Origin of the sequence: Amycolatopsis sp. WAC 04182, from assembly GCF_003947465.1 — a bacterium.
GTDB lineage: Bacteria > Actinomycetota > Actinomycetes > Mycobacteriales > Pseudonocardiaceae > Amycolatopsis.
Genome location: NZ_QHJJ01000003.1, coordinates 573,566 through 628,047 on the forward strand (window position 1 = coordinate 573,566; position 54,482 = coordinate 628,047).

General features: G+C 69.3%; 59 protein-coding genes and 2 pseudogenes (2 of these 61 running past the window's edge). 32 read left to right on the forward strand and 29 right to left on the reverse strand.

Going from position 1 to position 54,482, the window contains the following annotated elements; all coding sequences use genetic code 11:
• On the forward strand, positions 1-1,157 hold the 3' portion of the coding sequence (locus DMH01_RS16380) for a hypothetical protein (protein ID WP_233621553.1). Its footprint begins 64 nt before the window's first position; the window shows 1,157 of its 1,221 coding nt (coding positions 65-1,221); its start codon lies beyond the left edge, outside the window; it ends in the stop codon at positions 1,155-1,157.
• On the opposite strand, the gene DMH01_RS16385 is transcribed toward DMH01_RS16380, so the two are convergent.
• A complete protein-coding gene (locus DMH01_RS16385; protein ID WP_125677645.1) occupies positions 1,154-1,666 on the reverse strand; it encodes a CGNR zinc finger domain-containing protein in 513 nt (170 codons plus the stop codon). The two genes, DMH01_RS16380 and DMH01_RS16385, sit on opposite strands and share 4 nt — an antisense overlap.
• 25 nt (positions 1,667-1,691) lie before the next feature.
• On the opposite strand from DMH01_RS16385, the gene DMH01_RS16390 reads away from it, so the two are divergent.
• A complete protein-coding gene (locus tag DMH01_RS16390; protein ID WP_125677647.1) occupies positions 1,692-1,880 on the forward strand; it encodes a hypothetical protein in 189 nt (62 codons plus the stop codon).
• Here the strand turns inward: DMH01_RS16390 and DMH01_RS16395 are convergent.
• The 3 genes from DMH01_RS16395 to DMH01_RS16405 form a co-directional block, all read right to left on the reverse strand.
• A complete protein-coding gene (locus tag DMH01_RS16395; protein ID WP_158633236.1) occupies positions 1,871-2,995 on the reverse strand; it encodes a tyrosine-type recombinase/integrase in 1,125 nt (374 codons plus the stop codon). The genes DMH01_RS16390 and DMH01_RS16395 overlap by 10 nt on opposite strands.
• A 215-nt stretch (positions 2,996-3,210) precedes the next feature.
• Positions 3,211-3,639: a nucleoside deaminase gene (locus DMH01_RS16400; RefSeq protein WP_125677651.1), complete on the reverse strand. Its 429-nt coding sequence runs from the start codon at positions 3,637-3,639 to the stop codon at positions 3,211-3,213.
• Entirely contained in the window at positions 3,636-4,505 is an 870-nt protein-coding gene (locus tag DMH01_RS16405; protein ID WP_125677653.1) for an LLM class flavin-dependent oxidoreductase, read from the reverse strand. Before DMH01_RS16405 ends, DMH01_RS16400 begins: the two co-directional genes overlap by 4 nt.
• A gap of 93 nt (positions 4,506-4,598) precedes the next feature.
• Here DMH01_RS16405 and DMH01_RS16410 point away from each other — a divergent pair, with 93 nt between their 5' ends.
• Positions 4,599-5,045: an Lrp/AsnC family transcriptional regulator gene (locus tag DMH01_RS16410; RefSeq protein ID WP_125677656.1), complete on the forward strand. Its 447-nt coding sequence runs from the start codon at positions 4,599-4,601 to the stop codon at positions 5,043-5,045.
• A gap of 24 nt (positions 5,046-5,069) precedes the next feature.
• Here the strand turns inward: DMH01_RS16410 and DMH01_RS16415 are convergent, their stop codons facing one another.
• Together DMH01_RS16415 and rox are read right to left on the reverse strand one after the other, a co-directional pair.
• Positions 5,070-5,459 carry a VOC family protein gene (locus DMH01_RS16415; RefSeq protein WP_125677658.1) on the reverse strand — a complete coding sequence of 130 codons (390 nt, stop codon included), beginning with the start codon at positions 5,457-5,459 and terminating at the stop codon, positions 5,070-5,072.
• 68 nt (positions 5,460-5,527) lie between these two features.
• The gene (gene rox / locus DMH01_RS16420) at positions 5,528-6,955 is read right to left on the reverse strand and encodes a rifampin monooxygenase (protein ID WP_125677660.1); all 1,428 of its coding nucleotides are present in this window, start codon (positions 6,953-6,955) and stop codon (positions 5,528-5,530) included.
• A gap of 215 nt (positions 6,956-7,170) precedes the next feature.
• Here rox and DMH01_RS16425 point away from each other — a divergent pair, with 215 nt between their 5' ends.
• Together DMH01_RS16425 and DMH01_RS16430 are read left to right on the forward strand one after the other, a co-directional pair.
• Positions 7,171-7,845 carry a TetR/AcrR family transcriptional regulator gene (locus DMH01_RS16425; protein ID WP_125677662.1) on the forward strand — a complete coding sequence of 225 codons (675 nt, stop codon included), beginning with the start codon at positions 7,171-7,173 and terminating at the stop codon, positions 7,843-7,845.
• Positions 7,842-8,975 (forward strand): NAD(P)/FAD-dependent oxidoreductase, encoded by a 1,134-nt coding sequence (locus tag DMH01_RS16430; protein WP_125677664.1) that lies wholly within the window; start codon positions 7,842-7,844, stop codon positions 8,973-8,975. The genes DMH01_RS16425 and DMH01_RS16430 overlap by 4 nt, the downstream gene beginning before the upstream one ends.
• On the opposite strand, the gene DMH01_RS16435 is transcribed toward DMH01_RS16430, so the two are convergent.
• A complete protein-coding gene (locus DMH01_RS16435) occupies positions 8,966-9,556 on the reverse strand; it encodes an ABATE domain-containing protein (RefSeq protein WP_125677666.1) in 591 nt (196 codons plus the stop codon). The two genes, DMH01_RS16430 and DMH01_RS16435, sit on opposite strands and share 10 nt — an antisense overlap.
• A gap of 97 nt (positions 9,557-9,653) precedes the next feature.
• Between DMH01_RS16435 and DMH01_RS16440 the strand changes: the two genes are divergently transcribed.
• From DMH01_RS16440 to DMH01_RS16450, 3 genes are read left to right on the forward strand one after another with little or no spacing between them, the layout of a single operon-like run.
• Positions 9,654-10,427: an MBL fold metallo-hydrolase gene (locus tag DMH01_RS16440; protein ID WP_125677668.1), complete on the forward strand. Its 774-nt coding sequence runs from the start codon at positions 9,654-9,656 to the stop codon at positions 10,425-10,427.
• A gap of 46 nt (positions 10,428-10,473) precedes the next feature.
• Positions 10,474-11,217, forward strand: coding sequence for a dienelactone hydrolase family protein (locus tag DMH01_RS16445; RefSeq protein ID WP_125677670.1), 744 nt, complete (start codon positions 10,474-10,476; stop codon positions 11,215-11,217).
• A complete protein-coding gene (locus DMH01_RS16450) occupies positions 11,214-11,498 on the forward strand; it encodes a hypothetical protein (RefSeq protein ID WP_125677672.1) in 285 nt (94 codons plus the stop codon). Before DMH01_RS16445 ends, DMH01_RS16450 begins: the two co-directional genes overlap by 4 nt.
• A 4-nt stretch (positions 11,499-11,502) precedes the next feature.
• Here DMH01_RS16450 and DMH01_RS16455 read toward each other — a convergent pair whose 3' ends face one another.
• Entirely contained in the window at positions 11,503-12,645 is a 1,143-nt protein-coding gene (locus DMH01_RS16455; protein ID WP_125677674.1) for an epoxide hydrolase family protein, read from the reverse strand.
• A 79-nt stretch (positions 12,646-12,724) separates the two neighbouring features.
• Here DMH01_RS16455 and DMH01_RS16460 point away from each other — a divergent pair, with 79 nt between their 5' ends.
• The 4 genes and pseudogenes from DMH01_RS16460 (at position 12,725) to DMH01_RS16475 (ending at position 16,578) form a co-directional block, all read left to right on the forward strand.
• Positions 12,725-13,285, forward strand: a complete 561-nt coding sequence (locus DMH01_RS16460; RefSeq protein ID WP_125677676.1) for an ABATE domain-containing protein — start codon at positions 12,725-12,727, stop codon at positions 13,283-13,285.
• 11 nt (positions 13,286-13,296) lie between these two features.
• Positions 13,297-13,988 (forward strand): annotated as a pseudogene (locus tag DMH01_RS16465) (methyltransferase domain-containing protein).
• 128 nt (positions 13,989-14,116) lie between these two features.
• Positions 14,117-15,307, forward strand: a complete 1,191-nt coding sequence (locus tag DMH01_RS16470) for a DUF6236 family protein (RefSeq protein WP_125677678.1) — start codon at positions 14,117-14,119, stop codon at positions 15,305-15,307.
• Positions 15,308-15,672: 365 nt separating this feature from the next.
• Positions 15,673-16,578, forward strand: a complete 906-nt coding sequence (locus DMH01_RS16475) for a glycoside hydrolase family 6 protein (RefSeq protein WP_125677680.1) — start codon at positions 15,673-15,675, stop codon at positions 16,576-16,578.
• A gap of 11 nt (positions 16,579-16,589) precedes the next feature.
• Here the strand turns inward: DMH01_RS16475 and DMH01_RS16480 are convergent, their stop codons facing one another.
• Positions 16,590-18,227, reverse strand: coding sequence for a WXG100 family type VII secretion target (locus tag DMH01_RS16480; protein WP_125677682.1), 1,638 nt, complete (start codon positions 18,225-18,227; stop codon positions 16,590-16,592).
• Between the two features lie 99 nt (positions 18,228-18,326).
• Positions 18,327-19,106 carry an SDR family NAD(P)-dependent oxidoreductase gene (locus DMH01_RS16485; RefSeq protein WP_125677684.1) on the reverse strand — a complete coding sequence of 260 codons (780 nt, stop codon included), beginning with the start codon at positions 19,104-19,106 and terminating at the stop codon, positions 18,327-18,329.
• Positions 19,107-19,191: 85 nt separating this feature from the next.
• Here DMH01_RS16485 and DMH01_RS16490 point away from each other — a divergent pair, with 85 nt between their 5' ends.
• A complete protein-coding gene (locus DMH01_RS16490; RefSeq protein WP_125677686.1) occupies positions 19,192-20,040 on the forward strand; it encodes a helix-turn-helix transcriptional regulator in 849 nt (282 codons plus the stop codon).
• On the opposite strand, the gene DMH01_RS16495 is transcribed toward DMH01_RS16490, so the two are convergent.
• Positions 19,990-21,222: a helix-turn-helix domain-containing protein gene (locus tag DMH01_RS16495; RefSeq protein WP_125677688.1), complete on the reverse strand. Its 1,233-nt coding sequence runs from the start codon at positions 21,220-21,222 to the stop codon at positions 19,990-19,992. The genes DMH01_RS16490 and DMH01_RS16495 overlap by 51 nt on opposite strands.
• A 110-nt stretch (positions 21,223-21,332) precedes the next feature.
• Between DMH01_RS16495 and DMH01_RS16500 the strand changes: the two genes are divergently transcribed.
• Positions 21,333-22,205 carry an SGNH/GDSL hydrolase family protein gene (locus tag DMH01_RS16500; RefSeq protein ID WP_233621554.1) on the forward strand — a complete coding sequence of 291 codons (873 nt, stop codon included), beginning with the start codon at positions 21,333-21,335 and terminating at the stop codon, positions 22,203-22,205.
• A gap of 258 nt (positions 22,206-22,463) precedes the next feature.
• Here DMH01_RS16500 and DMH01_RS16505 read toward each other — a convergent pair whose 3' ends face one another.
• The gene (locus tag DMH01_RS16505) at positions 22,464-23,645 is read right to left on the reverse strand and encodes a S8 family peptidase (RefSeq protein ID WP_370323378.1); all 1,182 of its coding nucleotides are present in this window, start codon (positions 23,643-23,645) and stop codon (positions 22,464-22,466) included.
• Between the two features lie 259 nt (positions 23,646-23,904).
• Between DMH01_RS16505 and DMH01_RS16510 the strand changes: the two genes are divergently transcribed.
• Entirely contained in the window at positions 23,905-24,708 is an 804-nt protein-coding gene (locus tag DMH01_RS16510) for a pentapeptide repeat-containing protein (protein ID WP_125677690.1), read from the forward strand.
• Between the two features lie 5 nt (positions 24,709-24,713).
• Here the strand turns inward: DMH01_RS16510 and DMH01_RS16515 are convergent, their stop codons facing one another.
• Complete coding sequence (locus tag DMH01_RS16515; RefSeq protein WP_125677692.1) at positions 24,714-25,352, reverse strand: SDR family NAD(P)-dependent oxidoreductase; 639 nt, start codon at positions 25,350-25,352, stop codon at positions 24,714-24,716.
• A 114-nt stretch (positions 25,353-25,466) separates the two neighbouring features.
• Here DMH01_RS16515 and DMH01_RS16520 point away from each other — a divergent pair, with 114 nt between their 5' ends.
• Positions 25,467-26,420, forward strand: coding sequence for a YafY family protein (locus tag DMH01_RS16520; RefSeq protein ID WP_125677694.1), 954 nt, complete (start codon positions 25,467-25,469; stop codon positions 26,418-26,420).
• Here DMH01_RS16520 and DMH01_RS16525 read toward each other — a convergent pair.
• Complete coding sequence (locus tag DMH01_RS16525) at positions 26,399-27,337, reverse strand: AraC family transcriptional regulator (RefSeq protein WP_125677696.1); 939 nt, start codon at positions 27,335-27,337, stop codon at positions 26,399-26,401. The genes DMH01_RS16520 and DMH01_RS16525 overlap by 22 nt on opposite strands.
• Positions 27,338-27,418: 81 nt before the next feature.
• Here DMH01_RS16525 and DMH01_RS16530 point away from each other — a divergent pair, with 81 nt between their 5' ends.
• Positions 27,419-28,246 carry an NmrA family transcriptional regulator gene (locus DMH01_RS16530; RefSeq protein WP_125677698.1) on the forward strand — a complete coding sequence of 276 codons (828 nt, stop codon included), beginning with the start codon at positions 27,419-27,421 and terminating at the stop codon, positions 28,244-28,246.
• Between the two features lie 32 nt (positions 28,247-28,278).
• Positions 28,279-28,770, forward strand: coding sequence for a DUF1772 domain-containing protein (locus DMH01_RS16535; protein ID WP_125677700.1), 492 nt, complete (start codon positions 28,279-28,281; stop codon positions 28,768-28,770).
• A gap of 5 nt (positions 28,771-28,775) precedes the next feature.
• On the opposite strand, the gene DMH01_RS16540 is transcribed toward DMH01_RS16535, so the two are convergent.
• From DMH01_RS16540 to DMH01_RS16550, 3 genes are all read right to left on the reverse strand, one after another.
• Positions 28,776-29,549 (reverse strand): alpha/beta fold hydrolase, encoded by a 774-nt coding sequence (locus DMH01_RS16540; RefSeq protein WP_125677702.1) that lies wholly within the window; start codon positions 29,547-29,549, stop codon positions 28,776-28,778.
• 73 nt (positions 29,550-29,622) lie between these two features.
• The gene (locus tag DMH01_RS16545; RefSeq protein ID WP_125677704.1) at positions 29,623-30,849 is read right to left on the reverse strand and encodes an RNA polymerase sigma factor; all 1,227 of its coding nucleotides are present in this window, start codon (positions 30,847-30,849) and stop codon (positions 29,623-29,625) included.
• Positions 30,846-31,979, reverse strand: coding sequence for a glycosyltransferase (locus tag DMH01_RS16550; RefSeq protein ID WP_125677706.1), 1,134 nt, complete (start codon positions 31,977-31,979; stop codon positions 30,846-30,848). Before DMH01_RS16550 ends, DMH01_RS16545 begins: the two co-directional genes overlap by 4 nt.
• 74 nt (positions 31,980-32,053) lie before the next feature.
• Here DMH01_RS16550 and DMH01_RS16555 point away from each other — a divergent pair, with 74 nt between their 5' ends.
• From DMH01_RS16555 to DMH01_RS16575, 5 genes are read left to right on the forward strand one after another with little or no spacing between them, the layout of a single operon-like run.
• Entirely contained in the window at positions 32,054-33,079 is a 1,026-nt protein-coding gene (locus DMH01_RS16555) for a hypothetical protein (protein WP_125677708.1), read from the forward strand.
• A gap of 12 nt (positions 33,080-33,091) precedes the next feature.
• On the forward strand, positions 33,092-33,379 hold the full coding sequence (locus tag DMH01_RS16560) for a hypothetical protein (RefSeq protein WP_125677710.1): 288 nt from the start codon (positions 33,092-33,094) through the stop codon (positions 33,377-33,379).
• Positions 33,376-34,776: a hypothetical protein gene (locus DMH01_RS16565; protein WP_125677712.1), complete on the forward strand. Its 1,401-nt coding sequence runs from the start codon at positions 33,376-33,378 to the stop codon at positions 34,774-34,776. Before DMH01_RS16560 ends, DMH01_RS16565 begins: the two co-directional genes overlap by 4 nt.
• Entirely contained in the window at positions 34,760-35,308 is a 549-nt protein-coding gene (locus DMH01_RS16570) for a hypothetical protein (protein WP_125677714.1), read from the forward strand. The genes DMH01_RS16565 and DMH01_RS16570 overlap by 17 nt, the downstream gene beginning before the upstream one ends.
• 6 nt (positions 35,309-35,314) lie before the next feature.
• Positions 35,315-35,545 carry a hypothetical protein gene (locus DMH01_RS16575; RefSeq protein WP_125677716.1) on the forward strand — a complete coding sequence of 77 codons (231 nt, stop codon included), beginning with the start codon at positions 35,315-35,317 and terminating at the stop codon, positions 35,543-35,545.
• Positions 35,546-36,071: 526 nt separating this feature from the next.
• Here the strand turns inward: DMH01_RS16575 and DMH01_RS16580 are convergent.
• Entirely contained in the window at positions 36,072-36,866 is a 795-nt protein-coding gene (locus tag DMH01_RS16580; protein WP_125677718.1) for a TetR/AcrR family transcriptional regulator, read from the reverse strand.
• A 68-nt stretch (positions 36,867-36,934) separates the two neighbouring features.
• On the opposite strand from DMH01_RS16580, the gene DMH01_RS16585 reads away from it, so the two are divergent.
• Together DMH01_RS16585 and DMH01_RS16590 are read left to right on the forward strand one after the other, a co-directional pair.
• Entirely contained in the window at positions 36,935-39,652 is a 2,718-nt protein-coding gene (locus DMH01_RS16585) for a DEAD/DEAH box helicase (protein ID WP_125677720.1), read from the forward strand.
• Positions 39,649-40,809, forward strand: coding sequence for an SWIM zinc finger family protein (locus tag DMH01_RS16590; protein ID WP_125677722.1), 1,161 nt, complete (start codon positions 39,649-39,651; stop codon positions 40,807-40,809). Before DMH01_RS16585 ends, DMH01_RS16590 begins: the two co-directional genes overlap by 4 nt.
• Here the strand turns inward: DMH01_RS16590 and DMH01_RS16595 are convergent.
• The 6 genes from DMH01_RS16595 to DMH01_RS16620 form a co-directional block, all read right to left on the reverse strand.
• Positions 40,746-41,393, reverse strand: coding sequence for a DUF4865 family protein (locus tag DMH01_RS16595; RefSeq protein WP_125677724.1), 648 nt, complete (start codon positions 41,391-41,393; stop codon positions 40,746-40,748). The two genes, DMH01_RS16590 and DMH01_RS16595, sit on opposite strands and share 64 nt — an antisense overlap.
• Before the next feature lie 25 nt (positions 41,394-41,418).
• Positions 41,419-41,850: a hypothetical protein gene (locus DMH01_RS16600; protein ID WP_125677726.1), complete on the reverse strand. Its 432-nt coding sequence runs from the start codon at positions 41,848-41,850 to the stop codon at positions 41,419-41,421.
• Between the two features lie 203 nt (positions 41,851-42,053).
• Entirely contained in the window at positions 42,054-43,673 is a 1,620-nt protein-coding gene (locus tag DMH01_RS16605) for an acyl-CoA dehydrogenase family protein (protein WP_125677728.1), read from the reverse strand.
• Positions 43,657-44,262 (reverse strand): TetR/AcrR family transcriptional regulator, encoded by a 606-nt coding sequence (locus DMH01_RS16610; protein ID WP_125677730.1) that lies wholly within the window; start codon positions 44,260-44,262, stop codon positions 43,657-43,659. The genes DMH01_RS16605 and DMH01_RS16610 overlap by 17 nt, the downstream gene beginning before the upstream one ends.
• A gap of 32 nt (positions 44,263-44,294) precedes the next feature.
• Positions 44,295-44,753 carry a peroxiredoxin gene (locus DMH01_RS16615; RefSeq protein ID WP_125677732.1) on the reverse strand — a complete coding sequence of 153 codons (459 nt, stop codon included), beginning with the start codon at positions 44,751-44,753 and terminating at the stop codon, positions 44,295-44,297.
• 19 nt (positions 44,754-44,772) lie between these two features.
• Complete coding sequence (locus tag DMH01_RS16620) at positions 44,773-45,306, reverse strand: RNA polymerase sigma factor (RefSeq protein ID WP_125677734.1); 534 nt, start codon at positions 45,304-45,306, stop codon at positions 44,773-44,775.
• A gap of 132 nt (positions 45,307-45,438) precedes the next feature.
• Here DMH01_RS16620 and DMH01_RS16625 point away from each other — a divergent pair, with 132 nt between their 5' ends.
• Genes DMH01_RS16625 through DMH01_RS16640 form a run of 4 tightly spaced genes read left to right on the forward strand, consistent with a single transcriptional unit; the run spans position 45,439 to position 48,143 of the window.
• Positions 45,439-45,966, forward strand: a complete 528-nt coding sequence (locus tag DMH01_RS16625; protein ID WP_125677736.1) for a DinB family protein — start codon at positions 45,439-45,441, stop codon at positions 45,964-45,966.
• 2 nt (positions 45,967-45,968) lie between these two features.
• Complete coding sequence (locus tag DMH01_RS16630; RefSeq protein WP_125677738.1) at positions 45,969-46,736, forward strand: NAD(P)-binding domain-containing protein; 768 nt, start codon at positions 45,969-45,971, stop codon at positions 46,734-46,736.
• On the forward strand, positions 46,733-47,491 hold the full coding sequence (locus DMH01_RS16635) for a putative protein N(5)-glutamine methyltransferase (protein ID WP_125677740.1): 759 nt from the start codon (positions 46,733-46,735) through the stop codon (positions 47,489-47,491). Before DMH01_RS16630 ends, DMH01_RS16635 begins: the two co-directional genes overlap by 4 nt.
• A 10-nt stretch (positions 47,492-47,501) precedes the next feature.
• A complete protein-coding gene (locus DMH01_RS16640) occupies positions 47,502-48,143 on the forward strand; it encodes a class I SAM-dependent methyltransferase (RefSeq protein WP_125677742.1) in 642 nt (213 codons plus the stop codon).
• A 1-nt stretch (position 48,144) separates the two neighbouring features.
• Here DMH01_RS16640 and DMH01_RS16645 read toward each other — a convergent pair whose 3' ends face one another.
• The 3 genes and pseudogenes from DMH01_RS16645 to DMH01_RS16655 form a co-directional block, all read right to left on the reverse strand.
• Positions 48,145-48,984, reverse strand: a complete 840-nt coding sequence (locus DMH01_RS16645) for a class I SAM-dependent methyltransferase (RefSeq protein WP_125677744.1) — start codon at positions 48,982-48,984, stop codon at positions 48,145-48,147.
• Positions 48,985-49,104: 120 nt separating this feature from the next.
• Positions 49,105-49,509: pseudogene (locus DMH01_RS16650) on the reverse strand (VOC family protein); the annotation flags it as partial.
• An 86-nt stretch (positions 49,510-49,595) separates the two neighbouring features.
• A complete protein-coding gene (locus DMH01_RS16655; protein WP_233621556.1) occupies positions 49,596-50,087 on the reverse strand; it encodes a DUF4303 domain-containing protein in 492 nt (163 codons plus the stop codon).
• Positions 50,088-50,729: 642 nt separating this feature from the next.
• On the opposite strand from DMH01_RS16655, the gene DMH01_RS16660 reads away from it, so the two are divergent.
• A complete protein-coding gene (locus DMH01_RS16660) occupies positions 50,730-51,710 on the forward strand; it encodes a tyrosine-type recombinase/integrase (RefSeq protein ID WP_125677750.1) in 981 nt (326 codons plus the stop codon).
• A 1-nt stretch (position 51,711) separates the two neighbouring features.
• On the opposite strand, the gene DMH01_RS16665 is transcribed toward DMH01_RS16660, so the two are convergent.
• The gene (locus DMH01_RS16665; RefSeq protein WP_125677752.1) at positions 51,712-52,095 is read right to left on the reverse strand and encodes a hypothetical protein; all 384 of its coding nucleotides are present in this window, start codon (positions 52,093-52,095) and stop codon (positions 51,712-51,714) included.
• 66 nt (positions 52,096-52,161) lie between these two features.
• Here DMH01_RS16665 and DMH01_RS16670 point away from each other — a divergent pair, with 66 nt between their 5' ends.
• Positions 52,162-52,941, forward strand: coding sequence for a glycerophosphodiester phosphodiesterase (locus DMH01_RS16670; RefSeq protein WP_125677754.1), 780 nt, complete (start codon positions 52,162-52,164; stop codon positions 52,939-52,941).
• A gap of 58 nt (positions 52,942-52,999) precedes the next feature.
• Here DMH01_RS16670 and DMH01_RS16675 read toward each other — a convergent pair whose 3' ends face one another.
• On the reverse strand, positions 53,000-53,674 hold the full coding sequence (locus DMH01_RS16675) for a transglycosylase family protein (RefSeq protein WP_199745515.1): 675 nt from the start codon (positions 53,672-53,674) through the stop codon (positions 53,000-53,002).
• 270 nt (positions 53,675-53,944) lie between these two features.
• Here DMH01_RS16675 and DMH01_RS16680 point away from each other — a divergent pair, with 270 nt between their 5' ends.
• Positions 53,945-54,482: the 5' end (the start) of an MFS transporter gene (locus DMH01_RS16680; RefSeq protein ID WP_125677758.1), read on the forward strand. The gene runs 863 nt beyond the window's last position; the window shows 538 of its 1,401 coding nt (coding positions 1-538); it begins with the start codon at positions 53,945-53,947; its stop codon lies beyond the right edge, outside the window.

Below are 54,482 nucleotides of genomic sequence, written 5' to 3' on the forward strand. Positions count from 1 at the left end.
GTCCGGCGCGTGTGTTCGAGAGAGCGCTCGACAGACTGGCGTCGTCGCCTTATCCGCGGGCGATCCTGCTGTATCTCGTGATCCGGACGGCGAGTGTCCAGCTGCTCGATCTGCTGGCCGCCCGGCGTGGTGCCACGTTGACCGATCGGCTGACGGCGTGGGACGGGCAGTGGTATCTGCGGCTGGCGGTGCACGGGTACGCGGATCTGCCGGGGACCCTGGACGCGGCGCGGCAGCCGTATTCGGACGCGCCGATGGCGTTCTTCCCGTTGTATCCGAAGCTCGTCGGCGCGGTGATGTGGCTCGGGCCGGATGTGGTGATGGCGGCGTTGACGGTGTCGGTGCTGGCCGGTCTGGTGCTGGCGTGCGGGTTGATCCGGATCGGGCGGGCGGTTTCGCCGGAGCGGGGTGACCGGACCGGGCTGCTGCTGGTGGCGTTGTGGGCCGGGGCGCCGATGGCGATCGTGTTCTCGATGGCTTACACGGAAGCGGTGTTCTGCGCGTTCGCGGTGTGGTCGCTGGTGGGTGTGCTGGAGCGGCGCTGGATGCTGGCGGGTCTGTGCGCTTTCGCGGCCGGGTTGTCGAGGTCGACGGCGGTGGTGCTGGTCGCGGTGGTCGTGGTGGCGGCGTTGGTCGCGGTCTTCCGGCGTGCCGAGGAGCGTTGGTGGGCGTTGGCGGGTGCGATGGTGGCTCCGCTGGGGGTCGCCGGGTATCTGGGGTTCGTCGCGTACCGGACGGGCAGCTGGACCGGCTGGCAGGACATCGAGTTGCGGGGCTGGAACACCGAGTTCGACTTCGGTGCGGAGACCATGGATTCGGTGGTGGCGCGGTTGACCGGGGACGAGTCGGTGTTCAGCACGCTGACGGTGTTGCTGCTGCTGGGCGCGGTGGCGCTGGTGCTGGTGGCGGCGTTCCTCCGGGTGCCGTGGCCGTTGACGCTGTACGGGGCCGGGGTGCTGTTGCTGGCGATCGGCACGCGGGGGTTGCCGGATGCGAAGATCCGGTTCATCCTGCCCGCTTTCCCGGTGCTGGTGCCGATCGCGATCGGGTTGTCGAAGCGGCGGACGGTGACGGCGGTGGCGGCCGCGGTGGCGTGGGTGGTGCTGGGTGCGTGGTTCTCGGCGCACGCGCTGACGGCGTGGCGGTACGCGATCTAGGACGCTTGCCGGTTCCGGTGGTCGGCGACGTGGACCCTGGTCGCGCAGCGGGTGGAACAGAATCGGCGGCGTCCGTTGCGGGAGACGTCGACGTAGACCGTTTCGCAGCCTTCGCGTGAGCAGACGCCGAAGCGGTCCGGGGCGTCGCAGACGAGGTGTGCGAGCCCGCCCGCGGTGTAGGCCCGGACCCGGGACGCGGTGCCGGCTTCGGCGTCGACGTAGTGCAGGTGGGGCGCCTTGCCGTCGTGGGTGGAGATGTAGGGCTTGGACGCGGAATCGTGGAGCAGCGCGTTGACCAGGTCGACGCGGGTGGCCGGGTCGGCTTCGAAGACGTCCCGGAGTCTCTTGGTCCAGGCGATGATCTCGGTCGATTCGTGGTCCTTCACGGCGGCGACGGTCATGCGGTCGCGGAAGATCGTGGTCAGCGTGGCCGGGTCGGCGGCGTCGCCGAGGTTGACCAGGTCGGCGGCGATCTGTGCCGCCGCGCCGCCGTAAGGGTTGAAGTGCATTGACTCATTACAGCACGATCGGGGCATGGAAGCGAACAAGTGCCCGCGGTGCGGGTGGCCGCTGGCCGAACTGCCTGGAAGCGCGACGACGTCCCAGCGGGTCTCCCAGGGGAGGCTGGAGTACGTCCGGTGTCTGTGCGGGAGCTGGCTCGCGCGGGTCGACGGTGTGGTGATCGGGGCGACGAAGTCCCAGCTGGGGCAGGCTCAGCTCTGACGGTGCCGCGCGTCGGCGAGCAGTTGCGCGAGCGCGTGCACGGGTGAGGTCTCCAGCTTGTGGCGATGCGCGTCATAGCGGTCGCGGGTGGTGCGGATGTCGGCGTGTCCCAGGAGGTCCTGGACTTTCTGGACCGGGACGTCGTTGGCCAGCAACAGGGTTCCGGTGGTGCGCCGCGCGGTGTGCGGGGAGATGGTGTTCGCTTCGGGGAGTCCGGCGGCGCGGGCCTGTGCCCGCAGCAGGAACCAGACATCCCGTTGCGCCAGCGGTTTCCCGCCGGATTTGGTGCTGTCGTAGCGGTGGGGCATGGTCGCGAGCAGCGGGCCGGTCAGCTCGTCGGGGCGGACGCCGGTGCGTGCGGCGCGCAGTTCGAGGTAGCGGCGCAGCGGGTGCTGCGCGGCGGGGACGAGCGGGACGAAGTCGCGGTGGCCGCCTTTGGCGGTGTAGCGCAGGATTGTGTGCCCGGCGTCGGTGTCGAGGTCCTGCACGGTCGCGGTGGTGAGGCCGGAGACGCGCAGGCCGGTGTAGAACAGGATCGCGACCACCGCGGCGTCACGCCAGGACGGTTCGGTGTCGTTCGCGCGGGCCCGCTTCTCCATGTGGTTCAGCAGTTTCGCCGTCGACTCGCCGCCGAGCGCTGGCAGCGGCGGGGTCTTGCCGGTCTTGGGCCGGTTGACCGCGGAGACCGGGTTGCGGTCGGCGATGTCGTTGGACTGCAGGTACCGGTACCAGCTGGAGATGCCGGCGAGGGTCCGCGCGACGGTGGAGTCCGCGGCGGGCCGGGGCAGGCCGTCCTTGCCGGTGACGGTGAGGGTGTTCTTCCAGGCGTCGACGTCGGCGCGGCGCGCCACGAGCGGGTCGAGCCCGGTGCGGGCGCACCAGCCGAGCCAGGCCGACAGGTCGGCGTAGTAGGCGCGGCGGGTGTGATCGGTCTTGTCGGTCTCGAGCCAGAGCGTGGTGATGTGCCGGATCGCGTACCGGTCGAGCGGGTCGGCCGGGGGAAGCGCGGGCAGCAGCGCGACGGCTTCGGCGAGGATCTGCCGCCGGTTCTCGGGCCTGGTTTCCGGAAGCCGGGACGGCGGTTCCGGCGCGGTGGGCACGAGTTCGGCGGACATCGTGATCATCCTAGCGACGGGACCGCGCCCCTCGTGAGCGGCAAGGGTGGATTCGGGCTACGGCTGATCCCCCTGGCCTTCACACCTTCCCCAGTACATGAAGGCCCCCATCCTTGCGCCTGAGTACAGGAAGGGGTCCTTCATGTACTCAGGCGAGCACGGGACACAGGTACCGAGCCGGTCGAGTAAAGGAGGGATCTAACCGTCTTTATCGCTCACGAGGTGTAGTAGCCCTCCACGGGGACGCGGGCCTCGTCGTACAACGCCGGTCCCTCCAGCCGAACGGGCGGCGTGGTGACGGGCGGCTTGAGCGCGGTGACCTGTTCGCCGGAGAGGGCGAACACGACCCGGCCCAGGCCGGAGCGTTCGATGGCGCCCTGGCACATCCCGCACGGCTGGCAGCTGGTGTACATGGTGGTCTTCGCGGCGACGGCGGGTTCGAGTTCGCGGGCGGCCCACACGGCGAGTTTCAGTTCCGGGTGCAGGCTGATGTCCGATTGCGACACCGAGGTGTTGTGGTCTTCGGCCAGCACCGTGCCGTCGGCGCCGACGAGCAGCGAGCCGAAGGGCGGGTCGCCGTCCTTGCGGGATTTCGCGGCCAGTTCGATGGCGCGGCGGAGGAACTTCTCGTCTTCTTCGGTCATCGTCGGTCCTGTTCGGTTCGGTAGCGGCCCAGTTCCCAGTGTGCGGCCACGGTCGCCAGTGCCTGCCAGGCGGCTTCCGGGCGGAGGGTCTCGTCGGGGTCGCCGGAGAACGGGTCGAGCACGACCGTCTCGGCGCCGAGGTTCCGGAGGTGGTCGAGGTCGTCGACGATCTGCTCGATCGTGCCTTCCCCGGCGGGACGATCGGGTCCGGTGACCGGGTGTTCGGTGACGTTGAGCAGGATCCGCGGGGCGAACGCGGGGACCGGCCGATCGTGGGCGTCGGCGATGGTCTTGACCCTGGTGAGCGCTTCGGTGAGCCAGGGAAGGGTGGCCCGCAGCGGGTGCCAGGCGTCCCCGAGCCGGACGGCGCGGCGGATCCCGGCGTCGCTGTTGCCGCCGACCCAGATCGGGATGTCGCCGGCGCGGTAGTCGGCGTCGTCGGCCCACGCCTTCCGCACGGCGTCGAGATGGCCGTCGGTCAGCCGTCCCCGGTGCTCGAACGGGACGTCGAGCGCTTCGAACTCCTGACGGGCCCAGCCCGAGGCGACGCCGAGGACGAGCCGTCCGCCGCTGAGCTGGTTCAGGTTCGCGGCCATGCGGGCGATGAGCAGTGGATGCCGGTACGGGACGATGAGCACGGTGGTGCCCAGCCGGATCCGGTCCGTCACGCCGGCGAGCCACGACAGCGTCGTGAACGGTTCGTAGAACGGCGCCGGGTACTGCTCGGCGACGTCGGGGGTGATGGCGACGTGGTCGGACACCATCAGCAGGTCGTAGCCGAGGCCTTCGACCGTGGTGGCCCAGCCGCGGAGGATCCCGGGGTCGGTCCCCGGTCCGAAATTCGGGACGTTGACACCTATTCGCACAGGTCAAGGCTATCGGCGACGCCCGAATCCCGGGAAGGGATCTTTCCCGGCGTATGGCCGTTCCCGCCGTGGATCTGCCGGTATTCTCCCCGGATGGCCGAGATTCTCGACGCGACGGACTGGGCGATCCTGGTCGAGCTCCAGAAGGACGGGCGCCTTCCGCTCACCGAGCTGGGGAAGCGGGTCAGCTTGAGCGCGTCGGCGACGACGGAACGGGTCAAGCGGCTGGAGTCGGCCGGGGTGATCACCGGTTATCGCGCCGAGGTCGATCTGGAGAAGGCCGGGTACGTGGTGCTCGCGGTGGTGCGCTTGAAGTACCCGGGCAGCAAGCACGCGCCGTTGCACAAGCTCCTGGCCGAGCGGACCGAGATCCTCGAATGCCTCCGCACGACCGGTGACGACTGCTATTCGCTGAAGATCGCGGCTCCGTCGATGGGACGGCTGGAGGAGATCGTCAACGAGCTCGCGCTCTTCGGCAGCACGAACACCAACATCGTCTACAACCAGACGTTGCCGTACCGGGGGCCGCAGGGCCCGTGACCACGCCGGCCACGGGCCCCGGTGTCAGCTTTGGCCCGCGTTCTCCCAGAGCCCCATGACGTTGCCTTCCGGGTCCTTGAAGTAGGCGGCGAAACCCATGTCGCCGACCGCGGTCCGGCCGACGAGGGTCGCGCCGCCCTGCTTCTCGATGACCGCGAGCGTGTCGTCGATGCCGTCGACGTCGAGCACGATCACCGGGCCCGGCGCGGGGCTGAGTTCCTTGGCCAGCATCCCGCCGTTGATGAACCCAGGCTCCGCGGGCATGCCGGTCTCGGCGGTCGGCCCCGAAGCGACCATCGTGTAGTCCATCCCCGGCATCGTGTCGGCCTTCCAGCCGAAGACCTCCCGGTAGAAGCCGCGTGCGCGCTCGCCGTCCTCGAACGGAATCTCGAAGTGCACCACCCGTCCGGCCATGGTCATCAACTCCTGTCGTGGCAGCGGTTTCGGAACGCCCTCAGCCAATAGCCGCCGCCTCCGGCGCGCTAGAGGACTTCGCCCTCTCCGAACCACCGTCGCAAGGCACCGACGAGCTCGTGCCGGTCTTCGCCCGCCCACGCCACGTGACCGTCCGGCCGCAGCAGGACGGCCGGGACATCCAGGTCCTCGCTGACGTCGACGACGTGATCGACCCGGTCCGACCAGCCCTGAACCGACAGCGCACCGGTCTGGTCGAGCAGCAGACCGCGGCCGCCGCGGGTCAGCCCGTAAAGATGTCCCTGCTTGAGGTCCAGGTCCCGCATCCGGCGACCGAGAAGCTCATGCCCTTCGCCGAAGTCGTAGCGGATCGCGGTCGCGGTGATCTTCTCGGTCAGGAACCGGCTCACGTCCTCGAACTCCATGAGTTCCGCCACCAGCCGCCGGACCGCCTGGGAGCCCGGATCGAGTGACATCAGCTGCATCTGCGCACGGGTGTTGTCCAGCACCGCGGCGGCCACCGGATGCCGTTCGGTGTGGTAGGTGTCCAGCAGGTCCTCCGGCGCCCAGCCGTTGACCGCGGCGGCCAGTTTCCAGCCGAGGTTGAAGGCGTCCTGGACGCCGAGGTTGAGCCCCTGCCCGCCGACCGGTGGATGGATGTGCGCCGCGTCGCCTGCCAGGAAGACGCGTCCGTCCCGGTAGCGCTCGGCCAGGCGGGTGGCGTCGCCGAAGCGGGAGAGCCAGCGCGGTGAGTGCACGCCGAAATCGCTGCCCGCGACGGCTTTGAGCTGTCGTTTGACCTCGTCGAAGGTCGGCGGGATCCGCGGGTCTTCGGCCAGGCCTTCGGCGGGTACGCCGACCCGGTACACCCCGTCGCCGATGGGGGAGAGGCCGAAGCGCAGCTGGGTCTTGCGGACTTCGGTCATCACGGCGAGCACGGTTTCCCAGTCCTCGGTCAATTCCATCTCGCCCAGCAGGGTCTCGGCGGTGGCGGGTTCCCCGGGGAAGCCGATCCCGAGGAGTTTGCGCACCGTGCTGCGCCCGCCGTCGCAGCCGACGAGGTATCGCGAGCGCAGTTTCGTGCCGTCGGCCAGTTCGACGTCCACCCCGTCCTCGTCCTGGCTCAGGCCGACCAGTTCGCGGCCACGCCGGATCTCGACGCCCACCTCGGCGGCGTGGTCGATCAGCAGCCGGTCGGTGACGGTCTGCGGGATGCCGAGGATGTAGGCGTGCGCGCTGTCCAGCGGCGGCGCCGATTTCTGGATACCCGCGAAGGAGCCGCCGACCGGGTACTTCGTTCCGTTCTCGAGGAATCGCTCCAGCAGGCCACGCTGGTCCATCACCTCGATGCTGCGCGCGTGCAGCCCCATGGAGCGGACGACCTTCGTCTGTTCCAGGTCCTTCTCCACGACGACCACATGGACGCCGTGCAGCCGCAGTTCGGCGCCCAGCATCATGCCGGTCGGTCCGCCGCCCGCGATGATCACGTCGATCAAGAGTTCCCCCGTTTGTCGAGCTCATGCCGGTACGGCGGGGGATTCTGCGGCATGACCGGGGTCTTGCCGCAAGCCCCCTGGTGCGCTATATGTTGAAAGTGGCAGGGAGAGTCGATCTCTCTGCCGTTGTCATTTCACCCTCCTGTTCATGAAGCGAAGCAGCTGCGACCCATGCCGAACATGTTCGTCACGAACATGTTCGGTATGATGAAGGCATGGCACCCGAGAAGAGCCGCCGGGAACGACCGGCCAAACCCGCGCTGACCCGTGACGGCATCGTCGCCGCGGCGGTCGCGATCCTGCGCGAAGAGGGCCTCCGGAAGGTCACGATGCGCCGTCTGGCACAGGAACTCGACACCGGCGCGGCCTCGCTCTACGTCTACGTCCGCAACACCGCCGAGCTGCACGCGGCGATCCTCGACGAACTCCTCGGCACGATCCCCTCACCGTCCTCCGACGGCGACTGGCGGGATCGGCTCGAACGGCTGCTCACGGCCTACACCGCGACGCTGCTCGAATACCCCGGCCTCGCCCTGTCCGCGCTGGTGGCCCGCCCGAGCGGCGAGAACTACCTCGCGCTGTGCGAAAACCTGCTCGCCCTCCTCGCCGAGGGCGACGTGGCACCCGAGCGGCGCGCGTGGGGAATCGACATCCTCCTGCAGCACGCGACGGCGACCGCGGCCGAGCATGCCGACGAGGAGTCGCCGGAGGAGTGGGACGCGCTGGCCCGCGCCGTGCGCGACGCCGACGAGACGACCCACCCCCAGATCGCCGCCCACGCGGCCGACCTGCTCACCGGAGCACCCGAGCAGCGGATGTCGTGGGGACTGCGGGTACTGATCACCGGGATCACCCACACCGGGCTCCCCGCCGAAAGGAACCAGGCATGACCACACACCACCCCATCGCGATCATCGGCGCCGGACTCGGCGGGCTCACCTCGGCCCGAGTCCTCCACGTCAACGGCATCGAGGCAGCGGTCTTCGATCTCGACGCCTCGCCGTCCGCGCGCACGCAGGGCGGAATGCTCGACATCCACGTGGACTCCGGGCAGGAGGCATTGCGGGCCGCCGGCCTCCACGACGAATTCCGGGCGATCGTGCATCCCGGCGGCGAGGCCCTGCGCATCCTCGACCGGCACGCGATCGTGCATCACGAGGAGATCGACGAAGGCGACGGCGGACGCCCGGAAGTGGCCCGGGGCGATCTGCGCGACCTGCTGCTCGGTTCCCTGCCCGAAGGCACCGTGCGCTGGGGCGCCAAGGTCACCGGCGCGCACCCGCTCGGCGGCGGCAGGCACGAAGTCGTCCTGGCCGACGGCACGAAGTTCACCACGGACCTGCTGATCGGCGCCGACGGCGCGTGGTCCAAAGTCCGGCCTCTGGTGTCCTCCGCCGCACCGGCCTACGAAGGCGTCTCCTTCGTCGAAGTGCACCTGAACGACGCCGAGACCCGCCATCCCGCGAGCGCGGCGCTCGTCGGCGGCGGCATGTTCTTCGCCCTCGGTGCGGGCAAAGGGTTTCTGGCGCATCACGACACCGCCGGCAGCCTCCACGTCTACGTCGCGCTGAAGACCGCCGAAGACTGGATCTCCACCGTCGACTTCAGCGACACCGCCGCCGCGAAAGCGGCCGTCCTGGACCACTTCGACGGATGGGACGCGGGACTACGCGCACTGGTCACCGACGCAGACGGCGAGCTGATCCCGCGGCCGATCCACGCGCTGCCGATCGGTCACCGCTGGGACCGTGTCCCCGGTGTCACCCTGCTCGGGGACGCCGCCCACCTGATGTCACCGTTCGCCGGAGAGGGCGCCAACCTCGCGATGCTCGACGGCGCCGAACTCGGTCTCGCGCTCGCCGCGAATCCCGGCGATGTCGAAGCCGCCCTCTGCACGTACGAGGCTGCGCTGTTCCCGCGAAGTGAGGCGTCGGCGGCCGAATCCGCCGAGAGCCTCGTCCTCTGCTTCGCCGAAGACTCCCCGAAGCCTTTGCTGGACCAGTTCGCGTCCTACCGCTGACCGGCCGGCTGCGCACGCCTGGCATAGGCGCGGGCCGCGCGAGCCCGGTCGCCGCAACGCACCGAACACCACTGGCGCCGCCCGTTGCGCAGGAAGAACCGCGTGCACGGCGGCGACCCGCAGGCGGCGATCCGCTCCGCGTCCGGACCGGTCAACAGGTCCGCGGCGTTGGCGGCGAGCGTCGCCAACGCGTGCTCGACGATCTGGGTGATCGGATGCGACGCGGTGCGGTACAGCCCACGGGCGGGGTCCCAGTGCAGGAGTTCCGCGGTGGGCGCCTTGCTCAGCGCCTCGTTGACGGCGTTGAGGGCGCTTTGCGGAGCCGGATCCGAGCACGACCTCGACGCGAGCAGCACCCGCACCTGCTCGCGCAACGACCGGACCAGGCCCGCGCACATCTCCTGCAATCCGGCGTCGACCGGGGCGAGCCCCTGCTCGGCGAGCCACTGCGTCGCGGCGGCCGGGGTGCCGAGCACATCGGTGAACTGGCCGCCGGGCAACGCGATCGTGGTGTTGGCGAGCGCCAGCGCGACGTACTGCTCGGCGCCCGGGGCCGGGGGAAGGGCAGCGGTGTCGTCCACGGGCTCATCGTAGATCCTCACGGACGTTGTTGCACTCTTCCGTGAGAACTGACTAGTGTTCTCACGGAAGACGACATAAGTATCCGTGAGGAGAACGATGCACCAGCTCGGCGAACAGCTCTCGGTCCAGGTCTCCGGCGGCCCGACCGCCGTGATCGACTACGGCGGCCTGCGGTTCCTGACCGACCCGACCTTCGACGAGCCCGGCCACTACGGGCGGCCCGACGGGAAACCCGGCCTCACCAAGACCGCGCCGGCCTCGCTGAAGCCCGCGGACCTCGGCCACATCGACGCCGTCCTGCTCTCCCACGACGAGCACCCCGACAACCTCGACCACTCCGGCCGGCAGCTGCTGGCGGACGTCCCCCTGACCCTCACCACGCCCAGCGGCGCGGGCAGGCTGGGCGGCACCGCGAAAGGGCTGGCGACCTGGGAGACGGTCGACCTCGACCGGCCCGGCGGGGGAGTCGTGACCGTGACCGCCGCGCCCGCGCTCCACGGGCCGGAAGGTTCGGAGAAGGTCACCGGCGACGTCGTCGGATTCGTGCTCACCGGCCAAGGTCTGCCGACGGTCTACGTCAGCGGCGACAACGCCTCGCTCGACGCCGTCCGGCAGGTCGCCGACCGGTTCGGCCCGGTCGACACCGCCGTGCTCTTCGCCGGGGCTCCGCGGCTGAAGCCGGTCTTCGACGGCGCCCTGCTCGTCCTCGACAGCGCTCTGGCCGCCGAGGCGACGCGGATTCTCGGCGCCCGCACGGTCGTCCCCGTGCACATCGACAGCTGGGAGCACTTCACCGAAGGCCGCGACGACCTGGTGGCCGCGTTCACCGCGGCCGGACTGGCCGATCGGCTGCGCCTGGGCCGAGCTTGATCGTCTACGTTCGGAGGCACACCGACGAGACAGAGGGAGCACCGCCATTCCCGCCACCACGCTGAGCATTCCCACTCCGGACGGCCGGTCCGACGCCTTCGCCGCCTTCCCCGACGGCGGCGGAACGTATCCGGGTGTCCTCATGTACCCGGACGCGTTCGGGCCTCGCCCCGCCCTGTGGGGCATGGCCCGCGAACTGGCGGGACACGGCTACTACGTACTCGTCCCGAACGTCTTCCACCGGCACCGCCCGGCACCCGTGTTCGATCTGCCCGAGCACATCACCACCGAAAACCGTCCCGCGCTCTTCGGCCAGATCATGCCGCTCATCGAAGCGCACACCGCCGAACGCGCGCTGGGCGACGCCGCCGCGTACCTCGACTTCCTCACCGCCCAGCGCGAGGTTCGCGGCGGACCGATCGCCACGATCGGCTACTGCATGGGCGCCGTCCTCGCGATGCGCACCGCGACGGCCCACCCCGATCGAGTCGCCGCCGTCGCCGGGTTCCACCCAGGAGCCCTGGTCACCGACCAGCCCGACAGCCCGCACCGGCGGATCCCTGGCCTCACCGCGGAAGTTCATCTCGGACTCGCCGAGAACGACATGACACCCGAGGCCATCACCGAGATCAGTCAGGCGTTCGACGCCGCCGGCGTGGGCTACAGCTGCGAGATCTATCCCGGCACCGTCCACGGCTTCACCATGGCCGACACAGACGCCTTCGACGAGGCCGGATCGCGGCGCCACTGGGAACGACTGCTCGCCCTCCTCGAGAGCACGCTGGAATGACCTGGCCCGAGAAGGACACCCGTCGAGTCTCGCTCCGGAACGGGCAGTCGTTCCTCTGGCACCTTGATGCCGACTGGGAAACGACAACGCGCGCGATCCGCGTCAAGGAAGACGGCACAGACGGCCAGATTCTCGTTCTCGACCCCTACCACCACGCCTTCCTGCCCACACAGACACAGGTCCGCCGCGCCATTCATGACGCCTTCCGCGCCGGCTGGCAGCCCGCCACGCGACGACCGCCGCTCGAGATGCGCTTCGACGGCGAACGCTTCGTTCCCTGAGACCTCAACGACCCGCCGCGGCCAGTACCGCCGCGAGGCCTTCCCGCAGGTCCTCGACGAAATATCCGGGAACCTCCAGCGACGGGAAGTGGCCACCGGATTCGGGAGACCGCCACCGGACGATCCGCCGGTACCGCTCCTGCGCCCAAGGACGCGGGCACTTCTCGATGTCGCGCGGATACATGGTGATCGCCGACGGGACGTCGACCCGGAGCCCGGGATCCAGCGAGTCGTGGCTTTCGTAGTAGATGCGGGCCGCCGACGCGCCGGTCCGCGTCAGCCAGTACAGGGTCACGTCGTCGAGAACGCGGTCCCGGGAGATCGTCTCGAACGGACTGTCTTCGGTGTCCGACCACTCGGCGAACTTGTCAAGAATCCAGGCGAGCAACCCGACCGGTGAATCGACGAGGGAGTAACCGATGGTCTGCGGCCGGGTCGCCTGCTGTTTCGCGTACGCAGCGCGACGGCCCCAGAAATCACGGGTCTGCTCGGCCCACTCGCGCTCGGCCGCCGTCAGCCCGTCCATGGACGATCCGGGCGGGCCCTGCGCGAACGTCGAGTGGATTCCGAGTACGTGCTCCGGAAACCTGCCGCCGAGCACCGTGGTGATGTTGCCTCCCCAGTCGCCGCCGTGGGCCAGGAACTTGTCGTAGCCGAGCCTCCCCATCAGCTCCACCCAGGCGGCCGCGATCTTCTCGGTGCCCCATCCGGTGGTGGCAGGTTTGTCGCTGGAGCCGAATCCCGGCAACGACGGGGCCACGACGTGGAACGCCCGCGCGTCCGCGTCCTTCGGATCCGCGAGTTCTTCGATCACGTCGACGAACTCGGCGACACTGCCCGGCCAGCCGTGGGTCAACACCAGGGGAGTGGCATCCGCGCGCGCGGATCGGCGGTGCAGGAAGTGAATGCCCAGGCCGTCGATGGTCGTGCGGAACTGGCCGATCCGGTCGAGACGCTCTTCGAACGACCGCCAGTCGTACCCCGTGCGCCAGTACTCCACGACGTCGACGAGGTCGGCAAGAGGAAAGCCCTGTTCCCATCTGGAGACCGTCTCGGCCTCGGGCAGCCGCGCCGCGGCCAAGCGCGCACGCAACTCCTCGAGGTCGGCGTCCGTCGCGCGGCTTTCGAATGCTTGCACCTCGTTCATGGAACCTCCGAGTCGTGGAACCTGCTAAGACGGTTCTAACAGTTTCGGCCGACGACTCGCAACCGGCTAAGGTGGTTCCATGCCTCCTGGGTTTCCCGACTTCCGCCTCGGCAGCGTGCTGGCGACCAGCTTCACCGCGACTCTGACGGAGCGTCATGGCGACGCCGTGGAGCGCATCCCCACGCCGCAACGGCTCGTCGACTGGCTGGCCGTGAACGGCCTCGACGTGGACTCCTGCACCACCGCCCAGCTCGACCTCGCACGTGAACTGAGGGAAGCGATCCACGCCGCCGCGACAGCGACCGCGCTCCAGGACGCGCTCCCCGCGTCCGCCGTCCAAGTCATCAACGAGTGCAGCGCCCGGGGACGGGCCACGGCCCTCCTGACACCCGAGGGTGATCGGCGATGGCGGGTTTCCGGCGTGGAAGACGCCCTCGGCGTGATCGCCGCCGACGCGATCAGCCTCATCGCGGGCGAACGGGACGGGAAATTCGCCTTGTGCGCGTCACCGACCTGCCAGGCCGCCTTCTTCGACGCCAGCCAAAGCCGCACCCGCAGATGGTGCGACATGAACACCTGCGGGAATCGCCAGAAGAAGGCTCGGTTCAACCAGCGCAGGAACCCAGGATCGACTCGGTGAAAGGCATCGTGATGGAGAACGATTACGACGGCTTCGCCGAGGCGTACGCGGCTGAAACCGAGGACAGCCTGCTCAACGCCTACTACACGCGGCCCGCGATCCTGAACCTCGCGGGGGACGTGACCGGCAGGCGGATCCTCGACGCCGGCTGCGGCGCAGGCCCCCTGTTCGAGGCACTGCGGGAGCGGGGCGCCATCGTGACCGGTTTCGACGCCAGCGCCAAGATGCTGGAACTGGCCCGGAAACGACTCGGAGACGACGCGGCCCTCCAGGTCGCCGACATCGGCGCCCCGCTGCCTTTCCCCGACGACGCATTCGATGACGTCGTCGCGGCTCTCGTCCTGCACTACCTCGAAGACTGGACCGCCCCGCTGGCCGAGATCCGGCGCGTGCTGAAACCGGGCGGCAGGCTGATCATGGCCGTCAACCACCCGCTCCTGTTCAAACTGGTCCATCCCGACTCTGACTACTTCAAGATCGCCAAGTGGTCCGACGAGTACTCCTTCAACGGCCGGAAAGCCGTGCTGACGTACTGGCATCGGCCCCTGCACGCGATGACCGACGCGTTCACCGCGGCGGGCTTCCGGACCGCCGTCATCAGCGAGCCCCCCCGGCACCGGGCGCGCATGAGCGCTTCCCCGAGGAACTCGCGGGCAAGACCGCCTTCTTGAGCTTCCTGTTCTTCGTCCTCGAGGCCGTCTAGGGCTGGATGTTCGGCGGATTCCGCCGGACCGGAGTCGGCTGCGCTACCGTCGCATTGTCCGCTGCCGGCTCCGCAGGGGTCGGCAGCGGTGGCGGCGGTGGTCCTGACCCGACACTGTGGGGGTAGACGTGGAGCCGGTCGGCCTGTACTACCCGTACTTCCATGTGCGGGACGATGGGTGGCTCAAGCGAGCAGCCCTGTACCTGCCGGGTCTTGCCCGCGTGCACCCGCCCGGTCACTCCTTCCACGACTCCGAGACGGCCCAGGTACTCCGTGACGAGCTGGGGTTCTTCACAGACATCGACCCGGCCCGATACGCCGACGAGGTGGCCCAGAAGCTGAAGGGGGTCATGCAGCGGGAGGAGGCCCAGCTCTTTCCTCGCTACGGCTTCCCGTCCGAGATGCTGAGCGAGAGGTCACGCAAAGGCGTAAGACACCTGGAGCCGTTCGGTTGGCTCCACCGCTCACAGCTGGGTACCAGCGCTCCAGGGATTTGGTGGGGCACCTTCAGGAACTTCGTGGTGAGGTCCCGGGATGAGGTCCCGATCGGGACCTACACGGACGAGAACTCCGTTGGCGACTGGATCGGGCTCCACCCGCATCTTGTGTCGGTCTACACCCGAGCGCTCGTTGACCGGATCGCCCACGCCAACGCCCTTGTGCCCGTGACCGACGACCCCATGCTCTTCGCGCTGCCTGGCTGGACTGCCACGGACTTCGAGGAGGCACTTCTGGGCCCTTCCGCCCCAGGGCCGGAGCCTGGCTGCTGGTGGCTGCCGAATAAACAGACCGGACGCGCCCGCCCGGTCCAACCCGCCACAGGCCCGGCGGCCGGCCTGTACGCCACCGCTGCGGTGCAGGCCGTGCTTCCCCATGCCATCGACGACATCCCGGCCAAGGACATCGTCAGGGCACGGTTGCGGCTCTCCGACGAGTTCGAAGCGTTCCGTGTTCACCTGGATGAGCTCGGATCCCAATTCGCCGCCCTCGACCAAGTCACCGACCCGGCAGTGGTTCAGGCCCGGATCGCCGCCATGGCAGACCGCAACTTGAGGCGGCCTCTGAAGGACCTCACACGAGGGCTTCGCTCCTTGCGCCTGAAACCCATCCGTGAAGTCATCGGCCTCAGATCGCTGGAACTGCCGGCGCTTGCCGCCCTCGGTGCCCACACCATGAACCTCTCCCCGCTTTTTGCGGCGGGCGGTGCCGTGGCCGTCCAGCTGGTGGCCTCCACCCGAGCAGCTCGTGCGGCAGCTGCCGATCAGCGCCGCAGCGCTACCGGCTACCTGCTGGGGCTCAGGCGGGAACTCAAGCTGTAAGGCACTGCCGGGGCTACGCCGAATGGTCCGTAGGCGACCGCGCACCCGAAGACGACTTCGCCACGAGCGCGTCTCTGGGCTGACCTGGTCGATATGTCCTGACCAGGCAAAACGCTCTCAGTTGGCCGCTGAGCGCCGAACTCTCTCCGTCTGAGGTCTTCATACCGACGCGTCTCGTCTTCGACGCGCGCGTTTTCCCGCTTCCGCACCGCCCATTTCCGGGCACTCAGTCATAAGGGGCATTATCACGGTGCATCAATCGGAGTTAGGTTTCGCGCATGTAGTGCGCGAAACAAGATACGAGTATCGCGTAAGCGGACAAAACGGACTGGCGATCTGGTGAGTACGAGTGAAAGATGAGGACGATGGGGAAGGACAACGTCGGCGGGTGCCGCGGCCGTCAGTTGGCGCTCGTCGTCCTGGTCGCCTTTGTCTCGGCGTGCGGGCCGGAGGGGAATGCGATCGACCCGCCCGTCGTCGCGGCGCCGTTTCCCTTGCTCGGCTCTGCGGGCGGCTTCTACGTTGACGAGGACAACCCGGCCGCTGTCTGGGCGCGCTCGGCGCCGCCCGGGCCCGAAGCCGACGTCATTCGCGACCAGATCGCCTCACGTCCGGCCGCTCAGGTCGTTCGCGCACCAGACCAGGTGAAACAGATCGTCGCCCGGGCTGCCGGCACCAACACGATGCCGATCCTCCTGGTGGACCCGAAGCAGGCGGAAGGGTGCGGGACGAGCCACCGCGCGTGGCTCGACGGGATCGCGGCCGGTATCGGGGAGGCGCCCGCCTTGGTGGTGATCCGAACGGACGAGGGGTGTTCGACCGCGGCCGCGAAGATCCTCGGCGCGCTCGATCGGACCATCGTCCTGCTCGATGTCTCCGATTCGCCCTCACCGGCGGCCGCCGCGGAGAAGATCGCCTCGACGGGGCGGGACGTGGACGGGTTCGCGGTCAACGTTCGTGGCTACGCCGACGAGACCACCGCGACCGCGAACGCGGGCGCCATCCGGCACCAGCTACTAGCCGCCACAGGCAGGAACGACTACTTCATGGTGGCCGACAGCAGCCGCGGCGGAGCACCGACCGCCGGGGACTGCAATCCGGCCGACGCCCGTGTGGGACAGAACCAGGTCCTGAGGCCCGAGCGCGACAAGCTGCACCTGCTTTGGCTCACCACTCCAGGCGTCTCCGACGGACCGTGCGGAGAGGCTCCCGCCAGTCGTGCCGGTGAGTTCGTCCCGGCTCTCGCTTACGTGCTCGCGAAGCGCCCCTGATCTCGGCCGGGTCAGGGGAGGACGCTCCCGAGCTTGTCCAGCCCGTCGCGGATCCGGTCCTCGATGCGCCGATACGTGTCCGCGCCCGTGACCAGGCTGTCCGCGATACCGCCGACCGTTTCCACGCCCGCCGTCAGCCGATCGCCGGCGGCGCTGATGTGCTTGGTCAGCGCGTCACTGAAGGTGGTGGCGGCGGGAACCTCGCCGAGCAGGCGCGGCACCAGTTGCAGCCGCGACGTCGCGCCGGCCGCGGCGCTCAGCGTCGACGTCGCCTCGTCCAGGACACCGGCGGCGCCGACCAGCGAATCGGGATCCGTTTCGTACCCGGCCTCGACAGGGGAGAGCGCGCCGTCGGGGTCGAGACCCAGCTCTTCCAAGGAGATCCTGGTCAGCTCGGGCTCGTCCCACTTCGAGCCAGGGTTCTTCTGGTAGCCGTAGGCGCCGGATTCGTGCGCCAGCACGATCTCCCCGTCGATTTCGACGGCTTCCTCGACACCGTGCGAGTCGTAGCCGTCCTCATTGCCCGGCTCGCCGCCCTTCAGCTCGATCTCCTCGCGATCGTTGAAGTCGTACCACTCCGGCGTCCGGTCCTGCCGGTAGAACTTGCCGCTGTGCCCGTCGGAGGAGGAGAAGATGAACTCGTCGTCGCGGACCACGACACCCTGGACGTTGTTCGGCGTCTCGATCGGATCTCCGGCCTCGTCCGGCCGGGGTGAGCCGTCCGGGCCGACGGGGATTTCGTAGAGCCGGTTGTTCCCGTAGTCGCCCACGAAGAGCTTGCCTTGGGCGTAGGTGACATAGCTGTGGGCGGGCGTCGGGACCACGTCGACGGCGTCGACCGGTTTGCCGCTGTCCTGCGCGGCGTCGAGTTCGGCCTTGTCGTAGACGTACACGTATCCGTTGGACGACACCCAGACGTGCTCGCCGTCTGTCGCGACGCCACCGGTATGGGTGGGCGCGCCGACGTCGCCGTGGCCGTTGAGATAGACGTTCCCCGTCTCCACGCCGGTCTCGTAGTCGACGTAGGTCAGCCTGCTCGGCGACAGTCCAGGCCCGATCGGGCTGTCGCCTTTCCCGTCACCGTCGCCGTCGTGGTACGAGCCCACCAGCAGGTTCTCGCCGTCGTAGGCCAAGCCCTGGGAGGTCCACGGCTCGCCTGGGTTAACGCCGCTGATGTCGGCATTGCCGTCGCTGTCCCAGCCGCCGTCGGTCGTGGCCGCCAGCGCGGTGAGCTTGCTTTCGTAGGTCTGCTGCGCCACGGTCAGCGCCCGGACGGTCTTCATCGCGATTTCCGGCGCTTCGAGGAGATCGCTCAGGCCGAGCTCGCGCCAGGGCTTGATGGCGGCGTCGGCTGCCGTCCGCAGAGCGGTGTACGCCTTCGCGGCGCCCTCGACAGCTGCCTCGGCGGTGTTGAGCTGGGCGTACACTTCGCCGACGGCTCGCGAGGACGCTTTCGCCTTGCCGACGAACTCGGCCGCCGCCGTGCCACGCCACGACCGGGCCGCCCGCAGCGCGCCGTCGGAGATCCCGTCCGCGACCGTCTGCAACGACGCCTTGGTGTCGGCGATGGTGGCACCGACCTCGGCGATTCCCGCCGCGTCGCCCGAGGTGAGCTTGGCGTAGAGCGGTTCGGGATCCAGGAACGGCATCGGCTTCTCCTCGGGCAACCCCCGGTCGGGGTGGGTCGTGCGCGTTCAGACGCCGACGGGCCGGCACCGGTTCCCGCACCTCACCCACCCCGCCACCGCTCAGGCCAGCATGCCGCCGTCCACCCGTAGGACCGTGCCGGTCACGTACGAGGCGCGGTCGCTCAGCAGCCACGCGGCGGCCTCGGCGATCTCCTCGGGTTCGGCCACCCGGCCCAACGGGGTACGCGCGTTGAGCTGGTCGAGGATGCCCGGCGAGCTTTCGACCCACTCGGTGAACATCTCGGTCAACGTCGTGCCGGGAGCGACGGCGTTGATGCGGATCCCTTCCGGGCCGTACGTGGTGGCCGCCGAGGCGGTGAGGCTGTTGACGCCGCGTTTCATCGCCCCGTACGCCGGGAGCTCCGGGTTGGACATCAGGCTGCCGACACTAGTGTTGTTGACGATGGCCCCGGTCTTCGCGGTGGCCCGGATCGCCTCGATCTCGGCGACCATCGCCAGCCACGGGCCTTTGAGGTTCACCGCGTAGATGTGGTCGAAATCGGCCTCGGTCACCTCGTCCATCGGGCCCGGCGGCACGTTCGTCGCGCCGTTGTTGAACGCGACGTCGAGTCTGCCGTGCAGTTCGACGGCACGCCCGACGGCCGCGCGGATGCTCAACGCGTCGCCGAGGTCGCACACCACGTGGTCGGCGACGCCGCCGTCCGCGCGGATCTCCCCGGCCACGGTCTTCAGCTGGGACTCGGTGCGGGCGGCGAGTACGACGCGGGCGCCTTCCTTGGCGAACAGCCGCGCGGCGGCGGCGCCGATCCCGCGGCCGGCGCCGGTGACGAAGGCGACCTTGCCGTCGAGCAGGCCCGGAACAGTCGTTGAGTTGGTCATGGCACCGAGAGTTCCTCCGCCGTCAGCGCGTATCCAGGCACCGGCGGTACCTGGCTGAGGTACCGGCATCGTCCACACTGGAGTGGTGGACAGACGACAACTCGCGGACTTCCTGCGCACCAGGCGTGAGCGGATCACTCCCGCCGAGGTCGGCCTCCCCGCCGGGCACCGACGCCGTACTCCCGGGCTGCGGCGGGAGGAAGTGGCGCAGCTGGCGTTCATCTCGACCGAGTACTACACCCGGCTGGAGCAGGCCCGCGGGCCACGGCCCTCTCGCGAGGTGCTGGCGGGGCTGACCAGGGCTCTTCGGTTGTCGGACGTGGAACGTGACCACCTGCACCACCTGGCCGGCGCGCCGCCGGGACCACCGCCCGGCCCGTCCCGGGAGGTCCGGCCGAGCATTCTCGCGCTGTTGCACCGGCTTCCGCAGGCTGCGGCGATCGTGCTGTCGGCGACCTACGACGTGCTCGCCTGGAACGACCTCGCCGCCGCGCTGATGGAGGACTTCTCCGCCCTGCCGCCACGGGACCGCAACCTCGTGCGCCGCGCGTTCCTCCCGCGCCCGGACGGGCGGCGGCTCTACGGGGTGTCCGATGTGGACGAGTTCTCCGCGAGCGCGGTCCGGAACCTCCGGGCCACCGCGGGCCGTTATCCCGACGACCTCGGGGTCACCGGGCTGATCCGGGAACTGCTCGACGGCAGCGACGAGTTCGCCCGGCTGTGGGCCGCGCACGACGTGTGCGCGGCGCCCGCCCTGTGCAAGACCTTCCGGCATCCGGTGGTCGGCCCGGTCAGCGTGAACTGCGACGTCCTCGACATCTCCGACCGCGACCAGCAGGTCGTGATCTACACCGCCGACCCCGGAACGCCGTCGGAGAACGCGTTACGCCTGCTGTCCGTCGTCGGGACGCAGCGGATGGACGCCCCGCTCTGAGCGTTTTGTAGGTTCCCTCGATACCAGCGGATCGATCCTCAATGCGATCGCCAGCGCGAATCGCCCGGCCGGATCGTCGATCGTGCCGCCGAAGAGCGTCCGCAGCTGCCGGATCCGGTACCGGACGGTCTGGACGTGGACGTGCAGTTCGACGCCGATCGCCTGCGGCTGGTCCGGCCGGGCGAGCCACGCCGAGAGGGTCGTGGTGAGCCGTCGCCTCGCCGGTTCGGGCAGACCGGCCAACGGCGCGAGGACGTCCTTCGCGAACTCGGCGGCGAGTTCGGGATCGGCGGTCACCAGCAGATCGATGCGGTGATCGACGGTGTGGACCAGCGGGCTGTCGCCGAGCGCACCGGTGCGCGTCAGCCGCCACAGCGCGCTCGCCCGGCGGGCACTGAGCGCGGCCGAGCGAAGCGGCACGACCGGGCCGACCCCGGCCTGGTCGTCGCCGAGCAGGTCCCGCAGGCGGCCGAGGTACCACTCGAGCCGGTCGGCGGGCATGACCACCGCGGTCAGGTCGTGATGACGGCCGATCAGCACCCGGCCCGGCATCCGGTCCAGCAGCTGCGGTGCGACATCGGCGCTGGTGACGGCGATGACGAGCTTGCCGGGCAATTCCCACGCGGCTTGGTTCGCGGCGTCGTCGAGCTGGTCGCGGGTGGCGGCCGGTTCGGCGAGCAGGAGACCGAGGAGCCGGTCGCGTCGCGCTTGCCCGGCCCGCGCCGCTTGTGACCGCGCTTCGGCGTACCCGTCGGCGGCCGCCGCCGAGAGTTCCGCGATGAACGCGAACAGCGCTTCGCCGAGTTCGACGATCGCCTGGGTCGGCAGGTCCACGGCCGGTGCCGCGGAGGTGAGCTGCCGCCACACACCCAGCGCCGCCGACTGGTAGAAGCCGAGCATCTCCTCGAGGCTGCGCCCGGCGGTGTGCTGGGCCCGGCCCTGCGCCCGGTAGACCTGCCGGTCGGTGGTGATGTCGGGATGACCGATCTCGCTGAAGAACGCGTGCAGGGCGACGTCGAGGGTGACCTGGAGGTTCGCGGCCGTCCGGTCGTCCAGTGGAGTCCGCAGCCCGGCGCGGACCTGGTCCATCGCGGCGGACGCGATCGCGGCGGTGTCCGGCTCCAGCCGTGTCAGCACCGAAGCGTCCAGCCTGCGCCAGGGCTGTGCCGACGCCTTCGTCATAGAGGGAACCTACAAAACCCCGATCAAGAACGCGCGCCTCCGTTCTAGTGGTTTTCCGCTGCTCAGCAGACGCTGATCGCGGCATTCGACGACGCATGCAGGAGGCGGCAGTGACACGTACGCGCTGGGGAAGACTCGCCCGGATCGCCGCGGTGGCGGGCACCGCACTGACCCTCGTCGGAATCGGGACACCGGCCCTCGCCACGGCGGAACGGCAGGTGTACGTCGCGATGGGCGACTCGTTCTCGGCGGGCTCGGTGGTCCTGCCGCAGTCCGATCTCCTCACCTGCGCCCGGTCGGCGATCAACTACGCCGGGCTCCTGGCGAAGCAGCTCGACGTCGACGAACTGCGCGACGTCACCTGCGGCGGCGCGACGACGTCCCATTTCACCAACCCGCAGAAGGGCATCGTCTCCGGCACCAACCCGCCTCAGTACGACGCGCTCTCGGCCGACACGACACTGGTGACCGTCGGCATGGGCGGTAACGACATCGGCCTGGTCGGGCTCGCCACGTCGTGCGTGAACCTGCTTCCGGTGGGCGCGTCGTGCAAGGCGGCCAACACCACGGGCGGGGTGGACAAGTACGCCACCAAGATCGACGCCTTCGCCGCGACCTACGGCACGGTCATCGAGCAGATCCGCCAGCGCGCCCCGCGCGCCGAGATCGTCATGGTGGGCTACCCGACCGGGATCAAACAGGGTGGGTGCTGGCCGCTCGTCCCGGTCCTGCCGCAGGACGCCGATTACATCCAGGCCAACATCGACCGGCTCAACGCGCGGATGGCCGAGCAGTCCGCCGCGCACGGCGCGAAGTACGTCGACATCCGGACGCCGAGCATCGGCCACGACGCCTGTCAGCCGATCGGCGTCAAGTGGATCGAGGGGCTCATCCCGTCGGTGGTGAACAACAGCTTCGCCCCGCTGCACCCGAACGCCGCCGGGCTCGCGGCCGTGGTGCCGAGCATCCGGAAGGTGCTGTAGCGACCACCTCGTGAGCCGGTCCGTGATTGCACGCAGCAGCGGTCAGGCCCAGTACCTGAGTACATGAAGGCCCCCTTCCTTGCGCCTGGCACAAGGAAGGGGGCCTTCACGCGCAGCCGCTGTGACTGCTGATGCAGATGGGACGTACGTGGCGATTGCCGTGTCCGTGAAGGCCTCCTTGAGGGACCCAGAGTCCCTCAAGGAGGCCTTCACGGACTTGAGCCGGGGGATCAACCGCAGCCGGAATGCACCGAGCCCTCAGGCGGTGGGCGCCCAGTACAGGAGCCGGTTCGGGGAACCGGAGCCCGGGTTGGTCACCTTGCCGGGAGTGGCCGCGTTGATCAGCGCGGTCGCCACCTGCGCGGGTGTGGCGCTCTTGTTGTTCTGCAGGAACCGGGCGGCGACGCCGACCACGTGCGGGGTCGCCATCGAGGTGCCGCTGATGGTCTTCGTCGCGGTGTCGTTGGTGTTCCACGCCGACGTGATGTTCGTGCCCGGCGCGAAGATGTCCACGACGTTGCCGTAGTTGGAGAAGCTGGAGCGCGCGTCGGTTTCGGTGGCCGAGCCGACGGTGATCGCCTGGGTCACGCGGGCGGGGGAGAAGCCCGAGGCGTTCGAGTTGGAATTCCCGGCGGCTACGCCATAGGTGACGCCCGCGGCGATCGACCGGCGGACGGCGTCGTCGAGGGTGCTGGAGGCGCCGCCGCCGAGGCTCATGTTGGCCGCGGCCGGTTTGACGTGGTTCTTGGTGACCCAGTCGATACCCGCGATGACTCCGGCGGTGGTGCCGCTGCCGGAGTTGTTGAGCACGCGGACGCCGTAGACGGTGGCGCCCTTGGCGATGCCGTACTGCGATCCGGCGATGGTGCCGGCGACGTGGGTGCCGTGGCCGTTGCCGTCCTGGGCGACGGCGTCGTTGTCGACGAAGTCGTAGCCGTTGCGGGCGCGGCCGCCGAAGGTCTGGTGGCTGATCCGCACGCCGGTGTCGATGACGTAGACGTTCACGCCGGCGCCGGTGCTGGTGTAGCTGTACTTCTTGTCGAGCGGGAGGTTGCGCTGGTCGACGCGGTCGAGGCCCCAGGACGGCGGGTTGGTCTGGGTCGCGTCCGCGTGGACGAGCTGGTTCTGCTCGACGGACGCCACCGACGGGTCGGCGGCGAGCCGCTTGGCCTGCCGCTCCGACAGCGTCGCGGAGAAGCCCTTGAGCGAGTTGCTGTAGACCTGCTCCACCTTCGCGCCGAAGCGGTTCGCCAGCGTGTCGACGACGCCGGTGTCCTTCAGCGTGACGATGTAGCTGTTCGGGATCGCTCCGGCGGATCCCGCGGCGAGGATCCGTCCTTCGGCGGCTTGGGCGGGAGCGGCGGTCACGCTGATCGCCACCGCGACCGCGCTCGCCATTCCGGCACGCGACAGCCAACGCGCTTGTCTCGTCTCTCGCATGTGTTCGTCCTGTCGTTCGCAGGGGACCGGCCGGTCAGGACCACAGCGGCGGAAAGCGGTCCGGCACGACCGCATGGGACGGCACCTGCCGGATCCCACGAAGATCGAGGCTATTGAGCGGCCGGGATGTCCGAATCGCCTGAACGGGGCAGCACCCGACCTTCGTCTGGCGGCCATTGGCGGCGGGTGCCCTGCACGGAAAGTGCTCTCCGTACCCTGGACCGGAACATCTTGCCGAATATCTGGAGTCCGAACCACCGTGCCAGCCCTTTCCAGCCTGCGAGCCGACTGCGAGAACTGCTTCGGCCTGTGCTGTGTCGTCCCGGCCTTCGCCGCGTCGGCCGATTTCGCGATCACCAAACCGGCCGGTCAGGCGTGCCCGAACCTGCGCGAGGATTCCCGGTGCGGCATCCACGACAAGCTCCGCAAGAAGGGTTTCACCGGCTGCACGGTCTATGACTGCTTCGGCGCGGGCCAGAAGGTCTCCCAGGTCACTTTCGACGGCGAGGACTGGCGGAAGGCGCCGAAGACGGCCAAGTCGATGTTCGCGGTCTTCCCGGTCATGCGGGACCTGCAGGAACTGCTCTACTACCTCACCGAGGCGGCGGCGCTGCCGACGTCCGCGCCCATCCGCGACGACCTGGCCGAGATGATCGACCGGACCGAGCGGATGACGCTGGACACGCCTGGTGTGCTGAGGAAGCTGGACGTCCCCACGCATCGGGCCGCGGTGAACGGGCTGCTGGTGCGCGCCGGCGAGCTCGCTCGCGCCGCCGTGCCGGGCAAGAAGAAGGACCGGCGTGGCGCCGACCTGATCGGCGCGAAACTGAAGGGGGCGAACCTGCGCGGCGCGCTGCTGCGCGGGGCGTACCTGATCGGCGCGGACCTGCGGGGAGCCGATCTCCGGCAGGCCGACGTCACCGGCGCGGACCTGCGTGACGCCGATGTCCGCGGCGCGGATTTCCGTGACGCGCTCTTCCTCATCCAGTCCCAGCTGGACGCGGCGAAGGGCGACGCGACGACGAAGCTGCCGGAGTCGCTCACCCACCCCGCGCACTGGTGAATTCTCTATCCTTTGTGGACGATCTCTTGCGTCCAGTCCGCTCGGGGCTGGGTGTGCAGCCGCCAGTAGTGCTCGGCGATGTCGTCGGGGTCGAAGGGCGTGCCTTTCGCGACCGGGCCGGCGACGGTGACCGTGGCGACATGCACCCCTGACGGGCCGAACTGCGTGTCCAGCAGGGAAACCAGCGCCCTCACACCTGCCTTCCCGAGCGAAAGGCTCGTGTAGGCGGGGACGGCTTCGGGCATCCCGCCGGTCACGATGATCGTGCCCGAACCGCGTTCGGCCATCCTCGGCGCGACATGGGCGGCGGCGGTGATCGCGCCGACGACGTTGACCGACCAGGCCGCGAGATGCCGTTCGACGGACAGTTTCCCGGGGGCGTCGGCCTGGATGATCGCGGCGTTGTAGACCACGACCTCGGGCACGCCGTGCTCGCGCATGGCCGTGTCGAGAGCGGTCTTGAGGGCCTTCTCGTCGGTGACGTCGGCGGTCAGCGCGAGCGCGGTGCCGATCTCGGCGGCCAGCGGGGTAAGGGTCTCCGTGGTGCGGGCGATGAGGGTGATCGGTAGCCCTTCCCTCGCGAACCGGAGGGCGACCGACCTGCCGATACCCGGTCCCGCGCCGATGACCACTGCGCCTGCCATGTCTTCTCCTTCTGGATCGGTGGCACGACCGTAGGGGTTGACATCGATGTGAAGGTCAAGCGTCGATCCCAAAGTGCTCACCCGTTGAGCGGTTCACCTGCCAGACTCGTGCCCATGCGTGCCGATCGCCTGGTGGCCACCCTCCTGCTGATGCAGGCTCGTGGCCGTGTCACGGCTGCCGAACTGGCCGAGGAACTCGAGATCTCCGTCGCCACGGCCCGGCGTGACCTGGAGGCGTTGTCCGCCGCAGGTGTGCCGGTGTACCCGCAGCCCGGCCGTGGCGGCGGATGGTCGCTGGTCGGCGGCGCGCGCACCGACCTCAGTGGACTGTCGACGTCGGAGGCTCAGGCGTTGTTCCTGCTCGCGGGCCCGGCCGCGTCGATCTCGCCCGAGGTCAAATCCGCGCTGCGGAAGCTGGTCCGGGCTCTGCCCGACACGTTTCGCGCCGACGCGCAGGCCGCTGCGGACGCCGTCGTCATCGATCCGTCTCGGTGGGGTGAGCGGGAGAAAGAGCGGCCTGAAGTGCTTACCGTGCTGCAGGCCGGGATCGTCCGCCGCCGCAAAGTCCGCTTCGGCTACGCGAAAAAGGGCGCGGAACCGGTCGAGCGGGTCGTGGATCCGTGGGGGCTCGTGGACAAGGACGACATCTGGTACCTCATCGCGGGCACCGAGAAGGGCCAGCGCACCTTCCGGGTCGACCGCGTGTCCGACGCAGTGGTCACCGACCTGCCGGCCGATCGCCCGGAAGACTTCGAGCTGTCGAGCGCCTGGGAGCAGGTCGTCGACCGGGTCGAGGACCGTCGTTCGGGGCTGGACGCGACGGTGCTCATCGCCGAGCGGCATCTGCCGATCCTCCAGGACCACTTCGGACGCCAGTCCACTGTGGAGGAGACGCTGGACGACGGCCGCGTGCGGGTGACGGTGTCGGCGCCGGTGGCGTGGATGATCGCCCAGCAGCTCGCGGGCTGGGGTTCGATGATCGAAGTTCTGGGGCCGCCGTCGGTCCAGGCGGAACTCGCCCGGATCGGCGCGGAACTGGTCGAGCGTTACGCGACGGCGGCGCGGTAGCCCTGCGGGCTGACGCCGTGTTCGCGTTTGAACGCGGTGCTGAGCGCGAACGAACTGCCGTAGCCGACCTGGCGGGCGACCGCGCCGATCGTGACGTCGGGGTGCTGACGCAGGAGATCCGCGGCGAGCGCGATACGCCAGCTCGCGAGGTAGGCCATCGGCGGTTCGCCCACCGCGGCGGTGAACCGGCGGGCGAACGCGGCGCGGGAAACTCCGGTGTCGGCCGCGAGGCTCGCCACGGTCCACGGTTCGGAAGGCTTGTGCTGCAACAGTTTCAGCGCTCGCCCGACGACCGGGTCGCTGTGCGCGCGATACCAGGCGGGCGCTTCGGCCCCAGGCCGGTCGAACCAGGTCCGCAGTGCGGCGACCAGGAGCAGGTCGAGCACCCGGTCCAGGACGGCTTCCTGACCGGGCGTGTCCTTGACGATCTCACCGGCGAGCAGCGGCACGAGCGGGTTGTCCCAGTCCTCGTCACGCACGACCAGCAGTGACGGCAGCGCGTTGAGGAGCCGTTTGCTGATCTCGCCTTCCAGCGGATAGGTGCCGGTGAGCAGGACGACGGGGCCGTCCGGATCGCTGCCCCAGGTGCGGACGCCGAAATCGGACAGTTCGGTGAGGTGCTGTCCGTCCGGGGTCAGGCATTCCTGTCCCGGCAAGATCATCGCCTGCGGTGGCGTGGCCGGGTCGTCCGCGACGAGATACGGGTCCGGACCGCGCGCGATGGCGATGTCGCCGGTGCCGAGGCGGATCGGCTCCCCGTGGTCCGGCACGACCCAGGATTCCCCGCGAACCTGCGCCATCACCGTCAGCGGTGCCTCGTCCTCGATCCGCAGCGACCACGGCGGGGTCATGACCGACTTCAGCAGGAAGGCGCCGCGGGCGCGGGGTCCGTCGAGCAGACCGGCGAGGGGATCCATGCCGAGAAGTGTAGACGATGAAACATGGAACAGAGCCTTTGAACTATGTTGCGTCTCATTCGGAGACGCTTGACTAGGGACATGACAGAAACGAAGAACAACGAAACCGTCCTGGTCCTCGGCGCTACCGGCAAGACGGGGAGCCGGGTGGCGCAACGCCTGACCGAACAGGGCATCGAGGTCCGCAAGGCGTCGCGCCCCGGGTTCGACTGGAACGACCGGTCGACCTGGACGGCGGCGGTCACCGGGATCAGCGCGGCTTACCTGACCTACTACCCCGACCTCGCCTTCCCCGGTGCCGCCGAAGCGATCCGCGACTTCTCGAAGCTGGCCGTGGACCACGGCGTCCGGCGACTGGTCCTGCTGTCCGGTCGCGGCGAGGAGGAGGCCGTGGTCAGCGAGCAGGGGGTGCGGGACTCCGGTGCCGAGTGGACGGTCGTGCGGGCCGCCTGGTTCGCACAGAACTTCAGCGAGCACTTCCTGCTGGAACCGGTGCTCGCCGGGGAGATCGTGCTGCCCGCCGGGCAGGTGACCGAACCGTTCATCGACGTCGAGGACATCGTCGACGTCGTGGTGACGGCGCTGACCACCGACGGGCACGACGGCGAGGTGTACGAGCTGACCGGGCCCCGGTTGCTGAGTTTCGCGGACGCGGCGGCGGAAATCGGCAAGGCTTCGGGGCGAGAGATCCGGTACGTTCCGGTTTCCGCGGCGGAGTTCGCCGCGGGAGCGGCCGAACAGGGTGTGCCGGAGGAAGAGATCGAAGGCCTGACCGACCTGTTCACCCGAGTCCTCGACGGCCGGAACGAATCCCTCACCGGTGACGTCGAGAAGGTGCTGGGCAGGCCCGCGAGGGCCTTCTCCGAGTACGCCGAGAAGGCCGCGGCCACCGGGGTCTGGAATCAGTGAAACGAGCGGGAATCGGAAGGGAGGCGACAGGAATGGCGACGCTGAGCGAGATCGTCCTGATCGCGGCAGTCATCACGGCGGGGTTGATCGCGGGCTTGTTCTACGCCTACACGTGCTCGGTCATGCCGGGTCTGGGCCGGGCCGACGCCCGGACGTACGTGACCGGGATGCGGGAGATCAACATCGCCATCCTCAACGGCTGGTTCGCGATCAGCTTCGGCGGGGCGCCGTTGCTCGCCGCGGTGGCGGCGGTGCTGCACTTCCGGTCGGAGCTGCGGTCCGCGTTGCCGTGGCTCATCGCGGGGTTCGTGCTGCTGCTGGTGATGCTGATCGTGACGATGGCGATCAACGTGCCGTTGAACAACGCGCTCGAAGCCGGTTTCGACGGCGACAAGACCGACTTCGAGGCGCTGCGGGCGAAGTTCGAGGGTGTCTGGGAGCGGTGGAACCTCGTCCGGACGTTGGCCGCGATCGGTGGCTTCGGCGCCCTGGTGGGCGGGCTGATCGTGCACGTCCGCGCCTGACGCGGTCAGGCTCCGAGAATCTCCCGCAGCAGCGGGGCGAACGTGGCGGCCTCGGTGGCGAAACCACCGTGGTCACCGGGGAAGTAGGCCGGATCCAGCCCGAGACGACCGGCGGCGAGCACCGCCGCCTCGTGTGCGGGATGCCCGGCCGATTCCTTGCCGACACCGACGACGATCCGGGTCCCCGACGCCTTCAGGGCCGTGTAGTCCGGGGTGAAGTCCCCGATGATCTTCATCAGGTGCACGACGAAGAACTCCATGTTCTTTCGCATCTCCGGTGGGAGAGCGCCCTCGCCCGCCTCGAAACGGGCCTCCGCCATGAACTTCGCCATCGCCGCCTCGATGCCGTGCTCGCGGTGGATGCGCAGCAGCTCGTCGGGATCGATGTCGGGCTGCTCGTCCAGCAGGCTGGTCAGCGGCGGTTCGTGCGCCACGAGCGTCCGCACCCGCCCGGGATGGCGGGCGACGAGCTCGAAAGCCTGCGAGCAACCACCGCTGGACGCGAAGATCGCCGCCGGTTCCTCGCTCACGCTGTCGAGCAGGCGGAGCGCGTCGTCGGCGTGGACCTCGACCCGCTGCTCCTCGTCGGGTTCGTCGAGGGTACTGCGGGAGATCCCGCGCGGGTCGTAGGTGATCACCGTGCAGTGCTCCGCGAGCAGGCCCGCGATCGGCGCGAACATGCCGGAATCGGCCGCACCACCGGGGATGCACAGCAGCGCCGGACCGCTGCCGGTGACGGTGTGGTGCAGCCGGGCGCCGGGAACGTCGAGAACGGCCATCGGATGACCCCTTCCTCTTTTCGGGACTTGTCGCCCACCGACGAACGGCGTCGCCGGGGACAGACACCCGGCGTCACGAGATTTCGGCGAGTTTTCCCGACAGGTAGGCACGCTCGGCATCGGTACCGGCGAGCGTGAGCGCCTCGCGGTAGGCACCGGCGGCCTCCTCGAGCCGGCCGAGACGCCGCAGCAGGTCCGCGCGGGTCGCGGGGAGCAGGTGGTAATCCGGAAGACTGCCGGAGAGCTTGTCGACCAGCACGAGCCCGGCTTCGGGACCTTCGGCCATGGCGACGGCGACAGCGCGGTTCAGCTCGACGACCGGCGAGGGCACGAAACGCAGCAGCTCCCCGTAGAGGGCGGCGATCTGGGCCCAGTCGGTCTCGGAGGCGTGGGCCGCCGTCGCGTGGCAGGCGGCGATGGCGGCCTGGATCTGGTACTGCCCGGGGACGCCGCGGCGGAGCGCGGACTCCAGCAGCTCGGTGCCTTCGGCGATCTCGGCGGTGTTCCAGCGGCCGCGGTCCTGGTCTTCGAGCGAGACGAGGGTGCCGTCACCGTCGACCCGCGTGGAACGCCGGGCGTCGTGCAGGAGCACCAGGGCCAGCAGCCCGAGGACCTCCGGTTCACCGGGCATCAGGTCCGCGAGGATCCGGGCGAGCCGGATGGCCTCCGCGGACAGGTCGGGCCGGAGCAGGTCGGTGCCGGCGCTGGCCGAGTAGCCCTCGTTGAACAGCAGGTACAGCATCCCCAGCACCGCGGCCGTGCGTTCGGGCAGTAGTTCCGCGGGAGGTACCCGGTACGGGATGCCCGCGGTGCGGATCTTCCGTTTCACCCGGACCAGACGCTGCGACATCGTCGCCTCGGAGACGAGGAAGGCGCGGGCGATCTCGGCGGTGGTGAGCCCGGCCAACGTCCGCAGCGCGAGCGCGACCTGACCTTCCAACGGCAGTGCGGGGTGGCAGCAGGTGAAGATCAGCCGAAGCCGGTCGTCCTGGACGCCGCTCTCGTCCCGTTCCGGCTCGGTGGGGACGTCCAGTTCGGCGGCTTCCCTCAGTTTCGCCGCGCCGACGGCCTCGCGCCGGATCCGGTCGGTGGCCCGGTTGCGTGCCGCCGTGGTGAGCCAGGCGCCGGGTTTCGCCGGGACACCGTCACGGGGCCAGGTGCGCAGCGCGAGCGCGAACGCCTCTTGGACGCATTCCTCGGCCAGATCCCAGTCTCCGGTGACCCGGATCAGGGTGGCGATCACCTGCCCGGACTCCTCGCGGAACGCTCGGGTGATCGCGGCACCGAGGTCGGTGGTCACCGCGGCAGCCCTTCCAGGAGCGGGACGATCTTCTCCGGAGGCGGGTACGCGGTGACCTCGTCGCGCAACCGGGCTGCCGCCTCCCGGTAGGACGGTTCCCGCAGCACCGTGGTCACGGCGTCGCGGATGTCCTCCGGCGTGGCTTCGGCGACGTCGAGGACGGTGCCGAGCCCGAGTTCGGTGACCCGGTCACCGTTGTGGGGCTGGTCGGCGCCCATCGGGAGCAGCACCATCGGCAACCCGTGGGCGATCGCGCCCAGCAGGCTGCCCGAACCGCCGTGGGTGAGGGCCGCGTCGCAGTACGGGAGGACGTCGTCCTGCGGCAGGTACCTCGTAAGATGGATGTGCTCCGGTTGAGGGCCGAACTCGGCGGGGTCGATGAGGTTCCCGACGGTCACCACACACGTCGCGTCGACGTCCTTCAGCCCGGCCAGCGCCCGGGTGAACAGGTCGCCGGATTCGGTGTTGAAGATCGTGCCGAGGGTGAAATAGACCGTCGGGCGGCCCTCTACGTGCCAGTCCGGCGCCGGTCCACGGCCGGGAACGGGATCGTGGAACGGCTGCGCGGTCGGCGGCAACGGGAACCGCGGATCGCGGAGACTCGCGGGGAACGGTGAGAGCACGAGATGGCGGTAGGCCATTTCGAGGTTCCGCTGCGGGGGAAGCCCGTGGGCGGCACGGACCTCGTTGAGCGCGTCGTCGACCAATTCGGGGCGGATGAGGACACCCGCCGCCATGACCAGGACGGTCACGTGGGGGAGATCGAGCTTCTCGGCCGCGATCATCCCGCCCTGATCGGCTTCGTCACAGACGAGCAGATCCGGTTTCCAGTCTTCGCAGAGCGCCAAGACGTCCTTCGCGCGCAAGGGTGCGGTACGGCGGACGAACCCGTCACGGAAGTCGGCGTCCTCCCGCTCCCTGTCGACGGGAAGCAACGGGCGACGGCGGCCGTCACTGCCGAGATTGGGCCCCGACGGGAACGCGGCGAATCCGGTCGTCTCGACGACCGGGACCATGAACGGCTCGCCGGTGAACGCGATCGTGTGGCCCGCGTCGGCGAGCGCGCGGGCGAGGGGGAGCAGCGGCCGGAAGTGACCGTTGCCGCCGGCGAAAGTGAAGAGGACACGCATGCGATCGACCCTATCGGCGGTCCTACCGGCGTTGCCTCGCATTTCGCACAGGCGGGCAGCGATACCCTGCTGCGGTGATCGATACGGACGCCGACGAGGTCCGGCTGTGCGCGCTGGAAGGCTGCGAGAATCCCTTGCCCCCGCCCGCGGTGGACGCCGACGGGAAACGCAAGGGCGGCAGGCCTTCGGCCTACTGCAGCAAGACCCACGCCGACGCCGCGTCGCGCGCCCGGCGCGCGGCAGCCGTGGCGAGCGTGGCCGATCCGCTGCTGGAGGTCCGCCGGATCGCCGACGAGTTCACCCCGGCCGCTGCGTCGCTCGTGGAACTGCTGGACGCCATGCGCTCGCGCTTCGACAACGCCGCCGAGGCGGCGCTGGGCCGGGTCACCGAAGCCGAAACCGACGCGGCCGCGGCCCGGCGCGAGGCCGAGGACGCACAGCAGGCGGCGGCGAAGGCCGACACCGCGCGCGCGACCGCGCTGGCCGCGTCCCGCGACGACAAGATGGCCAAGGCCAAAGCGGAACGCGCCGCCGAACAGGCCCTGAAGGACGCCGAGGAGACCCGCCAGCGTTCGTGGGCCGAAGTCGCCGCCCACGAACGTGCCCGGGGCGCCGCGGAAGCCGCGACCGTGGCGGCCGAACGCGCGCGAGACGCGCTTGTCTCCGATCTCCGGACGCTGCGCGAGGACTTCGCGGCCGTCCGGGAGGAGAAGACCCGGCTGGCGGCGGAGCTCGGCGAGCGGGACACGGCGCTGGCCAGGGCGGTCGCGGAACTCGAAGCGCTGCTGGACCGGCTCGACGAGGCGAAGGCCAGGGCGACGGTGTCCGAAAAGGACTGTGCCGCCGCGCGGGCGGAATCGGCCGCTCTGCGTGGAGATCTGGACCGTGTCCGAGCCGAACTCGCACAGGAGCACACGGCCCGCAGCCTCGCCGAAGCCCGGGCGACGGCCCTGGCCGAGGAACTGGAGCGTGCGCAGGCTCGTGCCGTCGCGGATCAGGCGCGGTATGACGACGTCGTCCGGCAGCTGGCCGAACTCGCCCGTCCTCCGGTCGTCGAAGAATCGCCCGAATCGCCTGTGGAGGCTTCCGAGCTGAAGTAGAGTCCACCGGCTGTGAGCGGGTACGAGGTCGAGATCGGTCAGCTGCGGAACGCGGCCAAGGCGGCGGGGTCCGCCGCGGACCAGGCCAGGGCCGTGGAGCCGGGCAGCGGCCTGGACGCGATAGCGACGGCGTTGCCCGGCGGTGAGGCCGCGAAGAACGCGCCCACGCTGGCGTCGACGTTCACCGAGCGCGGGAAGGGGTGGGCCGGCGAGATCGACGGCTGGAGCGACTCGATCACGAAGGCCGCGAACACTTACTCCGAAAACGAGAACTCCGCGAAGGAGGCTTTCGGAGGATGACGATCGGCTACGACGACGTCCGCAAATGGGACGCCGAGGCGCTCGACACGACGGCCACCAACCTGGCCGGGCGGCGGGACAAGCTCATCGGGTTGCAGGACGAACTCGACGACGCCCGGAAACTGCCCGATTGGCGCGGCCCGGCCGGTGAGCGCGCACGCGGTTCGCTGGGCGACACGCGGAACAAGGCCGAGGTCCTGGTCGCGGAGCTGTCCGCCGTCGAAACCGCCCTGCAGAACGCGTCGGACGAGGTGACCGCCCTCAAGAGCAGGGTCGCCAACAACGACTCCCTCGCCCACACCTACCAGTTCCGCATCGCCGCCGACGGCGCGCTCGTGGACGACAAGCCCGCCGACCCACCCCCGAAGTCGCGGTTCGAGGCCGAGGAGTACGCCGAGTCCCGGCGGCACCGCGAAACCATCAGGAAGCAGCTGGAGCAGGAAACCAAGGCGATCCTCACGGCGGCGAACAACATCGACGCCGCCCTCGCCCGCGTGATGCGGCTCGCGCAGGACGGCGAGATCAGCGACGACGGAGCGACCACCCTCGCGGGAGCAAAGAAGAGCGGGGAGATCGACGCCAAGGTGATCGAGATGGAGCAGTCCCTGCGCGAGGCGGGGCTGCTGACCGGGCCGCCCGCGTCCGGCCACTACCGGGCGTGGCTCGAGAACGCCGTACGCCGGGGCGTATCGATCGACACCATCAAGAAGATCGCCGACGACCACGACATCACGCCCGAGGACTTCAAGGTCCTCGACGGCATGGAAGAGATCCGCGAGGACGAGGACGGCGACGGGACGTTCAAGTCGTACTTCCTGATGCCGACCGACGTCAGCGGGGACGACGCCGCCAAGGCCGTCCGGATGACCTACATCCTGAACGCGGGCACCGACTACGGGGCCGAAGGCGAGAAGACCGACTTCGCGCCGACCCCGTACGGCTCCGAGGAGCTGCGGCGGATCACCGACCGGCAACGGGAGAACTCCTGGAGCTACGACGACGACGTGGGCTTCGTGCACGGCAACGGCGGACGGCTGGTGACCACCCCGAACGGCATGATGATGGGCCTGGGCGGGAACCTCATCCAGGACCAGTTCAGCCAGCAGGGCGGAACCGCCTGGGGCGACACGTTCATGCTGAACATCGACGACGCGAAGGATCCGGCGCAGCAGCTCCGTGAGGTCGTGAAGTCGGGCAACGCCTGGTACGAGGGCGACAACGGCGCCTCCGAGGGTTCTCTCGACCTGGACCGGTTGCTGCACCACGAGGAGCGCCACTCCCAGCAATGGGCGCGCGAAGGCTATGCCGGCTTCCTCGCCTCCTACGCGTGGGAGAAGGTCACCGGCGGCAACGAAACCGAGGAAGACGCGGGACTGACCGATGGCGGATATCACTAGGGGTTCGCGCGTCGCCTGCGCCGCCTTGCTCGTGGTGGCGGTGACCGCGGCGTGCGACACCAAGGCGCAGTTCGCGCCGTCGCTGCCACCGGAGGCCGGATTCCGGGTCGACGACGGCGTCCTGAAACTGTGGACCGGAACCCCGTGCGAGGGCGTCACCGGCCTGAGGCTGACGTTCGACTCCGGCACCCAGACGAGCACGGAGCAGGTGTGGACCGCGCCGCGGCCCGGGGTGCGGGTCGAGCACGTGGACCTGCTCGGGGTGTCCTCTCCGGACGCCGGCGGCCCGCTCGAGATACGGACACCGCTGCCCGCGGGGTACGACTGGACCAAGGCGGGCTCGGTCAACGTCGCCGTCGACGGCCCGAAAGCGAACGGCGCCAAGGCCGACGTCGCCCAGGTGCTGCGCGAGTCGGCCCAGCATCCGTCCGGCAGCTACCTGTTCGGCCGGAGCGGCTGGCTGGACGCGGCGGCCGTGCAGCGCGAGAACCGGAAGTCGTTCCTGACCATCTGCACTCCCGACCCGGAGTGACGGCTCATGGACAGTGCCTCGAGAACGGTGCTGCGCCGCGTCGTGCTCGGCGCGTTCGTCTGCGTCGCCGCGGTGATCGTGCTGCTCGTCGGTCGCGTGGTGCTCAGCGCGACCGGGTTGGCCTTCGATCCGCACGGCTACGGGATGTTCGCGGGAATCCTGTTCACGGCGGTCCTGACCCCGGTCGCGCTGGCGCTGTGGCTGGTCTACCGCTCGCTGCGGCGACGCGGCAAGTGACCTGAGCGGCTTCCGGCTGCGGGTTGATGCCAGGCTCGGTCCGTGAGGGCCTCTTTGGCGGATTTGTCTTTGTTCACCTACCAGTGTGGTCGGTGGTCGAGTGCCCCCAATGTGGCAGTGGGGACACTGAGCGTCTCCGATGTCACATTGGGGGCACCGAATGAGCGGCCCTTGCTCCCGGGAAGCCGCAGGATCGATGAACCCTCGTCAACTGCGTCCTGTGTTGTTGTCTCGGCACCGGATGGAGCCGCGACTCTGGGCAAGTGGTCCGTGAAGGCCTCCTTGAGGGAATCAGGGTCCCTCAAGGAGGCCTTCACGGACTTGGTGATCACCACCTGCGCCACACATGCACCAGTAGTCACAGTGGCTGCGCGTGAAGGGGGCCTTCCCTCGGCTCAGCCGAAGAAACTCGACCTTCACACCTTCCCCAGTACATGAAGGCCCCCATCCTTGCGCCTAGGTACAGGATGGGGGCCTTCATGTACTTCAGGCGAGCAAGAGACGCAGGTACCGAGCCGGTCAAATCTCACGACGGCAGCTCGACCCCCGAACTGCCGGAGTCGCCGTTCACCAGCTGCTCGACCCCGTCCAGGATCCGCGCCAGCCCGAACCGGAAGGTGTGCAGCGGCGCGCTCGCCGCACCGTGCGTCTCCCCGGCCGCCTGCCCGATCCGCGCCGCGAGCGGGAACAGCCCGGCGTCGGCCTCGGGGATCTCCGCGAGCACCGGCGCGCTGGCCGTCCACCACTCCATGTCCGTCAGCCCGGACCGCCGCACGAGACTCGCCGATTCGACCGAGCCGCGCGCGATGCCCTGGACGAAGCCGTTGACCATGGCGACGACGGCGTCCATTTCCAGGTCGGTGAGCCCGATCGCGTCGACGGCCCTCAGTTCGCGTTCGTGTTTGGCGAAGGTGTGCGGGCCGAGGGGGAGACGGCCGGTGGTGAGCTGGAGCATCCACGGATGCCGGTGGTACATCTCCCACGCGTCCTCGGCGAGGATCGTCATCGTGACCCGCCAGTCGTGACTCTCCGGCGGATCGGTCAGTTCACCGTGGACCCGGTCGATCATCAGGTCGAGCAGTTCGGCGCGGCCGGGGATGTAGGTGTAGATCGTCATGGGGGAGACGCCGAGCCTCTCCGCGCCCCGGCGCACAGACAGCGCGCTGATGCCCTCGGTGTCGGCCAGCTCGATCGAGGCGGTGACGATCTCCTCGACGGTCAGCTTCGGTTTGGGGCCACGACGGGGTTTCTCGCGTACACCCCAGAGCAGTTCGATGGTCCGCCGTGGATCGCCCGTGCCGGTGTGGTCCGCGTCTGTCATCACGTTCTCTCTACGGTGTACAGAGTTGTGTTATCCTGAACTGTACACCGTACAGAGATTGGGGTTGAGTGGCGTCTCACGACGGTTTCGGCAGTGTCGTTTTCGAACCGAAGAACCCCCCTCGGACCAGCGGATTCGTCTTCTGGAACGCCGAGGGGAACACGCCGGGGACCGGGGAGGTGACAGTCGCCCTCCCCGAGGTCACCACGGTGCCGTGCGTACGGCTCCCGATGGTCGAGGCGCTCCCCGCGCTGCTGCGGCTTCGAGAAAGCGACGATCCCTCCGCGCGTTTCTGGAGCACAGCGGCCACGGCGGCGTTGAAGCTCGCTGAAGCGGGCAGGCTGCTGCCCGGGCTCACGGAGTCCGATGTGGACGCCTGGCGCGCGGGACCGCTGGAGCCCGCCGACGCCGCTTGGCTGCGCGAGCTGTCCGAAGCGATGCCGGCGCGGGCACGAGCGATCCCGGGCGAGGGAAACCTGCTCCCCGCGCGGTATCCGTTGCTGCGCGCGTTCCTCGACGCCGTGGCCGACACCCTTCCCCGCACGCCCGCGGCCGCGCAGGCGGCCGGCGTCAAGGCGTTCGCCGCCGCACCCGCACATCAGGTCCCGCACCTGCGGGATTGGGCGGCCGAGGTCGCGGCAGGGCTGGACTCCGGTGTCCGGGTCTCGGTGCGGATCGAGGCACCGGGCGACGACTTCACGACCGGCCGCTTCAGCGGGGTCGTCCAGGTGCACAGCCTCGCCGACCCTGGCGTCCTGATCGACGCCGCCGCGCTCTGGGCGGGCGACGACCGGTTCGGCCCGCGAGCGCGAATCGACGTGATGCTGGCCCTGCGCCGCGCAGCCCAGCTGTGGCCACCGCTGGAACCCCTGCTCAGCGCCGCGGTGCCCGATGAGGTGGGGCTCGGCGACACCGACATCACCGAACTGCTCACCACGGCCGCGCCCCTGCTGGCCACGGCGGGAATCGACGTGCACTGGCCGGCCGACCTCGTCCGTGACCTGAGCGCGAAGGCCGTCGTCGGCGGCGGTGCCGCGCCGCCTGCCGACCTCCCGTCGTTCTTCGCCGGCGGCACGCTGCTGCAGTTCGACTGGCAGCTGGCACTCGGCGGCGCACCGCTCACCGCGGCCGAGATGGACGCGCTGGCCGAAGCGCACCGTCCCGTCGTGCGGTTGCGCGATCAGTGGGTGCTCGTCGATCCGGCGCTGGCGGCCAAGGCGCGGGATCGCGCGTTGAAGCCGCTCACGCCGATCGACGCGCTCGGCGCCGCACTGAGCGGGACGGCCGAGGTCGACGGTGAACGCGTCGACGTCCTCACCGACGGCTGGCTCGCCGCGTTGCGGGAACGGCTGCTCGCGCCACCGGAGCCGCAGGCACCGCCGCCCGGGCTGGCCGCGACCCTGCGCGACTACCAGATGCGCGGCCTGCAGTGGCTCACCGCGATGACGTCGATCGGGCTCGGCGGCTGTCTCGCCGACGACATGGGTCTCGGCAAGACGATCACGCTGATCTCGCTGCACCTGCACCGGGCGGACGGCCCGACGCTGGTCGTCTGCCCGGCCTCGCTGCTGGGGAACTGGGAGCGCGAGATCACCCGGTTCGCCCCCGGTGTCCCGGTGCGCCGGTTCCACGGCACCGAACGCTCGCTCGAGGATCTCGACGGCGGCTTCGTGCTCACGACCTACGGCACCTTGCGGGCCGACCCGGAGCCGCTGGGGAATGTCCACTGGGGCCTGCTGGTCGCCGACGAGGCCCAGCACGTCAAGAACCATCGCTCGGGCACGGCGAAGGCCCTGCGGACGCTGACGTCGTCGGCGCGGGTCGCGCTGACGGGCACCCCGGTGGAGAACAACCTCGCCGAACTGTGGGCGATCCTGGACTGGACGACGCCGGGCCTGCTCGGCACCATGGCCGATTTCCGCCGTGTGTGGGCGAAACCGGTCGAGTCCGGCAAGGACCCCGAAGCCGCGGAACGGCTGTCCCGGCTGGTCCGCCCGTTCCTGCTGCGGCGCCGCAAATCCGATCCGGGGATCGCGCCGGAGCTGCCGCCCAAGACCGAAACCGACCGGCCGGTGACGCTCACCGCCGAGCAGGCGGCCCTGTACGAGGCGACGGTGCGCGAACTGATGGCCGAGATCGCCGGGAGCGAGGGCATCGCGCGCCGGGGCCGGATCGTCAAGCTGCTCACCGGGCTCAAGCAGATCTGCAACCATCCCGCGCAGTACCTCAAGGAGCCGTCGGAAGCGGTGCTGGACGGGCGGTCGGGCAAGCTCGAACTGCTCGACGAACTCCTGGGCACGATCCTCGCCGAGGACGGGTCGGTGCTGGTGTTCACCCAGTACGTCGTGATGGCGCGGCTGCTGGAACGTCATCTCGCGCAGCGCGGGATCGGCACGCAGCTGCTGCACGGCGGCACGCCGGTGCCCAAACGCGAGGAACTCGTGCGCCGGTTCCAGGCCGGTGAGGTGCCGGTGTTCCTGTTGTCGCTCAAGGCGGCGGGGACCGGGCTCAACCTGACCCGCGCCGATCACGTCGTGCACTACGACCGCTGGTGGAACCCCGCGGTGGAGGACCAGGCGACAGACCGCGCGTATCGGATCGGGCAGACCAGGCCGGTGCAGGTGCACCGGCTCATCGCCGAGGGCACGGTCGAGGACCGGATCGCGGCGATGCTGCGGGAGAAGCGGGCGCTCGCCGACGCGGTGCTCGCCGGCGGCGAGGCCGCGCTGACCGAACTGACCGACGAGGAGCTGGCCGATCTGGTCGAGTTGAGGAGCCGCCGATGAGCACGCCAGACGACCGCGTCCGCGGTTTCCCCGCTTTCGGCGCCCAAGGCGGGCGGGGCCAGTTCGCCCGCTCGTGGTGGGGCCGCGCGTGGATCAGCGCGATGGAGGACACCGCACTGGATCTGCGCCAGCTCAAACAGGGCCGCAAGTACGCCGCGGCGGGCCGGGTCGGTCCGATCACGGTCAGCCCGGGGCGGATCGCGGCCGTGGTCGACGACCAGGAGGGCCAGTACCGCACCGAGGTCCGGCTCGCGGAGCTGACCGGCGACGAGTGGGACCGGTTCCTCGACCGGGTCGCCTCGCGTGCCGGGCATCTCGCGGCGTTGCTGGACCGGGACATGCCGCACGACCTCGTCGAGGCCGCCGACGACGCCGGGGTGCATCTGCTGCCCGGGATCGGTGACCTCGACCCGGACTGCGACTGCCCCGGCTGGGAGCTGCCGTGCCGTCATGCCGCGGCGCTGTCGTTCCAGGCCTCGTGGCTGCTCGACGCGGATCCCTTCGTCCTGCTGCTGATGCGCGGCAAGGGGGAGCGGGAGCTGCTCGACGAATTGCAGCGGCGCAACGCGCCTCGGTTCGTGCGCACCGGGGACGACGAAGTCCCGGCCGAACGCGCGTACGCCGACGAGCCGGGGCCGTTGCCGGATCCCGCCGGATTCGCTCCCACCGGCGGACCGACCGTGCCGGGCGCGCCCGACATCCCGGCCGAGACCTTCGCCCTCCTGGTCGCGAACGCCGGGCAGATGGCCGGTGCGCTGCTGACGTCGCAGCCGAAGCTCACCCGCAAACAGGACGCCGTCCGCCTCGCCGCCACTCACCCGGAGACCGCCGACCGGCTGCGCCCGGCCGAGCACGGCGAGGACTTCGACCGCGCGGTGCTCGCCTGGCGGCATGGTGGCCGGGCCGGTCTCGACGTCCTGGAGACCGCGTGGACCCCGCCGCCGCAGCCGATGGGCCGGGCCCGGGCCGCGTTCGCCGAGGTCGTGGACGACCCCGGTCCGGGGCTGGACGTCGAACGCAACCACTGCACCGTCCACGGGACAGGGGTGCAGGTGCGGCTGGGCAAGGACGGGCTCTGGTATCCGTACCGGGATCAGTGGCCCGCCGGTCCTCCCGAAGCCGATCCCGGCGCGCTGTTCGCGGCGTTGCTCGGCTGATCCCATTGCCGTCCTCGCCGCAGCCGATCCAGGTGCGGCGAGGACAGGTGGAGGATTCGGTAGCGGATCTCGTCCGACTCCGGCGCCTCACCGGTCCACAGGCTGTAGCGGATGACCTGCCAGGTCCGCGGGTCGACGGCGAGCGCGCCCGAATGCGCGCCGTCCTGGCGCAGGTGCTCGCGAAGTCCGTCGAGAGCCTCGCCGAGGAAGCCGACCGGGTCGGTCTCGTCGGGGATCCGCACGACGTGCTTGCCCGCCGCGACCGGAGGAGTGCCGAACGCGGGTCCCTCCTCGAAGCCGAGCACAGTCCAGTGCTGCACGGCGGGGCGCCCGAAGGAGTCGACGATGCCGCTGAACGGGCCGCCGAACAGGAAGGCGTTCATCCCGGCGTCGTCGTGCCACAGGTAGAAGGGCGAGTACTGGTTCAGCGTCGAGCCGTCGACGCCGCGCTCACGGATCCCGTAGACCTTCAGCCCCAGGCCGCCGAAGTCGTCGAGCAGATGCCCGCGCGTGGCGACGCGTTCGCGGATGATGCCCATGTCGTAGTCGGCGGGGAGGGTGATCTCGTACTGCATGGCATGCATGCCGTACATACTAGTAGGTACAGAGCTATTTCCGGTTGAGCCGGACGATCCCCTCGTCGCCCTGCACCGCGACGACCGCGATCACCTGCCGGTTGATCTGGTGCACCATCCCCGGCGGACCCGACACCGCCCCGCCCATCCCGCCGGACGCCGGAGCGAGACCCACCTTCCCGGCCTGGACCGTGACCGCGAGCGGGCCGGCGCCGCCGTCGTTGGGGACCTGGTCGCCGGTCCGGACCAGCACCTCGCACTCCCCATCCGCGCAGGCCTTCAGATTCCGCCCGTCCGCCGCGACGAACGGCGTGCCGGACGGGGCCGCCGCCTCCATCATCGGCCCGCTCCCCGCGGAAGGCTTCGAACTCGCCGCGGCGAAGATCGGCGTCGGCTCGGCCGCCGCGCATCCGGCGGCGAACAGCGCCAAGGGGAGCAGGACCAGGCATCTTCGGCGATCGACCATGACCGACGAACGTAGCCGAAGCACGAGCCCTTGCATGCACCCGAATTCCGCAATCCTGCGGCTGTTCGCAGTGCTCGGCGCCGGTCCGACCGGGGGAATGGGGCGGACCGGCGCAGCATGTGGTCATACGAGCACCGAGAGTCCGAAAAGCAGGAAAGCGACGGTGAAACCCCCGACCTGGGCAAGGACTCACAGACCTGAGCTCAAACCTCCGCGCGGGCCACGATCGCCTTGGTGTCCACTCCGGACGGAAGCGTCCCGAACGCGACACCCCAGTCGCCGCCCAGCCGCGACGCGCAGAACGCGTCGGCCACCGCCGGCGTCCCGTGCCGCACCAGCAATGAACCCTGGAGCACGAGCGCCATCGACTCGACCAGCCGCCGCGCCCGGTACTCGATGTCCGACAGATCCGACAGTTCCTTGCGCAGCCTGCCCACCGCGTCGTCCAGCCGCGTGTCGGCACCGGACGCCTGCTCGACCTCCGCGAAGTACGCCGCCACCGACTCCGGCTGCTTCGCCATCGCCCGCAACGCGTCCAGCGCCGCGACGTTGCCCGAACCCTCCCAGATCGACATCAGCGGAGCCTCACGGTAGAGCCGCGGCATCCCCGACTCCTCGACGTACCCGTTCCCGCCGAGGCATTCCAGCGCCTCCACCGCGTGCGACGGACCGCGCTTGCACACCCAGTACTTCGTCACCGCCAGCCCCAGCCGCCGGAACGCCTGCTCCTGCTCGTCCTCCGGCCGGTCGGTGGCCGACGCGAGCCGCATCCCGACCGTGGTCGCCGCCTCGGACTCCACGACGAGGTCCGCCAGCACGTTGCCCATCAGCGGCTGATCCACCAGGTTCGCCCCGAACGCGCTCCGATGCCGTGCGTGGTGGACCGCCCGCACGGCGCCGTACCGCATCCCCGACGCGCTCCCGACCGCGCAGTCCAGCCGGGTGTTGTTCACCATCTCGATGATGGTGCGCACCCCGCGGCCTTCCTCGCCGACGAGCCAGCCGATCGCGTCGTCGTATTCGATCTCCGACGACGCGTTGGACCGGTTGCCCAGCTTGTCCTTCAGCCGCTGCAACCGGATCCCGTTGCGCGTGCCGTCCGGCAGGACCCGGGGGAGCAGGAAACACGACAACCCGCCCGGCGCCTGGGCCAGCGTCAGGAACATGTCCGACATCGGCGCCGAGGTGAACCACTTGTGCCCGACGATCACATAACCGCCGTCACCGAGCGGGCGAGCCGTGGTCGTGTTCGCCCGGACGTCGGATCCGCCCTGTTTCTCCGTCATCGACATCCCGGCGATGAGCCCGCGCTTCGAACTCGGCTCACGCAACCCGAAGTCGTACTCCGTCGCCGCCAGCAACGGCTCGTACCGCGCGGACAGTTCGGGATTGAACCGCAGCGCCGGGACCGCCGCGTACGTCATCGAAATCGGGCACGTGTGCCCGGCGTCGACCTGGCCCCAGACGTACATCTTCGCCGCCCGTGCCGCGTGCGCGCCCGGCCGGGAATCCCGCCACGGCGCCGCGTGCAGCCCGTAGGACACCGCGACGTCCATCAGTTCGTGCCAGTACGGATGGAACTCGACCTCGTCGATCCGGTTCCCGACCCGGTCGTGCGTCCGCAGCACCGGCTCGTTCTCGTTGACCAGCCTGCCCCACTCCTGGGCCTGCTCGCTCCCGGCGAGCCTGCCGAGGGCGTGCACCTCGGCCACCGCCCAGCCGGCGCCCGCCCGTTCCAGCCCCTCCAGCAAGGCCGGATCGGCGGCGACGTCGTACTCCGCCGGCGGCGGGACCTGATTGGTGACCTCATGAGTGCTCGGCATCGGAACCTCCCAAGGAACGCAGGACGAAAGTGCGCAGCCCGGACACCTCGTCCGCACTGCCGGTGGTCAACGGGCCGATCAGCACCTCGGCGGCCGCACCGACGAGCGCCGCCGCGGTGACGTCCGCGTCCTGGGCGGGCAGCACCCCGGACCGGACGCCGTCGGCGACGTGCTGGGCCACGACGTCGCGGAAGGCGCGCCGGAACACCAGCCGCTCGGCCTCGATCGGCGCGTCGACGGGCTCGGCCAGCAGCGCGTACGCCATGCGCGGCGTCTTCAGCGCCCGGCTCGCGAAGGTGTCGAAGACCGCCACGACCCGCTCGGCAGGCGTGCCGGGACGCTCCGACACCTCGCGCACCGCCTCGACCTCACGCGTGACGACCTTGCGGAACAACTCCACGACCAGGGCGGCCTTGGTGGGGTAGTGGCGGTACACGCTCCCGACCGCCACTCCCGCCCGCTCGGCGACCGCCGATACCGAGCAGCCCGCGTACCCGCGCTCGGCCAATTGCTCCATGGCGGCGGCGAGGACGGCGTCGCGCTGGGCGTCGAGGCGCTCCTGGACCTTCGGTGTACGGCGATACGGCACCCAAGAAGTGAAGCACCGATTCACACCTTCAGTCAACGCACCTTGGCGAGCCCTTCCACCGCCTTGGCGATGCCCTTCTTGTCATAAGCACTGGTCGGCATGGTCGCCGCATGGGCATGCCGGACCACCCCGTCCCGGTCGATCAGCACACTGCCCGACTGCTGCAGCATCTTCTTCGCCAGCCCGAACGCCTCATGCGGCGTGCCGTTCCTGCCAGAGACCACCCGAAGCGACAACCCGCGCTTCGCCCGCCACGCCTTGGCCTCCGCCCGGCCCTCGGGAACCGCCACCAGCACACGCACACCGGCGGCCGCCAGCTCCTCCGCCCGCGCCGCCAGATCCTTCACATGGCCGGTGCACACAGGACACGAGGTCGAGCGCATGAAATAGATCAGCACACTTGCCGTACCTCGGAACTCCGAAAGCCGCACGACCTGCCCTGTGGTGTCCTCCAGCGCGACGTCAGGGACCGTGGAACCGATTTCGAGCATGAAAACTCCTCAAATAAGGTCAGGAAGCGGGGTTGTCGAGCAAGGCACGGACCGTCGCCCGCGCGCGATGCAGCCGGGACTTCATCGCGGCCGTGCTCAGACCGAGCGCGTCGGCGACCACTCGGCCCGAATGCCCCTGGATGTCACGCATGATCAAGACGCGACGCTGATCAGCGGGCAACTCGGCGATCGCCGCGGCCACCCGCTGCGCCTCCAGCCGATCCAGCGCGTCTTCCTCGGCCGACACGATCGCGACGGAATCCGCCGGACCCGCGGCACGCACCACCCGGCGCGCCCGACGAAGGCACTCGTTGCGCACGATCCGGAACATCCACGACGCGAGCGCACCCGTGGCACGCAGCGTGCCGATCTTCCGATACAGGATGATCAGCGCCTCCTGCGCCGAATCCTCCGCGTCCTCCGGCGAAGCACACAGCGACCGCGCGAACCGCTGCACATGCGGATGGGAACCCGAGACCAGTGCGGCGATGGCGGACGCGTCCCCGCCCTGCGCCGCCACGATCAACGACTCCCTCGGCCACTCGGCCTCCACGACAACCTCCTCCTGCGCCGAGCTTGTCCCGGCCCCTACAAGAGCCGCGACCCTCGCAAAAGGATTCAGCAGCCTCCACGTGACGCCGCTCACCCCAGTGGGCGCACCCCGAACCCCACGTCACCCGATGGCATGATCGCCGCTATGACATGGACCGCCCCCGAGGTGACCCGGCCGTCCGGCGACACCGCCGCCGACGAGCGGATCCTCCTGCCCTCCCTGCTGGCCTGGCACCGCAGCACCTTCCTCCACAAACTCGCCGGCCTCACCGGAGAACAGCTCGCCACCGCGTCGGTCCCGCCGTCGAACATGACCCTCCTCGGCCTCGTCCGGCACCTCGCCAAGGTCGAACGCTTCTGGTTCCGCTTGCGCTACGCCGCACAGGACGTCAAACCCCTCTACGACGCCGCCCTCGGCAAGGACCACGACTTCGAAGCCCTCGACGCCGCCAAAGCCGAAGACGCGTACGACATCCTCCTCGAAGAGATCCGGCTCGCCGACGAGGCCGCCGCCGAAGGATCCCTCGACGACACGTTCGACCTCGGTGGGAACCCGTTCTCACTGCGCATGCTCTACCTCCACATGATCGGCGAATACGCCCGCCACAACGGACACGCCGACCTCATCCGCGAACGCGTCGACGGCCGGACAGGAGCGTGACCATGGACTACGGATTCGTCGGCGCGGGCGAGATCACCGCCGCCATCGTCGAAGGCCTCAGCAAGGACATCACCGACCCGCCCGCGATCTCCCTCTCACCCCGCAGCCGCAGCGTCGGCCAAGAACTCTCGGCACGCTTCGCCAACGTCGAAGTCCGCGACAGCAACCAAGCCGTCCTCGACAGCGCCACGACCATCGTTCTCGCCGTCCGACCGCCGATCGCCGAAGAAGTCCTCCGGGACCTCACCTTCCGGCCCGACCACGTCCTGATCAGCGCCCTCGCCGGCGTCCCGCTCGGCCAACTGCGTGACTGGGCCGCACCCGCCCGCGAAGTCGTCCGGAGCATTCCGCTGCCCCCGGCCGCACGCCGCCAAAGCCTCACCGCGATGTACCCCGACAACCCCGAAGCCCGAGCCCTCTTCGACAGCATCGGCGGCAGCGTCGTCCCCGCCGCGGAGAAGGACCTCGACATCTTCAGCAGCGCCACGGCCACCTTCGCCGCCCACCTCGACTACCTCGGCACCATCGCCGCCTGGATGACCGACCAAGGCATCGAAGACACCACGGCGACCGCCTTCACCAGCCACATCTTCGGCCAGCTCGGACAGTCCCTCGCCGAGCAGAGCGGCTCCCTCGAAACCCTCACCGGCAAGCACATGACCCCCGGCGGGCTCAACGAACAATTCCTCACCGACCTGCGCACCGACGGCGTCCCCGACACCGTCCGCCAGGCCCTCGACGGAATCCTCACCAGACTGCGAGACCAGTGACCGTCATCGACAGGCTCCGGGCCGCCGGATGCGTCTTCGCCGAAGACGAAGCACGCCTGATCACCGCCGAAGCCCGCACCCCCGACGAACTCGACACCATGATCCAGCGCCGAGTCGACGGCGAACCGCTCGAAGTCATCCTCGGCTGGGCGGAATTCCACGGACTGCGCATCACCGTCGAACCCGGCGTCTTCGTGCCCCGGCAACGATCCGAACTCCTCGTCCGCCACGCCGTCACCCTCGCCGGACCAGGAGCGGTCGTCCTCGACCTCTGCTGCGGCACCGGCGCACTCGGCGCCGCCATCGCCGCCGAACTCGGCGACATCCGGCTCTACGCGGCCGACATCGAGCCCGCCGCCGTCCGCTGCGCCCGCATCAACGTCGCCCAAGCCGGGGGAGAGGTCTTCGAAGGCGACCTCTACACGCCACTGCCCGCGACGCTACGAGGCCGCGTCGACATCCTGGTCGTCAACGCCCCGTACGTCCCCACCGACGCCATCGCGATGATGCCGCCCGAAGCACGCGACCACGAACCCCGCGTCGCCCTCGACGGCGGGCACGACGGAGTCGACGTCCACCGCCGCGTCGCCGCCGAAGCCCCACAATGGCTCGCACCGGGCGGCCACCTGCTGATCGAAACCGGCGAAAGCCAGGCCGCCAGCACCGCGGAAGCCATGGCGCACAACGGATTGACCCCCGAAGTGATCGCCGACGACGACCTGTACGCGACGATTGTCGTCGGTGCCAGGGGATAGGGTCGCCGCCGTGACCGACTACCTCCAAACGACCCGCACCGCCTACGACACGGTCGCGGCCGACTACGCCGAACTCCTCCGCGACCACCTCGCCGGCTCCACCTGGGACCGGGCCGTGCTCGGCGCCTACACCGAACTCGTCCAGGCCGCCGGCGGCGGCCGCGTCGCCGAAATCGGCTGCGGAACCGGCCGCATCACCGAGTACCTCCACCAGCTCGGGCTCGACATCCACGGCGTCGACCTCTCTCCGGGGATGCTCGCCGTCGCCCGCAAGTGGTACCCCCACCTGGACTTCCAGCTCGGGGAGATGCCCGGACTGTCCCTTGAGGACGGCTCATTGGCCGGCGCCGTCGCGTGGTACTCCATCATCCACACACCACGAGAGCGGCTGCCGGAGATCTTCGCCGACTTCCACCGGATCCTCGCCCCGGGCGGCCACCTGCTCCTGGCCTTCCAGGTCGGCGACGAAGTACGCCACATCGAGCACGCGTACGGGCACGACATCACCTGCGACGCCTACCGCCTGTCGCCCGAGAAGATCGCCGAGCAGCTGGGGGAGGCGAAGTTCAGCGTGCTCTCCACCCTCGTCCGTGAGCCGTCCGAGGAATTCGAAAGCACGCCACAGGCCTACTTGATCGCCCGCAAGCAGTAGCTCAAGGGCGCCGGGCCTCGACGAGCCAGGCCGCCGAGCCGTAGAAAACGCCTCGGTCGGTCTGGTGCTCGGCGAGATCGGCCCGCAAGGCAGCCACGGCCGCGGCGCGAGCGGCCTCATCCAGGTCGTTCAACCGGCCACCGTGCTGCTCGACGATGAAGTCGGCCGCGTCGTCCACGTCCCGGCCGAAGTACATCGGCTTGTCCACCGCGGTGCACCGGACATCGGCGTACCCGGCCGAGACCAGCAACTCCTCGGTCTTGGCCGGGTCGCTCAGCGGGAGATCCGACGACGGCACCTCACGCCCCGCCGCGAAGATAGTCCGGAACGTGGTGATCCATTCGTTGAGCCGGAACGGCTGCCACGTCAGCAGGACCAGACGGCCACCAGGCCGGGTCGCCCTCGCCAGGTTGGAGAACGCGGCCAGGGGAGTACCGAAGAACATCGATCCGTGCCTGCTGATCACCACATCGAACCGGGCCTCGGCGAACGGATGGATCTGCGCGTCCACCTGCTCGAACGAGACATTGCGAACGCCTTCCTCCTCGGCGAGCCGACGAGCGAGAATCAGCATCTCACCGGAGAGGTCGACACCGAGCGCCGAACCGTCACCGGCGAATCGTGCGGCGTCCCGCGTCGTCTGACCCGCACCGCAACCGACGTCCAGGACGTGGTCGGTCGGCCTGATGCCGGCCGCGGCGAAGAACGTGTCGCGATAAGCGGCGACGCCATCGTTGAAACGCTGCGCGCGCTTCGCCCAAAAAGCGCCGTCATCACCGTCCCACGCCTTCAACATCCGCTCGTTGGACGGATCGACACGCACAGCGGCGCTCTCGGACATTTCGGCAACCCCCAGGTTCGCTTCCGGAGGACGACCCTAGCGCGAGCCTGTCAGCGGAACGCCGCGACGTTCCCTTTGGTGGAACTGATCGACCGGATCTCCCGACGGACGCGAAGTAGCGTTGGCGATATTGACCATCCAGGTGATCCCGAACTTGTCCACGAGCGCGCCGGCCTCGTCGCCCCACACCTGCTTCTCCAGAGGCATGGTCACGCTGCCACCGACAGACAACTTCTCGAAACAGCCGCGGAGTTCGCCGTCGCCACCGAGGTAGATCGCGACGTTGTTGCCAGGGGAGTGCGGCACGTCCTCGACCTGGCCGTCAACGTCGCAAGCCATCAGCGTGTATCCGTGCGGGGTGTCGAGCTGGGCGTGCATGACCTTGTCAGCGTCAGGGGAGTCCGGCGACCCGAAATCCGCGATCGTGCCGATCTCCAGCTTGCCGCCGAGCACCTGCCGGTAGAACTCCATCGCCTGCCGTGCGTTCCCGTTGTACCTGATGTACGGATTGAGTCGAGATCCCATGGGAATTCGCGTGCCCTTTCGTGTTCGTGGACCGCGAGCATTCCACCGAATACACGACATCCTGTGGCGGGTATTCGCCGCAGGATTCAGGCCAGGCCCCAGTAAGCCAGCCAAGCGTCCAACGCCGGCCCAGGCGGGTTGAGCCGACGAGCACGGGCGACGTTCTCCTCGTCATCAGGAACGACCTCGGCCAGCACCAGCACGCTCTCGCGAGCTTCGCCGGCACCGAACAGACCTTCGTCAGAGAGCCTGCGCAGCGCCGTCTCCATCGCACGAAGCCGAAGATCGAACTCCGCGTCGGAGGCATCGTCGTCGGCGATGTCGAACACCTCCGGCCGGGCGGCGAACAGCTCGCGGACCGGTTTCAGGTGTTCCTCGCCAACGATCGAAAACGGTGAATCGGCGTAGGAGTAGCGGACATCCTCGGCGTCTGGTCGCTGTGCCAGCGCCTCGTGCGACCACGCCGACAACGCCGGGCCGAACGCCTCGCCGGGCGTGGTCAGCGTGACGTAGTAGAACGTGTGGCCGGGGTTGTTGCGGAACAGGTCTGTGACGGCCGCACGAGTTGCCGTGGTCAACGCGTCTGCAAGGTCGGCTTCGGTAGGAATCACCAGGGCATCGAACCACGACCCGCTTCAGGCCGAGAGAGGACGTGCACTGACCTTACTTGACATAATGTACATTATCGGCACTTTGGCCGACCTGGTTATCAGGGCTCGAGAGGGGCCCTTGAGGCAGCCGCGAAGGGGTCCTTCGTCGCATGTCATGCAGTGAAAGCGTCCTTCGCCGCGCCGGATGCGGCGATGGCCCCCTTCGGCTCGCCCTGAACCTGGCCACCACAGATCTCCCGCGACACCCCGGGACGCCCCCGGGGACGCGAAACGGATGTCCGATCACCCGGCCTCAATACGTCACTGTGACGAATCGAAGTGGATCTCACGGAGCCGTTGATGATCAATGGAGGCGTCAGGCGTCAATGGGATCTAGGCAAGTCGGTCAACCCGACGACTCGGGCTCTAGCGCCGCCCCAGGCGTCCCAAGTGTCATGAACGGGTCGTTCGGGACGAAAAACGTCAGGAACGACCCGTTCATGACACTCCGGAAAGCGGCGAGCGAACCGAGATCCCCCACGAGGGGTTTCCGGACCCATCACTCCGTTTCATGCATAATCACTATTATGCATGAAACGGAATATAACCCAGTGTAAGACTGTCGGTGCCATGCGGTACAAGATGCTCATGAGGGTTTCCGAGGCACAGCAAGCCTTTTTCGCCGCACGTCGTCCCCGTAAGGATTCTCCTCACACCACCGACGCCTACCGCCGCGACCTCGCCGGCATCACCGCTCTTCTGCTCCGCGAGCTGGACCGCTCCCCTGACGAACTCACCGTCGAGATGCTCACCGCCCAGGCGCTCCGCAACGCTTTCGGCGCCTTCGCGGACACCCATGCGAAAAGTTCGGTGCTCCGCGCCTGGTCGACCTGGAACCAGTTCCTCACCTTCTGCGTGTCCGATGGGTTGCTCGCGGGCAATCCGATGGGTGCGGTCGCGCGGCCGAAGGCGCCTCCGCTGACGCCGAAACCGTTGCGGGGTGAGGAAACCCCGGAGCAGCTGCTCGCGGCCGCCGCCGACGGGGCGCGCCGGGCGCGGGATCCATGGCCCGAGCGGGACGTCCTGGTGATCGCGCTGGGGCTGGTCGCCGGGCTGCGCGCGGCGGAGATGCGGGCGCTGACGGCGCGGTCGTTGGTCGGCCGTCAGGGCGAGATGCGGCTGCACGTCCATGGCAAGGGAAGCCGCGACCGGTCGATCCCGGTGCAGCCGATCATGGAGAAGATCATCGAGGAGTACCTGGCCTCCTGCCGTCGCCGGTTCCCCCAGCAGCGGTTCGGGCCCTCCACTCCCCTCCTCCGGGATCGTGCGGGCGAGCCGATCGGCCGCGGTGCGCTCGAGTACCTGGTCAAATCCTGCTATCGGTGGGCCGGCCTGCACGACCGCGTACCGGTCGGGGCGAACCTCCACGCGTTGCGGCACACCTTCGCGACACGGCTGGCGGAGGACGGCGCGACGGCGTCGGAGATCATGGCTCTGCTGGGGCACGCGAGCCTCGCGACCAGTCAGAACTACATCGAGGCGACCGGGCGTGAGCAGCGTGCGGCGGCCGCGAGCAACCGGACGTACCGGGCGCTGGACGGGATCGTGTAGCTCAGCGGAGTTGTTCGAGGTCCTTGGCGGCTTGGGCGATTTCGCCGGCGAGGCCGCGGAGTTCGGCGACGGACGCGCCGTCGTCGGCCGCGGTGACGACGTCTTCGGCGGCGCAGCGGAGTTGGAAGAGCCTGTCCTGGAGGGTGGCGATCTCGGTGTCGGAGAGGACGACGGCGTCTTCGGGGAGGCCGCTGCGCTGGAGGGCGGTTCGGCGTTCATAGGCGCGCTGGCGGCAGGATTGCCCACAGTAGCGGCGGCGCCTGCCGACGTTGCCGCCTTGTTCGAGCCGTCGGCCGCACCATCCGCAGTGTTTGGGTACCCCCGCGCGGCGGAGTTCGGACACCTCTTCGGCGGACGTCTTCGGGTGTTCGGCCACTTCCCTCACGGTTCAGACCCTAGCTGGCCATCGGACGATCATGCCGGGGCCACGACCGAAGTGCACACTAGTGGGGTGCCGACATTGTTTCCGTACCTCGCCGACCCGCTCCCGCGCGCCTTCGCCCATCGGGGCTGGCACCTCGGTGACCTCGAAGGACTCGAGAACTCGTTGCCCGCCTTCCAACAGGCGGTGACGGAGGGTTATCGCTATCTGGAGACGGATGTGCACGCGACGTCGGATGGTGTGGTGGTCGTTCATCACGACGCGTCGTTGGACCGGACGACGGACGGCGCGGGGTTGATCTCCCGGCAGACGTGGGCCCAGTTGCGCTCGGTCAAGGTCGGTGGCCGCGCGCCGTTGTCGCGGCTGGAGGACGTCCTCGAGGAGCTGCCGGAGGCGCGGTTCAACATCGATGTGAAGTCGAACGAGGCGGTGGCGCCCTTCGTGCGGGCGATCGAGCGGACCGGGGCGTACGACCGGGTGGCGGCGGCGTCGTTCTCGGACGCACGGTTGGCGCGGATCCGGAAGCTGGCGGGTCCGAAGCTGGTGACCGCGATGGGGCCGCGTTCGGTGGCGGTGATGTGGGCGAACGGGTTCTTGCCGCTGGTGTCGTTGCGCGCGTTGTCGCGGGGTGCGATGGCTCAGGTGCCGGTGCGGCAGGGGCGGTTGAAGGTGGTGGACCGGGCGTTCCTGCGGCAGGCGACGCGTGGGGGTTTCGAGGTGCACACGTGGACGGTGGACGATCCGGCGGAGATGCGGTTGTTGCTGGATCTCGGGGTGCACGGGATCGTGACGGACCGGCCGGATCTGCTGCGTGAGGTGCTTCGGGAACGCGGCGCTTGGCCTTCTTGATCCGCGTTTGGTCCTCTAAATGCGCTGACAAGGCGCATCTAGAGGACTAAACGCGGGGTCATCGTGGTGCTTTGCCGTTCCAGGCGGCGTCCCAGGTCTTGGGGCCGAGCCGTCCTGAGTCGTTGATGCCGTTGGCCCGCTGGAGGGCGAGGACGGCTTCGCGGGTTTTGTCGTAGTAGCAGCCTGTTCCGGTGAAGCCGTAGCCGAAGGCGTTCATCCGCAGCTGGAACTGCTTCAGGGGTGCCGCGCAGTCGCCGTAGGCGTAGACGACGCCGGGCCAGGCGGGTTTGGGGCCGCCGGGCGGTGCGGGCGGGGTGGGCTTCGGCTTGGGCGGAGGCGGCGGTGCGGGCTGTCCTCCCCCGCCGATGTAGGCGGAGTCCGCGTAGGACGGGACTCGTTTGCTTCGGCCGTCGCCGTCGTTGCGGAAGCCGAGCTTGCCGGCGCATTCCCAGGGTTGCCAGCCGCGCATGCGGTAGAGGTAGAGGGCCCGGTAGTCCTGCTCGCGGGGGGCGGCCTGGTCGGGTCGCCCTTGGCCGCCGACGCTGCGCCAGGTGGGCAGGTCGAACTGGTAGGCGCCGTAGTAGCCGTTGCCGGTGTTGATGTTGTAGCGCCCGCTCGATTCACACATGCGGAGCTTGGCCCAGTGGGAGCCGTGGGGATCCGCGGCGGCGGATCCGGTGGTGGCGATCTGCAGGCCCGTCACGGCGAGGGCGAGCAGGAGCGTTCTCGCCACTACGCGGTGTGCTGTGCGAAGGCGATGGGTCCTCATGAGCGGAACAGTAAGTACCAGCCCCGTGCTTCACAAGAGTCACAGCTCGCACACCAGCCTCACATGAAACACACGTGGATCGTGGCAGCGACACGCCGACGATGGTCGGGAAGGTGTCCGGGAAGGGTTCGTCCCGCGTCGAAACGAACACGGTCCGGACTCGTGCCGGACAGGTGGGTGTGATCACCAGTAGTCTCCCGCTGACCTCGACGTTCTCGACTTCAGGAGCAGTGCATGACGGTGGCCGTGACCCGTGAACGCAAGCGGGTGTGGCGGGCTTGGTACCTCTACGACTGGGCCAATTCGCCGTTCTATTCGTCGGTGATCACCGTCTTCGGAGCGCTCTATTTGAGCGAGATCGCGTCGGCGGACGCGAAGGCGAATTTCACCCTTAACGGGGACAGGGCGTGCACCGATTCGAGTGGAGCTTCGAGCACCCTTCAAAACTGCGACGTCTCTTTGTTCGGGCTCCAGTTCCCCGCGGGTTCGCTGTGGGGGTATCTGCTGTCGGTCGCGACGGTGACGCAGGTGCTGGTGCTGCCGATCGCCGGCGCGATCGCGGACCGGAGCAGGCACAAGCGGCGGATCCTCGGCGGGTTCGCGTTCCTCGGCGCGGTGGCGTCGGCGGCGATGTTCTTCATCGCGGGGACGAACTGGGAGGTCGGGGTCTGGACGTTCATCCTGGCCAACATCGGTTACGGCGGTGCGCTGGTCGTCTACTACTCGTTCCTGGTGGACATCGCGGAGCCTGATGAGCGGGACGCGGTGTCGT

What these genes read in the sequence shown, in the direction of transcription:
- DMH01_RS16385 (WP_125677645.1), bottom strand. Translation starts at nt 1,666, where the DNA reads ATGCACTTCAACCCTTACGGCGGCGCGGCGGCACAGATCGCCGCCGAC.
- DMH01_RS16390 (WP_125677647.1), top strand. Translation starts at nt 1,692, where the DNA reads ATGGAAGCGAACAAGTGCCCGCGGTGCGGGTGGCCGCTGGCCGAACTG.
- DMH01_RS16395 (WP_158633236.1), bottom strand. Translation starts at nt 2,995, where the DNA reads ATGTCCGCCGAACTCGTGCCCACCGCGCCGGAACCGCCGTCCCGGCTT.
- DMH01_RS16400 (WP_125677651.1), bottom strand. Translation starts at nt 3,639, where the DNA reads ATGACCGAAGAAGACGAGAAGTTCCTCCGCCGCGCCATCGAACTGGCC.
- DMH01_RS16410 (WP_125677656.1), top strand. Translation starts at nt 4,599, where the DNA reads ATGGCCGAGATTCTCGACGCGACGGACTGGGCGATCCTGGTCGAGCTC.
- DMH01_RS16415 (WP_125677658.1), bottom strand. Translation starts at nt 5,459, where the DNA reads ATGGCCGGACGGGTGGTGCACTTCGAGATTCCGTTCGAGGACGGCGAG.
- DMH01_RS16425 (WP_125677662.1), top strand. Translation starts at nt 7,171, where the DNA reads ATGGCACCCGAGAAGAGCCGCCGGGAACGACCGGCCAAACCCGCGCTG.
- DMH01_RS16430 (WP_125677664.1), top strand. Translation starts at nt 7,842, where the DNA reads ATGACCACACACCACCCCATCGCGATCATCGGCGCCGGACTCGGCGGG.
- DMH01_RS16440 (WP_125677668.1), top strand. Translation starts at nt 9,654, where the DNA reads ATGCACCAGCTCGGCGAACAGCTCTCGGTCCAGGTCTCCGGCGGCCCG.
- DMH01_RS16450 (WP_125677672.1), top strand. Translation starts at nt 11,214, where the DNA reads ATGACCTGGCCCGAGAAGGACACCCGTCGAGTCTCGCTCCGGAACGGG.
- DMH01_RS16455 (WP_125677674.1), bottom strand. Translation starts at nt 12,645, where the DNA reads ATGAACGAGGTGCAAGCATTCGAAAGCCGCGCGACGGACGCCGACCTC.
- DMH01_RS16460 (WP_125677676.1), top strand. Translation starts at nt 12,725, where the DNA reads ATGCCTCCTGGGTTTCCCGACTTCCGCCTCGGCAGCGTGCTGGCGACC.
- DMH01_RS16475 (WP_125677680.1), top strand. Translation starts at nt 15,673, where the DNA reads ATGGGGAAGGACAACGTCGGCGGGTGCCGCGGCCGTCAGTTGGCGCTC.
- DMH01_RS16480 (WP_125677682.1), bottom strand. Translation starts at nt 18,227, where the DNA reads ATGCCGTTCCTGGATCCCGAACCGCTCTACGCCAAGCTCACCTCGGGC.
- DMH01_RS16485 (WP_125677684.1), bottom strand. Translation starts at nt 19,106, where the DNA reads ATGACCAACTCAACGACTGTTCCGGGCCTGCTCGACGGCAAGGTCGCC.
- DMH01_RS16495 (WP_125677688.1), bottom strand. Translation starts at nt 21,222, where the DNA reads ATGACGAAGGCGTCGGCACAGCCCTGGCGCAGGCTGGACGCTTCGGTG.
- DMH01_RS16505 (WP_370323378.1), bottom strand. Translation starts at nt 23,645, where the DNA reads ATGCGAGAGACGAGACAAGCGCGTTGGCTGTCGCGTGCCGGAATGGCG.
- DMH01_RS16515 (WP_125677692.1), bottom strand. Translation starts at nt 25,352, where the DNA reads ATGGCAGGCGCAGTGGTCATCGGCGCGGGACCGGGTATCGGCAGGTCG.
- DMH01_RS16520 (WP_125677694.1), top strand. Translation starts at nt 25,467, where the DNA reads ATGCGTGCCGATCGCCTGGTGGCCACCCTCCTGCTGATGCAGGCTCGT.
- DMH01_RS16525 (WP_125677696.1), bottom strand. Translation starts at nt 27,337, where the DNA reads ATGGATCCCCTCGCCGGTCTGCTCGACGGACCCCGCGCCCGCGGCGCC.
- DMH01_RS16530 (WP_125677698.1), top strand. Translation starts at nt 27,419, where the DNA reads ATGACAGAAACGAAGAACAACGAAACCGTCCTGGTCCTCGGCGCTACC.
- DMH01_RS16535 (WP_125677700.1), top strand. Translation starts at nt 28,279, where the DNA reads ATGGCGACGCTGAGCGAGATCGTCCTGATCGCGGCAGTCATCACGGCG.
- DMH01_RS16540 (WP_125677702.1), bottom strand. Translation starts at nt 29,549, where the DNA reads ATGGCCGTTCTCGACGTTCCCGGCGCCCGGCTGCACCACACCGTCACC.
- DMH01_RS16550 (WP_125677706.1), bottom strand. Translation starts at nt 31,979, where the DNA reads ATGCGTGTCCTCTTCACTTTCGCCGGCGGCAACGGTCACTTCCGGCCG.
- DMH01_RS16565 (WP_125677712.1), top strand. Translation starts at nt 33,376, where the DNA reads ATGACGATCGGCTACGACGACGTCCGCAAATGGGACGCCGAGGCGCTC.
- DMH01_RS16570 (WP_125677714.1), top strand. Translation starts at nt 34,760, where the DNA reads ATGGCGGATATCACTAGGGGTTCGCGCGTCGCCTGCGCCGCCTTGCTC.
- DMH01_RS16575 (WP_125677716.1), top strand. Translation starts at nt 35,315, where the DNA reads ATGGACAGTGCCTCGAGAACGGTGCTGCGCCGCGTCGTGCTCGGCGCG.
- DMH01_RS16580 (WP_125677718.1), bottom strand. Translation starts at nt 36,866, where the DNA reads ATGACAGACGCGGACCACACCGGCACGGGCGATCCACGGCGGACCATC.
- DMH01_RS16590 (WP_125677722.1), top strand. Translation starts at nt 39,649, where the DNA reads ATGAGCACGCCAGACGACCGCGTCCGCGGTTTCCCCGCTTTCGGCGCC.
- DMH01_RS16595 (WP_125677724.1), bottom strand. Translation starts at nt 41,393, where the DNA reads ATGCATGCCATGCAGTACGAGATCACCCTCCCCGCCGACTACGACATG.
- DMH01_RS16600 (WP_125677726.1), bottom strand. Translation starts at nt 41,850, where the DNA reads ATGGTCGATCGCCGAAGATGCCTGGTCCTGCTCCCCTTGGCGCTGTTC.
- DMH01_RS16605 (WP_125677728.1), bottom strand. Translation starts at nt 43,673, where the DNA reads ATGCCGAGCACTCATGAGGTCACCAATCAGGTCCCGCCGCCGGCGGAG.
- DMH01_RS16615 (WP_125677732.1), bottom strand. Translation starts at nt 44,753, where the DNA reads ATGCTCGAAATCGGTTCCACGGTCCCTGACGTCGCGCTGGAGGACACC.
- DMH01_RS16625 (WP_125677736.1), top strand. Translation starts at nt 45,439, where the DNA reads ATGATCGCCGCTATGACATGGACCGCCCCCGAGGTGACCCGGCCGTCC.
- DMH01_RS16630 (WP_125677738.1), top strand. Translation starts at nt 45,969, where the DNA reads ATGGACTACGGATTCGTCGGCGCGGGCGAGATCACCGCCGCCATCGTC.
- DMH01_RS16645 (WP_125677744.1), bottom strand. Translation starts at nt 48,984, where the DNA reads ATGTCCGAGAGCGCCGCTGTGCGTGTCGATCCGTCCAACGAGCGGATG.
- DMH01_RS16660 (WP_125677750.1), top strand. Translation starts at nt 50,730, where the DNA reads ATGCGGTACAAGATGCTCATGAGGGTTTCCGAGGCACAGCAAGCCTTT.